Consider the following 55,218-nt stretch of genomic DNA (forward strand, 5'->3'; position numbering starts at 1 on the left):
AGCGACAAACCCGCTGCCAATAATAATCAACAGGGCAATGGCCATGCCGATCATTGCTAAAATGAATTTGTCCATATTGGTCCGTTTGAATGAAGGCCGTCTGAAACACTTGGAAGCGTTCAGACGGCCTTAAAGTCAGGTTAATTAACGTTCGATTTGCGATACGTCGCGTACTGCGCCTTTGTCGGCGGAAGTCGCCATGGCACCGTAGGCGCGCAGGGCGGCGGAGACGTAGCGGTCGCGGTTTTCCGGTTTCCACGCTTTGCTGCCGCGCGCTTCCATTTCGGCACGGCGTGCGGCAAGCTCTTCATCGGAAATGACAAGGTGGATGCTGCGGTTTGGAATGTCGATTTCGATGGTGTCGCCTTCGTGTACCAAACCGATTGCGCCGCCTTCTGCCGCTTCAGGAGAAGCGTGGCCGATGGATAGACCTGATGTGCCGCCGGAGAAGCGTCCGTCTGTCAACAAGGCGCAGGCTTTGCCTAAGCCTTTGGACTTCAGGTAGCTGGTCGGATACAGCATTTCCTGCATGCCCGGGCCGCCTTTCGGGCCTTCGTAGCGGATGATGACGATGTCGCCGGCGACGATTTGGTTGCCCAAAATACCTTCTACTGCGGCTTCTTGGCTTTCAAACACGCGGGCGCGGCCGGTGAATTTGAGGATACTCTCGTCCACGCCTGCGGTTTTCACCACGCAGCCGCGTTCGGCGATGTTGCCGAACAAGACTGCCAAACCGCCGTCTTGCGAGTAGGCGTGTTCGACGTTGCGGATACAGCCTTTTTCGCGGTCGAGGTCGAGGGTTTTCCACATGCGGTTTTGCGAGAACGCCTGAGTAGTACGCACGCCGCCGGGTGCGGCTTTGAAACGTTCGATGGCATGGGTGTTTTCAGGATTGGTCACGTCCCATTTTTCAATCGCGTCTTTCAAGGTCGGCGCGTGGATGGTGTACACGTCGGTGTGCAGTTTGCCCGCTTTGTCCAATTCTTTCAGGATGGCGAAGATACCGCCTGCGCGGTGCACGTCTTCCATGTAGTAGTCGTGGTTGTTTGGCGCGGTTTTACAGATGCAAGGTACAACGCGGCTTAAGCGGTCGATGTCGGCCATTTTGAAATCGACACCGGCTTCGTTGGCAACGGCGAGCAAGTGCAAAATGGTATTGGTAGAGCCGCCCATGGCGATGTCCATGGTCATGGCGTTTTCAAACGCTTTTTTGGTGGCAATGCTGCGCGGCAACACGGTTTCGTCGTCTTGCTCGTAATAGCGTTTGGTGATTTCGACAATCATGCGGCCTGCTTCGAGGAACAATTCTTTGCGGCCTGCGTGGGTCGCCAAGTATGAACCGTTGCCCGGCAGGGAAAGGCCGAGTGCTTCGGTCAGGCAGTTCATGGAGTTGGCGGTAAACATGCCGGAGCAGGAGCCGCAAGTCGGGCAGGCGTTTTGCTCGACTTCTTCGACTTGTTTGTCGCTGATATTGTCGTCAGCCGATTCGATCATGGCATCAATCAAGTCCAAGCGGCGTTCGGGCTGGATGTTGGCCACGCCGATAACCTTACCGGCTTCCATCGGGCCGCCGGAAACGAAGATGGTCGGAATGTTCAGGCGCATGGCGGCAATCAGCATGCCCGGGGTGATTTTGTCGCAGTTGGAAATACACACCAGCGCGTCGGCACAGTGGGCGTTGACCATGTATTCGATAGAGTCGGCAATCAGGTCGCGGCTGGGCAGGGAGTAGAGCATACCGCTGTGGCCCATGGCGATACCGTCGTCAATGGCGATGGTGTTGAATTCTTTGGCAATGCCGCCGGCTTTTTCGATTTCACGGGCAACCAGTTGACCCATATTATGCAGGTGCACATGGCCTGGGACGAATTGGGTGAAAGAGTTGGCAATGGCGATAATCGGTTTGCCGAAGTCGGTTTCCATTACGCCGGTCGCACGCCATAATGCGCGCGCGCCTGCCATATTGCGGCCGTGGGTAGAGGTTTTGGAGCGGTATTCAGGCATTTTTGTTCCTTTGTTTTATGCTGAGGCCGTCTGAAATAGGCTGGTTGGTTGGCGGCCCGTTGTAGAAATAACTCGGTATTTTATACCAATTACGAGCGATGAAGCACGCTATTTTGTAATAAAACTAAACTGTATTTGCTTCACCTGAATTTGCTGCTCAATCCTTCAGACGGCCTGAAGTTTTCTTAAGATGAAACGCTGTCTTTCTCAGTTGCAAAAGATGTTGGCATCAAAAAGTGATATGATAGGGAACTTCTCACATTTCTAAGGATAAGACGATGAAAAAAATCATGTTTGCATTGTGTTCGGCCATGTTGGCTTCTGCTGCGTCTGCCGCTGTTTATAAAGTGGACGAATTCCATGCCAATGCCCGCTTTGCCATCGACCATTTCAACACCAGCACCAACGTCGGCGGTATTTATGGTTTGACCGGCAATTTGGAATTTGACCGTGCCAAACGCCAAGGCTCTATCGATATCGTATTGCCTTTGTCCAAACTGCAAACCGGTTCGGACCACTTTACCCAACACTTGAAATCTGCCGATATTTTCAATGCAGACAAATACCCTGAAATCCGTTTTGTATCCACTAAATTCAATTTCAACGGTAAAAAACTGCTGTCTGTTGACGGCAACCTGACCATGAACGGCAAAACTGCGCCGGTGAAACTCAAAGCCGACAAATTCAACTGTTACCAAAGCCCGATGGCAAAAGCAGAAGCGTGCGGCGGCGACTTCAGCACCACCATCGACCGTACCAAATGGGGCTTGGATTATTTGGTAAGCGCCGGTATGAGCAAAAAAGTAGACATCAATATCCAAATCGAAGCAGTAAAACAATAATCCTGCTTGATTTCAAAATAAAGGCCGTCTGAACGGAATATGTTCAGACGGCCTTATGATTAAAGACGTCTAGGATTCTTTATTTTTGTCGGCTTTGGCTGCCCAATAAGTTGCCAGAAGCGAGCCGGAGATATTGTGCCACACGCTGAACAATGCGCTGGGAACGGCAACAACCGGCGCGGCGGCAAAGTGTGCGGCGGCAAGGGCGGCGCCTAAGCCTGAGTTTTGCATACCGACTTCGATGGCCAGCGTTTTTTGTGCATCATAAGGCAGGCCGGTCCATTTGGCGGCAAAGAAGCCGAGCAGATAGCCGATACCGTTGTGGAGTACGACAACCGTGAAAATCAGCAGGCCGCTTTCAATAATCTTGCCTTTGCTGGCGCCGACTACCGCACCGATAATCAGCACGATGGCGGCAACGGAAACCAGCGGCAGCGCATCGGTCAGTTTTTCAGTTTTGTTGCCCAAGACTTTATGGACAATCAAGCCCAAAACGATGGGAAGCAAAACCATTTTGACAATGGACATCAACATGCCGCCCGCTTGGATTTCCAGCATTTCACCGGCAAGCATCAGGAAGATGGCAGGGGTCAGCAATGGGGAAATCAAGGTGGAAACCGATGTAACGGCAACCGACAAAGCCACATTGCCGCGCGCCAAATAAGTTATCACATTGGAAGCCGTACCGCCCGGACAGCAGCCGACCAAAATCACACCGACCGCGATTTCGGCAGGCAGGTTCAACAGTTTCGCCAGCAGATAGGCTGTCGCAGGCATGATGGCGAATTGGGCAATCACGCCGATAATGACGGCTTTGGGATGTTTAAACAAAATATCAAAGTCGGAGGGTTTGAGGGTCAAGCCCATGCCGAACATGATGACGCCCAGTAGCCAAGGAATGTAAGGGCCGACCCATTTGAAGGTGTCGGGGGCGAAAAAAGCGATACCGGCAAAGAGCGCGGCCCAGAGGGAAAAGGTCTTTCCGATAAAATCACTGATTTTGTTGAGGGTATTCATGATGAGATGTTGTGAAGTTGTTTTTAAGGGAAACCAAGGATACACGCCTTAACCTTAATTTGCAAAATGGCTTAAAATAAAATAAGGCCGTCTGAAAATAAGGATTGATTTTCAGACGGCCTGTGATTTGTATTTGCTATATAGACGGCATTATTCTTTTGATAAAATATTGCGCACCCATCGGGCGACAGGTGCGATTTCTCCGGCAAGCATACCGGTTTCGATTTGGCTGCTGTGTTTGATGACATCGGCCGCTGCACCATGTAGCCATACGCCGGCGCAGGCGGCTTGGAATGTCGGAATGCCTTGCGCCAGCAGGCTGCCGATGATGCCGCTCAAGACATCGCCGCTGCCTGCGGTGGCCAAACCGGCATTGCCGCTGGTGTTGGTATAGACTATGCCGTCTGCCGTGGCCACCAATGTATGATGGCCTTTCAATACAACGGTCGCGCCATATTTACGGCTGATTTCGGTTACGGCTTTTTGCCTGTCGGCTTGAACTGATTGGGTATCGGTGCAGAGTAGGCGGGCGGCTTCGGCCGGATGAGGTGTCAGGACGATATGTTTGTACAATTTGAGACGTTCGGCTAATTCGGAAGAGCGGGCAAGCAGTGTCAAAGCATCTGCATCGAGCAATAAAGGCTGGTCATGGTGTGTAGACAGGATTTGGGGCAGCAGCTGCTCTGATAATCCGTCCAAACCAAAGCCGCAGCCGATTACGCGTGCGCTGACATCGTCGCGCTTCATCAGTTGGATCGCAGTGGCGAGCATAATTTCAGGGCGTTCGGGAATGATGGCAAAAGGCAGCGTGGCTTGGTTGAAGCCAGCCCAAACCTTGCCGCACCCTTGATACATCGCGGCTGTGGCTGCCAAAACTATTGCACCGCTCATTCCTGTTGCGCCGCCGATAATGGCAAGCGTGCCGTATGTGCCTTTGTGTGATTCTTGGGCGCGGGGGCGGAATACGTCGGGAAATGCTAAGGCCGTCTGAAAAGCTTGAAGCGATTCGGGAAGCGTGTAGATGGGCTGCATGGCGTAACCTTCCAAGATAAGAAATTTAATTTTAAATCAGAAAGTAAAAGGTAATGAAGCAAAAAATAAAAGTTTGGGACGCACCTACGCGCCTGTTCCATTGGCTCTTGGTGCTAATGATGGGATTCATGTGGTACAGCGCAACCCAAGGCGGCGATATGCTGGTATGGCACTTACGCGGCGGCTTGTTGATGCTGGCTTTGGTGGTTTTCCGCATGTGCTGGGGGATTTGGGGTAGCGATACGGCAAAATTCAGCCGATTTGTACGCCCGTTTTCCGAAATCCGCCGCTACACACAAGGCCAAATGTCTGAAGACGAATTGGTCGGCCACAATCCTTTGGGCGCGCTGATGGTGATCGCTTTATTGGTCGCCTTAGTTTTTCAGACGGCCACAGGCTTATTTGCCGCTGATGAAAATACGTTTATCAATTCTGGCTTTTTGAATCATTTGGTCAGCGAACACGCCGGTACGCTGGCGCGAAAAATCCATGTCAATTTCTTTAATGTCTTAGCTGTTTTGGCGGGCGTACATATCGCGGCCGTTTTGCTGTATCGCTTTGTGAAAAAACAGGATTTGATTACACCGATGATTAACGGCTTTAAAACCATCGATGCCAAGCAGCCTAAATTGGCCGGAATGGGACAACTGTTTGCCGCTTTGTTGGTAGCGATTGCTTTAGTGTGCGCAGTATGGATGTTGCGCGGCTGATGCATTAAGGCTGATACCTAAAAACAAACCGACCCCGATAGCCGAAATGGCTGTTGGGGTCGGTTTCTTTTTAGGGTTTAAAAGATGATGTTCAGACGGCCTTAACGCAGCGCAAGATGCTGTGGCCACGACCGATGCCGTCTGAAATTTCCGCTACTTTCAATCCGGCTTTTTCAACGCAACGGATCAGGTCTTCAGAGTGGAAGATTTTGCTGTTGCCGTTGGCCATGGCAGTGAAATACAGACTGGTCATGGTCAGGCAGTAGGCGGCGGTTTCGTAGCGTTGTCTGTCCCAGAAAGGCTCCATGATGTAGAGGCTGGTGTTTTCGCTCATGGACGCAGCGGCGCGTTGAAGAATGCTGGTGGCTTGTTCTTCGGTGAAACAGTCTAGGAATTGGCTCATCCAAATCACGTCAAAACCGGTCGGGAACGGAATTTCAGGATCAAGCAGGTTGGCCGGATGGGCGTGGATACGGTCCGCACCGTTTTTGCCTTTGGTCGCTTCGCGCATTAGGCCAATTTGTTGCGGCAGATCCATGATGGTTACTTCGACTTCGGCATTGTGGTTGACGCATTGCTCCGCCCAGCGGCCGGTATTGCCGCCGACATCGAGCAGTTTTTTAACCGGTTTGGCGAACACGGTATTCAGTGCTTCGGCGAAGGAATTGTCGGAATAATAATGGTCGAATGCAAACCATTTTTCCTGCGCGATGCTTGGCAATGAAGACAAGCCTTCGTAAATGGTCGGCCAGTCGCCGAATACTTTCAGGCCTTCGGGCTTGCCGGTTTGCAGGGTTTTTTCCAAATCAAACATGCCTAGGTAGCAGATTTCCTGCGTGAAATCCATGTTGACGCGAGCCATTTTGTCTTTGAGGACAAACCAACCGGCCTTGCTGATGAAATAGCGGTTGTCGCGAGTTAAGACAGTGCCGATAGAAAGTGAAGCTTCCAGCAGGACTTGTGCCGCGTAGTTGCTGATTTTCGTTTTTTCAGCGATTTCGGCTTGAGTGAGGCCGTCTGGATGGTCGTTCAGCAGGTCCAGAATGCCAAATTTCACCATCAGGCGGGAAACTTGGAACACAATCGGTGCAAAAGCGATTTCTTGAGCCAGACGTTGAGCCTCGCCTGCGGACTGGTGTTCGTGGGAGTAGCGTTGTTCTAGGGCGGGGAAGAGTTGCATATTGTTGGTTTTCCACTAAAAAGTTAATAGGTATATTCAGACGGCCTCAAACACAATCCGTCCTGATGCACACGGATGCTCTCCGTTGTTGATTTTAAAGCTCAGTTTGTTTTTGCCTTCATCGTATTTCAGCTCTACCGACACTTCATCATGAGGACGGATAAACTGCTGATATTTTAGATTTTCGATGCGGATAACGCGCTGTTTGCCCCATGACTGGGGCGCGATCAGGTTGCGCACCCATTGCAGCTCGACCACGCCGGGAACCAGCGGGAAGGTGGCAAAATGGCCGCCGAAATAAACCAAATCCAAAGGTACGCGGCCGATGAAGGTTTCGGTATTGGTTTCATCGTCAGATGATGTTTTCGACCAAACGGGCGAAGTTTGGGCAACGGTAAAGGCCGTCTGAAAATCCGCCGCAGCGATTTTGGCTTGGGCATTGCGCGGCAGGCTGTCGGTAAAACGCCAGTAGCGCGGCAGGGCGATGGTGTCCTGCGTGGCGGCCAGGTGGCGTTTGAGCGTATCGGCAACCGCAGCGCGGCCTTTCTCGCGTAAGGCGGCGATACCGTCTGCGTTCAATGCCGCCCATATGGCAATGCGTTGATGTTGCGGATGACGGCCGCAGTGGGCGTCGGCAATCCAAGGATGTTGTAAAAGTTCGTGTTCGATTTGGGTCAGCGACACGCGTTTGTCCTCAAATTTAATAATGCGGTCTTGCCGACCGAGTAACAGAAAACCGTCATCTTGCGGCTCGATCAAATCGGCTGTTTGACGGCGTTCGGGCGACCAAGGCGAAGAAGCCCAAAGTGCGCCTTCTTCGTTTTGCCCGATTTCCACGCCTTCGAAAGGCTGCCATTCTTGGCGTTCGCAACGTGAGGCAATCACGCCGGTTTCGGTACTGCCATAAACTTCAAACGGGCGGACGGCAGCCTGTTGCAGCAAATCCGCCGTGGCTGCGGGCAATGCGCCGCCGGCCGAGACAATGCCTGCAATTTTATGGCCGATACTTTGCCAGTTGCGGTTTTCGCCCAAGCGGTTGAGTACGGCCGGGCTGGCAATCCAAACCACTTTATCATGTGCGGCCGTGCTGGAAAGCAGGTTTTCCGGATAAACCGCCTGCTGTCGCTCCATAGTCCAACCCATTGTCAGCGCGAGTGCAAAGCGGAATGTGAAGCCGTAAAGATGCTGCGGAATGACGCTGCCGACCACGGTTTCACCGTGTTGCCCAAATGGCAGCGTATTTGCCAAAGTCAGGGCTTCTGCCTGCATTTGCGCGGCGGTTTTCACAATAATCTGCGCTTCGCCGCTGGAACCTGATGTTTTTAGCCATGCTTCAGCATCGTCGGGAATCAGATGGTTTTCAGGATAGGTGTGCAGCGCTTCCGATTCTGTTTTAGTCAATACATCAGGCAAGTGCCAGATGTTCAGGCCGTCTGAAGACAGCTTTTTATCTGTTGAATCCGTTAAAAACGCTTCTGCCGTTTTTCCCCATTCCAAATTGTCTTGCGCCAAATTGGGCAACAATAAAACCTTTCCGCCCGAATGCCACACTGCCAACACGGCACAGGCAAACAGCGCGGCATCGTCAAACCACAACGCGGCCGTTTGCACGCCTGCCTGTTTCAGACGGCCTGACAGATGGAAAACCGCACGGTTGAAATCAGCACGCGTCCAATTCGGATGGGTGGCGATAAGGTCGTGTTGGGGTAGGTTGGGGGATAGGATTCGGGTTAGGTGCATAATTCTGATTCGATAGCTTGTTACTGTTCTTTAGCGGCTTGTATTACATATTGTCCGAGGATTTGAATAAGCTTATAGAATTTATATAAGCTAATAAAAATAAGTGAAGTAATACAAGATTGGAAAATATTTTTAGTTTCTATCTGCCATGATATATTATGTTTGATATATATTAAGTTGCCTTCAAAAATATTTTCTATAAAAAGATAGCAAATTATTAAGCATATCAATATTAGAAAATAATAATTTGCTGTTTGAAATATCTGTATTAGTTCATGTAATAATGTTTTATCGTTTCTGTTTCTACTCTGTATATTATATAACGCTTGGGAAAACTTTGTTGTTGCTATTAATGATAATGAAGTAATGCAAAAACCTATTGCAATAGAAAGAAAGGATAGTAAATCAGAAATTTTGCCTGAAAACCCTAAGTTATATTTGCTAATAACAAGATAAAAAAGGAAGGTAAAGAAAAGATATATTGTACATTTTATAATATTTTTAATCATGGTGAGATTTCCAATATTTTTAAAATGGCTTGTTTAAAAAGCTCATCTTCTCTTGGTAGTCCATTCTCATCAGTGGAGCAGGTTACTCCAATTTTGCTAGATACTATATTGGTATTAAAAACCATCTCTAAATTATCAGTATTTTTACCGGCAATAACTAATTTTTTAAACTCAAGTTTGTTTGTGATGAAATTCTTTACTACGTTTTTGACTTTTTCTATTGTAAGTTTTTCTTTGTATTTCATTGTGAATTCAGCACTAGATGCCCCATATTGATAAATATCTTCTTGGAGATGTTCGGTCAATGAGTTAGAGCAAGAAAGCGTATTGGGCAATATAGTTAATTTAATTTCTTTTATTTCATTTATGGATTTTTGAAATTGTTCTTCATCTAGTATTTGTTTTATTTCTATATGTTCATTTGGATGAAAATAATTTAACGCCTCTCTAAAAATACTATTTTTATTGTATTGAAGCCAGACTTCCCCTGTTTTTGTATCCATAATTCCATAGGAGAATTTAGGTTCAATTTCTGTTTTCTTCCGACGATTTTTAGTTGTTTTTCCATTTTCTATACTAATTACATTAGGAGGTAGCGGATATACGCTTCCTGTGCTAAATACAAGTCGGATAAAACGGCCATTCTCTTTATCTATAGTTGCCGATATTTTTTGCATTTCAGTTTCAGAAGGACTTCTTTGAAACCCTTTTTCAATCATAGGTTCTAAAAGTGATTTAGATAAATTCCTCTTTCCAATAAGAACCTGATAATTGAATAAAGTAATATTTGCGGGAGTGCTCATTTTCGAATAATCCTTTGAAATTAAAATTTTTTATGTAATGCACTACTTGAAATATTAAAATCATGGATGGTAGCGCGACAAGATTTTTCAGACGATCTTAAACCTTCAAAACCAATTTCCGATACACCCACTCTCCGGCAAATAAGATTCCCATTAACACATACGACACGATGCCTGTATAAGCCGCCCACCAATCGTAATATTGCAAGCCTGCCAAAATGGCGGCGGTTGCGCCGTTTAAGATAAAGAACGCGCACCAGATTTGCGTAATGCGCCGGGTGTGGCGCACGCCTTCGGGCGGCAGGTCGGGGTGTTGCAGTCGGGCAAGGCGTTCGATAACGGTTTGTTTGGCAAACAGGCTGCCACCGAAAACGGCAAGCATCAGCGCGTTGACGGCGACGGGATACCAATACATCGAGTCAGGCCGTCTGAAAATCAGTACCGCCGCAAAAAAAGCGGCAAGGATAATCGCCGTAATGCGTTGGGCTGTGGTTTGCGGCATGGCGGCGCGTATCAGCCATAACACACACATGGCCGCAGCAAGCCAGAAAAATGCGCCGTTTTCCCTGCCGTAATACCATAGGAGCGGATACGCGAGGCTGGCAAGGGTCAGTAGGAGTTTTCCTAGTATTTTCATGGTTGCGATTGATTTTCAGACGGCCTTGCGGATTGACAAGGCCGTCTGAAAATATGCTGATTCAAAGCAAAATCAGGAATCTTGTTGTACTTTCAAAACCGCTTGAACCACGTCTTCTACGGTACGCACATTGCGGAAGTCTTCGGCTTGCAGTTTGCGGCCGGTTTCGCGTTTGATGTGGTCGATAAGGTCGATGGCGTCGATGCTGTCGATTTCCAAATCTTCGTAGAGGTTGGTTTCGGGTTTGATGCGTTCCGGTTCGATTTCAAACAGGTTAACCAGTGCGTCGGTCAGCAGGGTGCGTACTTCTTGTTCGGTCATCTTCTCTCTCCCTTATGCTTGGCGGCTCTTGACGAACTCGGCCAGTGTTTTGACGTTGGCGAAGTTTTCGCGCAGGTTGTCGTTTTCACCGTCGAGCTGGAAGCCGAAGGTTTTTTGTACGGCCAAACCAAGTTCCAATGCATCAACCGAATCCAGACCCAGGCCGTCGTCGCCGAAAAGCGGATCTTCGCTGCCGATGTCGGCAACGGTAATGTCTTCCAGACCTAAGCTGTCGATGATTAATTGTTTGATTTGGTTTTCTAAATTGCTCATGTGGTTTTCCTTGTAAAATAGTCTTGCAGGTATTCGTTTAAACGCCTTGCGGCGATGGGCAGGGGTTTTTCTGCCAGCCATTCTTCCGGCAGGATGTCGTCGCCGACGGTAATTTCATAATGAATTTTTTGCGGTGGGATTTTGTACCACGGTTGTCCCTTTTTAAAATTAGGCGGCGTCATCTTGATGCACACGGGGGTGATGACCGATGCGCTGCGCAAACCGAGCGATACCGCGCCACGGTGCATTTTAACCTGTCCGTCCCAGCCTGTGCGCGTGCCTTCGGGGAAAATCAGCATACTTTGCCCGCTTTTGAACACGGCGTCGATTTCTTCCAACATTTCCATGCTTTCGTCGTTGGGGATGTAGCCGGAAGCGATAATCTGGCTTTTCATGCTGGGGTTGTTCAACAAGTCTTTTTTGACCAGTACGTTCGGGTCGGGGAAGTGGCTGACCATCAAGACGACATCCAGCAACGAGGGATGGTTGGCGAGGACGAGCTGCCCCGGCCGGCCGAGTTTTTCCAAGCCGTTGAAACGGACGCTCAATACGCCCGACCATTGCAGATAGCCGACGAAAAACCGCCACACGCGGCCTATCATGCGGCGGGCGGCAAGCTGGCGCGGGATGTCGCCTTTGGTGGATTTAAGTGTGTAGGGCAAAAGTGCGATTTTGAACAATACGCCCGCAACGCCGAAGAGGATGAAGCCGAAGAGTGTGGCAAAAAAGCGACGGAAATAGTCTAAAGTCTTCATGCGTTTTTCTGCCAGTGCCAGTTTCTACCGGCATAGTGTTGCGTGTGTTGTCGGCCGTCTGAAAGCAGGAAGCGTACCCACTCCAAGCTGCTCCAATAGGGCTCGACTGTTGTATCGTTAGGGTTTTCAGACGGTCTCTCGGATGTGGTTTCCAAGCTTAAGGTATAGTCTTCGCCTTTGGTGATGACCAGTGTCAATGCATAGGCAAACGGCGCACGTGTAGCCAAGACGGGATAGTCTTCAGACAAAGGATCATCGGCGACAATTATTAAAACGGATGGCGCGCCGTCTTGCAAAAGCGCAAATGCCTCGGTCAGCGCGGTTTCAAAGGAATCGGCGGCAACGGCCAATGCGGTATGCTCGCTCATGTCTTTGCGCAACATCGACCATTGCCCAATCGTCGCGTTGTGAACGGATAGGCCGAATGAGGTCGGCGACACGGTATGCGTGTTCAAAAGCTCTTGCCACAATTCAAAGCTGCGGTTGCTTTCGCCGTCGTGCGAAACGTACACCGGTACGCTTTCAGGATATTGGTCGGCCAGATTCCATGCTGCATCACAAACCAAGCGCGCCGCTTTCCCCAAGCGGCGGCGTTGCATAGGCGGCAAAAAGGAGAGCGCAGGTTTGTACTCCGGCAGGGAGGCGGTATCGAGTTTTCCCTGCGCCCAGTCCTGCCATTGCTCCGGCGTACTGATTTTGCTGGAGGAGGCCTGCCATGCGGCGATATTGAAGCTGAAACGGCAAACGTTTTGAGGCATGATGTCTTTCAATGTTTTACATTTTCATACATTGTAATGAAATGGGTTAGTAAAAGCTAGGCTCTGTTATAATGCATATTGTAACGTAATTTATTCCCGGATGACATTTTATGCCTTCAATACCGAGTGCCCCGATTTATGATGTAGCTTCGCTGCTTCCGCACAGCGGACATATGGTGCTAATCGATTGTGTGAAAGAATTTGGCGATGACTACACGGTTTGCCGTGCGCCGGTTGGCGACAAGCATATTTTGCTGCAGGATGGTGTGTTGCCGTCTATGGCTTATATGGAATTGATGGCGCAGGGCATAGGCGCGTTTGCAGGCATTGAGTCTTTAAAGGCCGGAGAGCCTGTACGCTTGGGTTTTTTATTGGGAACGCGCAAGCTGGATTTGTTTGCCGATTCCGTGCCTGTCGGTACTGAGCTGGAAGTCAGGGCGTATGTGTCCATTCAGGATTTGGGCGGCATGGGCGTATTTGATTGCGAGTTGCGTTGGACGGATGCACCGGAAGATGTGAAGCATCTGTTGCCGCCGGACGGTTTGCTGGCAAAAGCTTCTTTAAATGTGTACAGTCCGAAAGACGGTCAAATCATTTAAACCGTTTACAAGGCCGTCTGAAAAGACAAAGATTCAGACGGCCTGTCGATATAGTGAGAAAACGTATGAGTGAAACTATTTTAATTACAGGGTCTAATCGCGGTATCGGCAAAGCCGTCGCGCTTGGTTTGGCGCAGGACGGTTTTGATATTGTCGTCCACTGCCGCAGCCGCCGTGATGAAGCGGAAGCCGTCGCGGAAGAAATCCGTACATTGGGTAGAAATGCGCGCGTGTTGCAGTTTGACGTGTCCGACCGCGAAGCCTGCCGAGAAATTTTGACTGCCGACATTGAGGCAAACGGCACATATTACGGCGTGGTGTTGAACGCCGGCCTGACGCGCGACAATGCGTTTCCTGCTTTTACAGATGACGATTGGGACTTGGTGCTGCGTACCAATTTGGATGGTTTTTATAATGTGTTGCACCCTTTGACCATGCCGATGATCCGCCGCCGCAAAGCCGGACGGATTGTGTGCATGGCGTCGGTGTCCGGTTTGACGGGCAACCGCGGTCAGGTCAATTACAGCGCGTCCAAAGCGGGCCTGATCGGCGCGGCAAAAGCCTTGGCGGTTGAGTTGGCAAAACGCAAAATTACCGTCAACTGCGTGGCGCCGGGCCTTATCGATACTGATATTATCGATGAGAACGTACCTGTTGAAGAAATCTTAAAGGCCGTCCCTGCCGCGCGTATGGGATTGCCTGAGGAAGTGGCGCATGCGGTGCGCTTTTTGATGGATGAAAAAGCGGCGTATATTACGCGCCAAGTGATTGCTGTGAACGGAGGTTTGTGTTGAATACCAGAAGAGTCGTAGTAACAGGTATCGGCGGTATTACCGCCTTCGGCCGTGATTGGCAAAGTATTCAGACGGCCTTTAAAGCCGAAAAAAATGCCGTCAAATACATGGACTGGAGCGAACGCTTTCCTGAATTGGAAGCGCAGCTGGGTGCGCCGATCGAAGGCTATTCTCCTCCCGAACATTGGACGCGCAAGCAGCTCAGAAGCATGGGGCGCGTGTCGCATTTGTGTGTCGATGCGGCGGAACAAGCTTTGACGGATGCGGGCTTGCTGGGTGATGAAAGCATTACCGACGGCCGTATGGGCGTGGCGTGCGGTTCGTCTGTCGGCAGTACTAAAGACATTGGCGATATGGGTGAACTTTTGCTGACAGGCACATCGCGCAATTTTAACGCCAATACTTATGTGCGCATGATGCCGCATACGACTGCCGCCAATATCGGCATCTTTTTCGGATTGAAAGGGCGCATCATCCCGACATCGAGCGCGTGTTCGTCCGGCAGCCAAGGCATAGGCTATGCCTACGAAGCCATCAAATACGGCATGATAGACATGATGCTGGCGGGCGGCGGCGAAGAATTTTGTCCGTCCGAAGTGTATGTTTTCGATTCACTCTATGCCGCCAGCCGCCGCAACGGCGAACCCGAACTGACCCCGCGTCCTTACGACAACGGCCGCGACGGCTTGGTCATCGGCGAAGGCGCAGGCATATTCGTATTGGAAGAATTGGAACACGCTCGTGCGCGCGGTGCGAAAATCTATGCCGAACTTGTCGGCTATGGTGCCAACAGCGACGGCAGCCACGTTACCCAACCGCAAAAAGAGACCATGCAAAAATGTATGGAGCTTGCGCTGAAAGATGCAGGTATTACGCCTGATAAAGTCGGCTATGTCAGCGGCCACGGTACGGCGACCGAAAAAGGCGACATCGCCGAAACGTTGGCGACCGAAGCCGTGTTCGGATTCGTTCCCATGAGTTCGCAAAAAAGCTATCTCGGCCATACGCTCGGCGCGTGCGGTGCGCTGGAAGCATGGTTTACCATCGAAATGATGAATAATGGTTGGTTTGCGCCGACCGTCAATTTGGAAAACATCGATCCGCGTTGCGGCAAGGTGGATTACATCCAAACAGGCGGACGTGAGATTCAAACCGATTATGTGGTCAGCAATAACTTTGCTTTTGGCGGCGTCAATACTTCGCTGGTGTTCAAACGTTGGCAAGAATAATCATTGCTTGATGTTATGATTAAAGGCCGTCTGAAACTTATCTTGAGTTTCAGACGGCCTTTATTTTATTTACGGATTGAGTCGCTTTTGGATTTTATTCGTTTGTTTTCTTCTGATTCAAATCCACCAGCCTTGTTCCGGCCAAGGAGTCGTAGAGGAACTGGCGGTCGGGATGGAACAGGGCGAAGCCCCATGGCAGGATGAGCCAAATGAGCGCGGCGCCGAATGCGCCTTTAGGAGGGATATTGAGCAGATGGCGCAATCCGGCGTAGGCAAACAGGGGAATAAAGACAATAAAAATGCTTGCCCAAATAAAGCGCAGGCGCAGCTGCGGCAGGGGCGGCTGGGTATCGTTTTTATCGGCTAAACCGATTTTCCATGTCTGCATGGCGAGGGTTTGGCCTTTTTTATACCAGTTGGCGCGGAAGTAGAGCCACCATGCGTAGAATAGAATCAGACAGGTTGTCAGCATGGACAGGCGCGTGGAAACGGGATTGAGAAAGATGGCGACAATACCGGCTGCAAGGGCGGCAATGCTGGTAACGGCGCCGGTCAGCAGAAGTTCGTAAACCAGTGCGGCGAGGCGGCGTTTGAGTGGGGCGGTAGGAAGACGGGTCATAATGCGATGGAAACGGAAATGGGTTTGATGGAAATAAAAACAGGCCGTCTGAAACGGGATAGGATGTTCAGACGGCCTGTTACCGTTCGTCTTGGCCGCCGAAAGCGGCTTTGTTGCGTCTGAAACGGGATAGGATGTTCAGACGGCCTGTTACTGTCGGGATTAGCGGTGTGGACGTTTTTGACCGCGTGCCTGTTGGGCAGCCATTTGGTTCATTTCCTGACGGGTCGGACGCTTTTTGAAGATGGCGTGCGCTTCGTCAACGGAACATTTTTGTGACAGGCAAACCAAGGTAATCGCGTCTTTTTGATGTTGACCGCCGCTGTGGTACATACGGCGCAGGTTGGCTTCGTTGATACGGCCTTTTTCCGGATCGATGTCGAATTTTTTCAGGCGCTCGAGGAATTGGCGTTGCTGACGGCGTGAAGTCCAAACGAAACCGCCTGCGGCAGCGGCCACAATGATGACGGCCAACAGAATAGCCAGCGGCCATGAATCGACGATCAGAACGATGATGAGGCTTAATACGGCAGTGGTCAGCAGGGCCAGACCGCCGATGCGAAGTTTGGTTTTATTATCCATATGGTTGGTGTTTCCTTGTTTTTTGCTGGAAGAGGCCGTCTGAAATGCGAGGTTCAGACGGCCTGAATTTAAGTTTACGCTATTTTACAGTATTTTCTGTTTTTGGGGCGTATTGCGTGCAAGTTTCTTGACGCGTGGCAACGGTTTCAGGCGGCCAGCGAGATAACGAGCTGTTTGAACTCGGTCCATGCATCGCCTTCTTCCGCGCCTTTGATGATACGGTCGATTTTGGCGCAGGTTTTGAGCGCGTCGAGCAGGCGGTTGATGGAAATGCGTTTGGCAGCCATCGGTGCAAGGGTCTGCTTGTCACCCCATAAGCGCAGGCTGTTGCGCAGGCTTTGGATGTTTTGGCCTTGCTTGAGTGCGGCAGTGAGGCGGATTAGGGTGCGGATGTCTTCGGCAACCGCCCACAACAGCAAAACCGGCTCTTCGCCTTCTTCTTCCAAACCGTCCAGCAAACGGGAAACGCGCAGGGCATCGCCTTTCATCCATGCGCCTGCCAGTTGGAATACGTCGAAGCGGGCGACAGTGGCAACTGCGGCTTCTGCGTCGGCAATATTGATTAAATGGCCTTGGGGATGGAGCAGGGCGAGTTTTTCGATTTCCTGACGGGCGGCCAAAAGATTGCCTTCGACGCGCTCGGCAAAAAGGGCGAGTGCTTCAGGTTCGATATCCAAACCCTGCTGTTTCAGGCGGCCCTGTATCCATTGCGGCAAAGCATGTGGCGCAACGGCTTTGGCTTCTAAGACGATGCCTTTGCCTGCCAATGCGGAAAACCATTTGGACTGGATTTGCGCTTTTTCAAGCTTAGGCAGGAGGATGAGAGTAACCGTATCTTCGGGCAGGCGTTCGGCGAAGGTTTGCAGGGCATCGCCTCCGTTTTTGCCGGGCTTGCCGTTGGGGATGTGGATTTCCAGCAGTTTTAAATCGGCAAATAAACCTGCGCTGCCCGCACTTTGCAACAGCTCGTTCCAGTCAAAATTGTTTTCGGCGGTATAGACTTCGCGGTTGAGATAACCTTGTTTTTTTGCGGCTGCGCGCAGCGTATCCAAAGCCTCGATGCGCAACAAATCCTCTTCACCGTGAATAATGTACAACGGTTGGAGCGGCGTATCGGGGCGCAGGCTCTCAATGGGCGCGGCAGCCATTATTGCGCCTTCAGGAAAGTCAGGCGGCGGACGATTTGATCTGCGGCGTCGATGCGCATTTCAGACCAAATGGTTTCTTCCTCTTCCTGTTTGCCCAAAACTTCGCTATCGGCGTAGTCCATGGTGCGGTGAACCTTAACTTCCATCGGTTCTCCAACCGGCTCGCCGTTGCGGAAGGCTTGGGCTTTGACGGTCATGGCCAGCAGGTATTCGTTGATTGCAGCGGCGCGGGTGATGGTGTAGATATCGCGGCGTTTTTGAAAGTCGACAACGCGCAGGGTGATTTGTGATTCGGCTTCGCTAACCGGATGACCGTCGGCACGGCGTAAGGCATTTTCCAGCGCTTTTTGCATGACGGCTCCGCCTTCTACATGCCAGTTTTGATAAGGCAGCGGCTGCGAAGTCACGCCTGTGCCTTTTAGGTGGAAACCGCAAGAGGCAAGCAATAGGGCGAGTGCAGGCAATAGGATTTTTTTCATTGGATATTCCTTCGTTGAAACCGGTTACGGTATCGTCGGATTATAACGAATAATGTTTAGGCCGTCTGAAACCGTAAACGGAAAGTCTTTCAGACGGCCTTGTCTTTGATGGCGCAAATCTTATTTTTCCAACCAAATCAGGCTGACCATGCGGCCGGTTTGTCCGTCGCGGCGGTAGGAGAAGAAAGTATCGCGTTCCAAAACAGTGCAATGGGTGCCGCCATAAATCATGTTCACGCCTTCGCGATGCAGAATCATGCGCGCCAAAGCGTAAATGTCGGCAAGGTATTTGCCGCCGCCGATGTCTTCAAACGCATCGACAGCTTCCGGCATGGGGGTGCAAAACGCATCAAATACATCTTGCCCTACCTCAAACGCATCAGGGCCGATGGCAGGGGCGAGATAGGCCATGATTTCCAGCGGCTCGACATTCATTGCCGCAATGGTATTTTGCAAAACGCCACAGGCCAAACCGCGCCAACCTGCATGAGCCGCCGCAACAACGGTCCCTGCTTTGTCGCAAAATAAGACAGGCAGGCAATCGGCAGTCATTGAGGCGCAGGCAACCGTACCCGTCGTATCAACCGAAGCATCGGCATCAGGCGTATTACCTAATGCTTCTGCGGCATTCACAACAATGCTGCTGTGGATTTGATTAAGGTAGGCAACGGGCAGGCCGACTTGTTCCTGCACGATTTCACGGTTGCGGAGTACGGCTTCCAGATTGTCGCCGACGTGTGAGCCGACATTCAGGCTGCGGTACACGCCTTCGCTGACACCGCCGTTGCGCGTGGTAATAAGCGTTTTGACATTGGCAGGGGCTGGCCAGTCGGCAGTCAAAAAGTTCTTGCCTTGCGGGGCGAGGTTTAGGGTATCTGTGATGGTTTTCATAATTTTAGAATCGCTGAAATATTGGAACGGATTGATTTCAGACGGCCTAAAATATTATTTGAGGCCGTCTGAAAGTATGGGTTTAATCCCTTACATAAACCACTTCGACATCGTAGTCGTCTTCATTCCAATCGTCGTCATCGTCCATGCCGAATTTCTCTTGCCATTCTTCCTCGTTGCTTAGGGACGAATCCAAACCGGCTTCCAGACGCAGGACGGAAAGCAGGTGGTACATATCGTCAGGCATAGGCGCTTCAAAGGAAACGGTTTCGCCGGTTTTCGGGTGCACAAAGCTCAAACGGTAGGCATGCAGGGCTTGGCGTGCGCCGAGGGCTTTGATGGCTTCTTTAACCGCGTCGCTGCATGGATGGCGCAGGTTGCCGTAAACAGGGTCGGCGGCCAGCGGATGGTTGGCTTCGCGCATATGAACGCGGATTTGGTGTGTGCGGCCGGTTTCGAGCGAGCATTCGATGTAGCTGTGGGAAAGATAGCGTTCCAACACTTTGACGTGGGTAATGGCAGGTTTGCCGCCGAATTTGACGACTGCCATTTTCAGGCGGTTGTGCGGATCGCGGCCGATTTGGGTTTCGATTTTGCCGTCGAAAGGAACAATGCCGTTGGCGACTGCACGGTAAATGCGTTTGACTGTGCGCTCTTGAAGCTGTTGAACCAGTGAGTTTTGCGCCGGCAAGGTTTTGGCGACCACCATCAGACCGCTGGTTTCTTTGTCCAAACGGTGTACGATGCCCGCACGCGGCACTTGGCTTAATTCAGGACAGTGCGCCAACAGGCCGTTGAGCAGGGTGCCGCTCCAGTTGCCTGCGGCAGGATGGACGACCAATCCGGCCGGTTTGTTGATGACGATGACGGTATCGTCTTCATAAATGATGTCCAAATCCATCGGTTCTGGCGTGAATGCGAGGTTTTCTTCGCTCGGACGTACCGTAACGGCAATCAATTCACCGCCTATCATTTTGTCTTTGGGTTGCGCGGGCTTATCGTTTACAATGACTGCACCCTCTTTAATCCACGAACTCAGGCGGCTGCGCGAGTAGTCGGGCATGAGTTTGGCCAATACGGCATCCAGCCTTCCGCCCGCCATTTCGAGTGGAACGGTCAAATTAACACAACTTTCTGTTTCAGGGGATGACGGAAAGTCTAAATCATCGCTATAATCGGCTTCGTTATCAAAGGAAGTATTCTGCATGAAAAAAATTCTTTTAGTAGTTTCTTTAGGTTTGGCACTGAGTGCCTGCGCAAATAAAGGCACAATCGATAAAGACGCCCAAATTACTCAAGATTGGAGTGTGGAAAAGCTTTATGCCGAAGCGCAAGACGAATTGAACAGCAACAATTATACGCGAGCTGTCAAGTTATACGAAATTCTAGAGTCCCGTTTTCCAAACGGCCGCTATGCACAGCAGTCCCAGTTGGATACGGCGTATGCCTATTATAAAGACGATGAGCCGGAAAAAGCCTTGGCTGCCATTGCGCGCTTCCAACGCCATCATCCGCAACATCCGAATATGGACTACGCGCTGTACTTGAAAGGTTTGGTCCTGTTTAACGAAGACCAGTCTTTCTTGAACAAGCTGGCTTCCCAAGACTGGTCCGACCGCGATCCGAAAGCCAACCGCGATGCTTATCAGGCGTTTGCAGAGTTGGTTCAACGTTATCCAAACAGCAAATACGCTGCCGATGCAACCGAGCGTATGGCTAAGTTGGTGGACGCTTTGGGCGGTAACGAGATGTCTGTGGCGCGTTATTACATGAAACGCGGTGCTTATGTCGCAGCGGTCAACCGTGCGCAAAAAATCGTCAGCCGTTACCAAAATACCCGTTACGTTGAAGAAGCTTTGGCGATGATGGAACTGGCGTACAAAAAACTGGACAAGCCGCAACTGGCTGCCGATACACGCCGTGTTTTGGAAACCAACTTCCCGCAAAGCCCGTTCTTGCAACACGAATGGCGATCTGACGATATGCCTTGGTGGCGTTACTGGCGTTAAGCGTCGGGTTGTTCAGGCATGAATAAGGCCGTCTGAAAATGATGCAGCTATGCATTTGGTTTTCAGACGGCCTTGTTTTTAATGTTTTTTTACGTTCTCTGTAAACAGGGTGCAAAATTCGTTTTAATATGGTAAAGTCTGATTTTAATAACTCGACGGTTTGAAGCCGTTACTCAGGGGCTGTTTAAATTTAAAATCAGTTTTGTTGAAGCCGCATCGGATTTATCGTTGATGCATTCAGGAAAATTTCAGTTGTCAGGCTGATTTGGTTTTAAATTTAAGCAGCCCTTTATGTTTACAAAAAAAACAGAGGTAGATTCTCATGAAGTCTTGGCAGCTTCCTGAACACGTTGCCGACGTGTTACCGACCAATGCCCGACAACTGGAAAGCGCCCGTGAGCGGCTATTGGCTTTGTTCCGCGTGCATGGTTATGAATTGGTGCAACCGCCATTGATGGAATACAGCCATTCCTTATTGACGCATATCGATGCCGGTTTGTCTTTGAAAACCATTTTGGTCGTTGATCAGCTCAGTGGCCGTCAACTCGGTATCCGCGCGGATATTACACCGCAGGTGGCGCGTATTGATGCCCACTTGCTTTCCGCCAATCAAGGCATTAACCGCTTATGCTATGCAGGTTCAGTGCTTCATGCGCGGCCTGACGGATTGCTCAATATGCGCGAGCCTTTACAGGCCGGTGCGGAAATGTACGGCTTGGAAGGCATTGAAGCGGATATTGAATTGATTGATTTGATGCTGAAAAGCATGAAAATCGCCGATATGGGCGAAGTTTTGCTTTCATTGGGCCATATCGGCGTATTCCGTGCTTTGGCAAATGCCGCGCATTTGGATGTGCAGCAATCGGCAATTCTGCTGTCATCAATGCAGGACAAAGATGCCGAGGCCGTCAGCCAGTTGGTCAAAGAGTGGAAACTAGATGGCATGTGGGCAAAAGCGTTTTCACTGTTGCCCCGACTGTACGGCGGTCGTGAAGTGCTGACTTTGGCTAGAGAGAAATTACCGGAATTGTCCGCAGTCAGTGCGGCTTTGGATGAATTGCAGGCAGTATGCGATGCGTTCCCAAATCAAAAAGTGCATATCGATTTGTCGGAACTGCGCGTTGATAATTACCATACCGGTTTGCTTTACGCGGCTTATGGTTCAAACCGTCATGATGCCGTGGCACGCGGCGGCCGTTATGATGGATTGGGCGGATACTTCGGACGTGCGCGTCCTGCGGCCGGATTCAGTTTTGATTTGCGCAGCTTTATCGGCCGCCTTCCTGCTATCGGACGGGAATCCGTGGTGGCTGTCGATGTAAAAGACATGCCTGCGGCTCAAGAAGCGGTAGATGCTTTGCGCGAACAAGGACAATGTGTCGTTATCGATTACGGTATCGGCTATAACGGTTCGGAAGAGGTTACAGGCCGTCTGAAACAGGTAGACGGCGTTTGGAAAGTAATCGCTTTGAACGATTGAGTTTTATTTTGAAATTTTGTATCTGAAATAAGGTTAGATGGCTATGGCTAAAAATGTTGTCGTAATCGGTGCCCAATGGGGTGATGAAGGCAAAGGTAAGATTGTTGACTGGCTGGCGGAAGAAACCAGCGGTGTTGTACGTTTCCAAGGCGGCCACAATGCCGGCCATACTTTGGTCGTCGGTGGCAAAAAAACCATTTTGCGCCTGATTCCAAGCGGTATTTTGCATGAGACTTTGGATTGCTTCATCGGCTCAGGTGTTGTCGTTTCTCCTGAAGCATTGTTGGGTGAAATCGACGAATTGAACGCTGCCGGTGTGAAAAACGTCGAAGGCCGTCTGAAAATTGCGCCAACCTGCCCATTGATTCTGCCTTACCACATCGCGCTTGATCAAGCTCGCGAAGCTTCCCGGGGTAAAGGCAAAATTGGTACAACCGGTCGCGGCATCGGCCCCGCTTATGAAGATAAAGTTGCCCGCCGCGCGATTCGCGTGGTGGACTTGTTGCACCCTGAAAAACTGGTTGAGAAACTGGAAGCTGTTTTGGCTTATTACAATGTTCAGTTGCAACACCTGCACAATGCCGAGCCGGTAAAAGTTGAAGATGTGATGGCGGTCATTGAAAAAGTTGCACCGCGCATTACGCCGATGATTACCGATGTTTCCCGTGTTTTGAACGAGAAAAACCGAAAAGGCGAAAGCCTGTTGTTTGAAGGTGCACAAGGTACGTTGCTGGACATCGACTACGGTACTTATCCGTTTGTGACTTCCTCCAACTGCTTGGCTGGTGCCGCTTCTGCCGGTGCAGGTGTAGGTCCGCAAATGCTGGATTACGTTTTGGGTATCGTTAAAGCCTATACTACCCGCGTGGGTTCCGGTCCATTCCCGACTGAATTGTTTGACGAAGTGGGCGCAGGCTTGGCTGAACGCGGCCATGAATTCGGCTCTGTAACCGGTCGTGCGCGTCGTTGTGGCTGGTTTGACGCGGCTGCTCTGAAACGCTCTATTCAAGTTAACGGCATTTCCGGCATGTGCATTACCAAGCTGGACGTGATGGACGGTATTGAGAACATCAATATCTGTGTAGGTTATGAATTGCCTGATGGCAGCAAAACCGACATTCTGCCTTGCGGCTCCGATGCGGTAGAAACCTGCAAACCGATTTACGAAACCATGCAGGGTTGGAGCGAGTCGACTTTCGGTGTGAAAGAATATGACAAGCTGCCTGAAAACGCTAAAGCTTATCTGAAACGTATTGAAGAAGTGTGCGGTGCACCTGTAGCCATTGTTTCAACTGGTCCTGACCGTGAAGAAACCATCGTTTTGCACCACCCGTTTGCTTAATTGATTAAGTGAATAAAAGGCCGTCTGAATGTTTCAGACGGCCTTTTATATGAAATGCAATAAAAATTCAGCCCTGAAGGATGTCTGTCTTCAGGGCTGAATTTCGTATTCTACGCCGTTTTTAAACGCGAGTGTTTGGAAACCGAGATGTAGTGCCAAGTAACAATTATTCTCATTGATGTAAGTCAAGAAAAGGCTAGTCTGTAATTTTATTTCAAGAAAACTCCTGTAAATGGAAGGGTATTAGTGCTATCCTTTCAGAAATTTACAGTCTATATTTCCAATAAAATTAGGAGCTTGATATGTCAAATGATGTTCAGCAACGTCCTGCCGCTTGGGAAGGTTTTACTGGCGGTAACTGGGAAACCAACGTAGATGTTCGCGATTTTATTCAGAAAAACTACACGCCTTATGAAGGCGATGCTTCTTTCTTGGCACCAGCAACCGAAGCCACAACCAAACTGTGGGCGGACGTATTAGAAGGTATTAAAGTAGAAAACCGTACGCACGAGCCGTACAAAATCGACGCGCAAATCATATCCGGTATTACCAGCCACGCTCCAGGCTATATCAACAAAGATTTGGAAACCATCGTCGGCCTGCAAACAGACGAGCCTTTGAAACGCTCCATCATGCCGTTTGGCGGTTTGAAAATGGTGCAAGACGCGTGCAAAGTGTACAACGTTGAATTGAACCCTGAAGTCAGCGAAATTTTCACTAAATACCGCAAAACCCATAACCAAGGCGTGTTTGACGTTTACACTCCTGACATCCGCCGTTGCCGTAAATCAGGCGTGATTACCGGTCTGCCGGATGCTTATGGCCGTGGCCGTATTATTGGTGACTACCGTCGTGTTGCATTGTACGGTATCGACTTCTTGATGAAAGACAAACTTAACCAGTTCAATTCACTGCAAGCCGATTTGGAAAACGGTGTGGACTTGGAAGAAGTGATCCGCCGTCGTGAAGAAATCAACGAACAATACAAAGCCTTGGGTCAAATGAAAGAAATGGCGGCTTCTTACGGCTACGACATTTCCGGCCCTGCAAAAAATGCACAAGAAGCCATCCAATGGACTTACTTTGCCTACCTTGCCGCCGTTAAATCTCAAAACGGCGCAGCGATGTCCTTCGGCCGTGTGTCTTCGTTCTTGGATATTTATATCGAACGCGACCTGAAAAACGGTGTGATTACCGAAACCCAAGCGCAAGAATTTATCGACCACTTGGTGATGAAACTGCGTATGGTCCGTTTCCTGCGTACGCCCGAATACGACCAACTCTTCTCCGGCGACCCGATTTGGGCAACCGAATCCATCGGCGGTATGGGCTTGGATGGCCGTACCTTGGTAACGCGCACCAACTTCCGCGTGCTGCACACCTTGTACAACATGGGTCCATCTCCTGAGCCAAACATCACTGTATTGTGGTCTGAACAACTGCCGCAAGGATTTAAAGAGTACTGCGCCAAAGTATCCATCGACACTTCGTCTATCCAATACGAAAACGACGACTTGATGCGTCCTGACTTTAATAGCGACGACTACGCCATTGCCTGCTGCGTCAGCCCGATGGTGGTCGGCAAACAAATGCAGTTCTTCGGCGCACGTGCCAACTTGGCAAAAACTCTGCTGTACGCAATCAACGGCGGCGTGGATGAAAAATCTAAAGAGCAAGTTGGTCCGAAAACCGAGCCGATTATGGACGAAGTTTTGGACTATGACACTGTCTTTGAGCGCATGGACAAATTCATGGATTGGTTGGCAACCCAATACGTTACCGCGCTGAACATTATTCACTACATGCACGACAAATACAGCTACGAAGCCGCGTTGATGGCGTTGCATGACCGTGACGTGAAACGTACGATGGCATGCGGTATCGCCGGTTTGTCTGTGGCTGCCGACTCATTGTCCGCCATTAAGTACGCCAAAGTGAAACCAATTCGCGATGAAAACGGTATTGCTGTTGACTTCGAAATCGAAGGCGAATACCCACAATTCGGTAACAACGACGACCGCGTGGACGACATCGCCTGCGACTTGGTAGAACGCTTCATGAAAAAAGTGGCAACCCACAAAACTTACCGCAACGCTACTCCGACTCAGTCCGTACTGACCATTACTTCCAACGTCGTTTACGGTAAGAAAACCGGTAATACTCCAGACGGCCGCCGTGCAGGTGCTCCGTTTGGTCCGGGTGCAAACCCAATGCACGGCCGTGACGTCAACGGTGCAGTCGCTTCATTGACTTCCGTAGCCAAACTGCCATTTGAGTTTGCTAAAGACGGTATTTCCTATACCTTCTCCATTATTCCAGGCGCGTTGGGTAAAGATGAGCATTCTCGCGAACGCAACCTTGCCGGTCTGATGGACGGTTATTTCCACCATGAAGACGGTATTTTGGAAGGCGGTCAACACTTGAACGTCAACGTATTGAATCGCGAGACTTTGGAAGATGCGATGCACCATCCGGAGAAATATCCGCAGTTGACCATTCGTGTGTCCGGTTATGCGGTTCGCTTCAACTCGTTGACCCGTGAACAACAGCTTGACGTGATTACCCGTACATTCACAGAAACCATGTAATTCGGGGGAAAAACAAACCGGAAGCTAAATTTGCATTTGGTTTGTTTTGAAACAAAGCTCCAAGGCCGTCTGAAATGTTCAGACGGCCTTTATTATCGTACAATCCATATAAGCAAAAATATTTTTGAGCCGAACACTATGTCCACGACTTTTGCCATTACCCCCGAGCCGGAACTGAAAGACCTTGGCCACCGTCATTATAACGGCAAAGGCATTATTCATTCGATTGAATCTTGTGGTGCTGTCGATGGTCCGGGTTTGCGCTACGTGCTCTTTTTGCAAGGTTGCCTAATGCGCTGCCTGTATTGCCATAATCGCGACACATGGGATCTCCATACCGAACAGGCGCAGGAATTGGATGTGGCAACCGTGATGAAGCAGATAATGACCTATCGTCATTATCTGCGTGCGACAGGCGGAGGCGTAACGGCAACCGGCGGCGAGCCGTTATTGCAATATGAGTTTGTACGCGATTGGTTTACGGCCTGTCGGGAACACGATATCCATACCTGTCTCGACAGCAATGGCTATGCTTTGCACTATGACTCGATTTTGGATGATTTGCTCGATCATACCAATTTGGTCATGCTCGACTTAAAACAAATCGATCCTGAAATTCATAAAGTGCTTGTCGGTATCCCAAATACCAAAACGCTGAAATTTGCGCGCTATCTTGCCGAACGCAATCAGCCGACACGGGTGCGTTATGTGGTTGTTCCCGGTTATACCGATGATGAGCGTTCAGCGCATTTATTGGGCGAGTTTATCGGTGATATGGAGAATGTCGAAATGGTCGAGCTTTTGCCGTATCACGAATTGGGCGCCCACAAATGGGCTTTGTGTGGCGATGAATACAAATTAAAAGGCGTACATCCGCCGCCTAAAGAAACCATTTTGAAAATCAAAGAAATATTAGAGAGTTACGGAAAAAACATTATTTATTAAAACAGAAAAAGGCCGTCTGAAACGAAATAATCAGTTTCAGACGGCCTTTTCATGATTGAAAAGACTTAAGCGTTCAATGCAGTCAGAACCTTGGCGACAACTTCTGATACCGCAACGGCTTGAGCTTGATTGTCACGGCGCTCGGCATATTCGACATTGCCTTCTTTTAAGGCGCGATCGCCGATTACGATGCGGTGAGGAATACCCAACAGCTCGGAGTCATTCAGCAATACGCCTGCACGTTCGTCGCGGTCATCCAACAATACATCCGCACCGGCAGCCAAAAGCTCGGCATAGATTTTGTCAGCGGCTTCACGTACGGATTCAGATTTTTTGTAGTTCATCGGTACAATCACGACTTCAAACGGCGCCATTGCTTTGGTCCAAACAATGCCTTTTTCGTCGTTGTTTTGCTCGATGGCGGCGGCCACAACGCGGGTAATACCGATACCGTAGCAGCCCATTTCCATGATTTGGGATTTGCCGTTATTATCCAAGAAGCTGACATTCATGGCTTGGGTATATTTGTCGCGTAATTGGAAGACATGGCCGACTTCAATACCGCGCGCCAGTTTCAGACGGCCTTGTTCGTCGGGGCTGATGTCGCCTTCGATGACATTGCGTAAATCGACAAATTCAGGCTCGGCAGCATCGCGGCCGAAGTTGAAGCCGGTATAGTGGTAGTCGTCTTCGTTCGCGCCAATCACCCAGTCTACACCTTTTTCGGTGGCAAAATCAGCATAGACTTTACCTTTGAAGTTGACAGGGCCGAGAGAGCCGCCGTTTGCGCCGAACTGTTCAACAATCGCGGCAGGGCTTGCCATGGTCAGTGGCGATTTCACGCCGGCCAGTTTTTCTGCCTTAATATCGTTAAACTCATGGTCGCCACGCAACAGCAGCAGGACGAGTTCGCCTTCGTTTTCGCCTTCGACCACGATGGATTTAAGGGTTTGTTCAACCGGAATATTGAGGAATTCAACCAAAGACTCAATGGTTTTGACATTTGGCGTATGTACTTTGGTTAATTCGGCCTGAGCGATGGCGCGTTCGCCTTTAAGCGGCAAAGTCGGTGCCAGCTCGATATTGGCGGCGTAATCGGAAGTGTCGCTATATGCAATAACGTCTTCGCCGCTTTCAGCCAATACTTGGAATTCGTGAGATCCGGTACCGCCGATGCTGCCGGTATCCGCAGCAACAGGACGGAATTCCAAACCCAAACGGGTAAAGATACGGCAGTAAGCGTCGTACATATCCTGATAGGTCGTCTGAAGCGAGGCATAGTCGGCATGGAAGGAATAAGCGTCTTTCATGACGAACTCGCGTGCGCGCATCACACCGAAGCGCGGACGCACTTCATCGCGGAATTTGGTTTGGATGTGGTAAAAGTTTTTCGGCAGTTGTTTGTAGCTGTTGACTTCTTTGCGCACGATGTCGGCAATCACTTCTTCACAAGTCGGACCCATGCAGAAATCGCGGTCATGACGGTCTTTCAGGCGCAACAGTTCTTTACCATAAAACTCCCAGCGGCCGGATTCCTGCCACAGCTCGGCAGGTTGTACCACCGGCATCAGCAGTTCCACGCTACCTGCGCGGGCCATTTCTTCGCGCACGATATTTTCAACTTTGCGCAATACGCGCAGACCCATCGGCATCCAAGTATAAAGACCGGATGCGTTGGCTTTGATCAAACCGGCACGAATCATCAGCTTGTGGCTGGCAAGTGCGGCTTCGGCAGGGGCTTCTTTCAGGGTGGAAATGAAGAACTGGGAGGCTTTCATGGCGTATTTTTCTTTCTTAAAAATAAGTGCGTATTGTAACGCAAAATGTATGGCCGCGTGTCTTTTGAATGGCATCTGATGAAATAGGCCGTTGTTTTACGCAGCTTTTGATTCGGGGCGATTTTTAGGGATGTCAACCCTAATTTATGCACAAAGCCGCATAACCTTGTTTTACCTATAAATTTTCACTGTATGATTATAGTAAAATCTTATAAATATAACTATTTGATTTTATTGAATTTTATTTGATTAAATTTTAGTCAATTTAAGACTTGGTTTGTTCCTAAAGAAAATTTTACGATTACCCAAAGCTTATCAACAGATTTATCCACAGAGATTGTGTATAGATTTTAAATGCTGTCAGCGTAATGATTTCGCATGATTGGCAAGCCTTGATTAAAGCGGATTTGGTCGCCTTAAAAAGATGGGGCAACAACACGATGGGCAGGTTTTGCGCTAACATTCTGCTTATTGTTGTTTCCTTACAAGGAATAAAATGAAAAATTCAGAATTGCATTTGCTGGAACGCAGAAAGATGTTTAACGGGCATCAGGAACGCTACCGCCATTTTTCTCAAACCTGCCGGACGGATATGGTATTTGATGTCTATCTGCCGCCACAAGTCTTAAAAGGTTATCCCGCGCCTGTTTTATATTTTCTTTCCGGCTTAAATAGTGATAGTTCTGAATTGGTTCGGCAAAGCGGAATCCAGCGTTTTGCGGCGCAATGGAATATTATTGTGGTTTTTCCGGATACCTCGCCACGCGGTCAGCATGTTGCCGACAGCGAGGAATATTATCTTGGACAGGGTGCCGGATTTTATGTTAACGCAACTGAAGCACCTTGGGCGCAGCATTACCAAATGGAAAGCTATATCAGCCAAGAATTGCCTGATTTGATCGGGCATAATTTTCTGGTAACAAAAGAGCGCAGCATTGCAGGTTTCAGCATGGGCGGGCATGGTGCGCTGCAGTTGGCTTTGAAGCATCCCGGCCGATATGCTGCAGTTTCTGCCTTTGCGCCTTTATGTCATCCTATCGATACGGAAGGCGGCAGGCAGGCGTTTTCAGCTTATTTGGGTCAAAACGTGGAAACATGGAAACGCTATGACAGTACAGAGCTGCTTCAGACGGCCTCGCATAAATTGCCTGTTTTGATTGATGTCGGCAGTGAAGATGCTTTGTATCCTGACGTCCTGCAACCGGAAGCGTTTGTCCGCTCCGCACGTGAAAAAGGTTTCAATATCCAATATAAAGTACGCCCGGGCTATGGGCATGACTATTTCTTTATTGCCAGCTTTATCGATTCGCATATTGAGTTTCACGCTCAGGCATTAGGGCTTTAAGCAGTATTGAATAAAAGGCCGTCTGAAATTCGATTAATGGTCGGATTTCAGACGGCCTTTATTTGGCTTATTTAACCTTTAATTTCAAACAGACTTATTCCTCAGGACGTTCGCCGTCGGTATCGTCCAATTTGCCTTCGGTGATATCCATATTGATACCGACTGCTGCACGGATTTTGGCATCGATTTCGTTGGCGATATCAGGGTTTTCTTTCAACCAAACACGTACATTGTCTTTACCTTGACCGATTTTTGCGCCGTTGTAGCTGTACCATGCACCGGATTTCTCAACGATGTCATGTTTGACACCCAAATCAATCAATTCGCCTTCCCAGCTGATGCCTTCGCCGTAAAGAATATCGAATTCGGCTTGACGGAATGGGGGCGCAACTTTGTTTTTGATGACTTTGACTTTGGTTTCGTTACCAATAACGTCATCGCCTTTTTTAATCTGACCGGTACGGCGGATGTCGAGGCGGACGGAGGCATAGAATTTGAGTGCATTACCGCCGGTTGTGGTTTCAGGGCTGCCGAACATTACGCCGATTTTCATACGGATTTGGTTAATGAAAACAACCAATGTATTGGTGCGTTTGATGTGGCCGGTCAGTTTGCGCAGGGCTTGGCTCATCAGGCGGGCTTGCAGGCCGACGTGGCTGTCACCCATTTCGCCCTCGATCTCGGCTTTAGGCACAAGTGCGGCTACGGAGTCGACAACGACCATATCGATACCGCCGGAGCGTACCAAGGTATCGCAGATTTCTAATGCCTGTTCGCCGGTATCCGGTTGGGAGAGATAGAGCTCTTCGACTTTTACGCCGAGCTTGCGGGCGTAAATCGGGTCAAAAGCATGCTCGGCATCGATGAATGCGCAGATGCCGCCATTTTTTTGGCATTGGGCAATGGCTTCGAGACAGAGTGTGGTTTTACCGGAGGATTCCGGGCCGAAAATTTCAACCACGCGGCCGCGGGGCAGGCCGCCGACGCCGAGTGCCAAGTCCACGCCGAGGGAGCCGGTGGAAATAACATCAAGGTTTTCTTCCTGTTGGCTGCCGTCCATTTTCATGATGGAGCCTTTGCCGAAGTTTTTTTCGATTTGGGCAAGGGCGGCGGCTAAGGCTTTGCTTTTTTCGTCTGACATGTTTTCTCTCCGAAAGGAAATATGAATCGCTAAGAATTTATTTAGCTATTATCGCATAAATTAAGAAAAAGTATAGTTTTATTTTTATTTTTCAGACGGCCTGTGTTTTTTGTATGCAACAGGCCGTCTGAAAATTTGAATAATCAATCAGTTGGTCAATGATGTAAAAACTTGGAAATAGTCGGGGAAAGTTTTATGCGTACATTTCGGGTCGTTGATGATGACGGGGACGCCCAAAAGCGAGGCCAGTGAGAAACACATGGCCATGCGGTGGTCGTCGTAAGTATCGATGACGGCATCGGGGGTAAGTGTTTCGGGTGGCGTAATATGGATGGCTTCGGCTTCTTCAACGACTTCTGCACCCAGTTTGCGCAGTTCGGTTGCCATGGCGACAATGCGGTCGGTTTCTTTGACGCGCCATGAGCCGATATTGCGCAGGGTGCAGGGCTGTTTGGTAGCCAGAGCAACAATGGCCAGAGTCATGGCCGCATCAGGAATATGGTTGGCATCCAAATCAAAAGCCTGAATCTTGCGTTCGGCAGGACGGGAAATTTCAACAAAATTTTCGCCCCAAATGATATCCGCACCGATTTTCTCCAGTTCGCGTGCGAAGGCAATGTCGCCTTGAATGCTGTGTGCGCCGACGCCGGTCACGCGGATGGGTGTACCGGCAATCAGACCTGCGCCTAAGAAATAAGACGCGCTGGAGGCATCGCCTTCTACATATAAATGTTCGGGCGCATGATATTTGGCACCGGCCGGGATTTTAAATACACGATAGTCTTCATTGATGATGTCCACACCAAACTGCGCCATCAGCTTGAGCGTGATGTCGATATAAGGTTTGGAAATCAATTCGCCTACCATGTGGATTTCAAATGCTTGTCCGGTCAAGGGCAAAGCCATCAGCAGGGCGGTCAGGAATTGGCTGGAAACATTGCCTTTAATCGGAATAACGCGCTCGCCGTTGTCTTGGCGTTTACCGATCTGAAGCGGAGGATAGTTTTCATTGCCCAGATATTGTACGTCCGCACCTGCAATGCGCAGCGCATCCACCAAATCGCCGATGGGGCGTTCGTGCATACGCGGCACGCCATGCAGATGATAGTCGCCACCCAAAACGGCAAGCGCGGCAGTCAAGGGGCGGAATGCCGTACCGGCGTTGCCTAAAAACAAATCGGCGGTTTGGTTGGGAAAGCGGCCGCCGGTGCCATGAACTTTCAGACGGCCTTCAGGTAAAGATTCAATTTGTACGCCGAGTTTGTCGAGTGCTTCAAGCATTCGGTCGGTATCGTCGGATTTGAGCAAAGAATGGATTTCGCAAACGTTGTCGGAGAGTGCGGCTAAGAGCAGCGTGCGGTTGCTGATGCTTTTGGAACCGGGCAGGGCAACGGTGGAAGGCTTGAGTGTAGAAGCGGGCAGGCGGATGGATTCGGTCATGGCTGGGCTAAGCTCGTTTGAATTGTAAATCAGACCGATATTATACGCAGGCAAAGGCCGTCTGAAAAATGAAGAGAGCACAATTTATTTGTGAAAAAATGAATTTTTATATCGTTACACTATTTTCTAATCGTTTATTTTGAAATTTTCTGCTCCTGTTTTGTGTTTGCCGCTATAACTTATTTTGTTGTGGTAGGTATATAACCAAACACCATAAGAAAATCAGAAACCATCCTTTCCTATTTTTTCAGACGGCCTTGCCTTATTTAAAAGCTTGGCAATATTGCTGATAACGTTCAGCCAGTCCATATAGAATGATTGCTGTCAGCCCCCAGATGTCGTAGTGTCGGAAAGGCAGGGCGGGGAGGGCGAGGGTTTGATTATTGTGATGAAGCTGGCGGAATGTGTAGTTTCTCAGGTTTAAGGCGAAGCTCAAAGGCAGATAAAAAATTTCTGCTACTTCGTCGGGGTTGGCTTTGGGGTTGACGGAATGGGTGCAAACTGCCGGAACAGGCGTAACACGGTAGCCGGAAGGCGTGTCATAAAAGGGTAGCGGCGCAAAAGTCTGCCATGCGGTAATCGGAATGGCGGTTTCTTCATAAGCTTCTCTTAACGCCGTTGCCGTTTGACTGTCGTCTTGGGCATCTTTGCGGCCGCCGGCAAAGGCGATTTGTCCGGTGTGCTGCCTTAAGGTCTCGGCCCTTTTGGTCAGTAAAATTTGCCACGCTCCTTCATGCAAGACAATGCCGACCAAAACGGCTGCTTCTTTGACTGTTTTTGGGGTAACTAATTGATTGCGCTCTGCTTGCATACGGCTGCTGAAGTGTGAAGCTTGAGTTAGGAAATGGATAAGTTGGTCGGTATTCATCTTTGATGCTGATCGTTTTATGCAGATGAGGATTACACAAGGTTTACGGTTACCGTGTCAACAAAATAGGGTGCGTGTGTTACAGTTATGCCTGAATGATAAATAAAGCTTTGCGTCTGTTTTGCAAGTGCTTAGGCCGTCTGAAAATGCCGGCAGGTTCTCAAAAAGGATAGTTATGTTGTTTTCCCCATCCCGTATTCGAGTGGCAGCTGCGGCTGTCATGATGTTGTTTGCTACACAAACTTTTGCCGCGCCCGGCGATTCAAATACAGTTTTTGAATCGGCTAAGATTATCAAAAAGAAAAGCCGTGCCGATCGTTTTTCTCCCGAAGAGCGCGAGCAGGAGCGGATACGTCTGTTGGGTATACAAAACCGCACCTCGCAGGTTTTCACTTTGTTAAATTCAGAACTGGCCCTGCAAAAGGGTGATGCGGCTTCTGCTTTGTTTACTTATATTTTGACGTTGCATCGCACCAAATCTCCCGAAGTGGCCGAACGCGCTTTGGAGATGGCGGTTTCTTTAAATGCCTTTGAACAGGCTGAAGCCATTTACCAAAAATGGCGCGAAATCGAGCCGGAGCCTGGTGAAACACAAAAGCGTATGACTTGGTTGCGCAATCTGCTGCTGGGCAAAGCCGATAAGAATTTGAGCGGATTGGACAAGGTAATTGCCGGCGGTAGTGAAGACGAGCAAAAGCGCGTGTTCCTGCTTTTGGCGCAAACCGCAGCCCAACAGCCGAATCTGACCAGCGATGCAGTCAAACAGGTACATAAAACGGCATTGAATTATAAAGACTTTCCAGAAGCGGCGATTGCGGATGCAATTTTTAGTGCAAAAGACGGTCAAAAGAAACACGCCATTGCGGCATTGCAGCGCTTGGCCAAGTTGGACAACGAAATCCTGCCGCCGACTTTTGTCACCCTGCGGCTGATGGCGCAACGGCATCCTGATATTCTGGACGGTTTCTTCAAAGAGACAGACACCAAAACCTTATCTCCGATTTGGCAGGAATTGGATATCGCCAATTTGATCGCCCATGGCCAAAATGATAAGGCATTCAAGCGCTTGCAGACTTTGTTGGAAGAAAATCCCAACCCTGATTTGTATACTCAGGCTGCCTTATTGTCAGCCAGCAAGACGGAAAATATTTCTGCGGTAAACAGCTATCTGGAAAAGGCTTATAAAGCCGGTACGGAGGAGCAGCGCAGCCGTGCGGCGTTGATTGGTGCGGTTTCTTACAATGATGCTGATGATTTTGCCAAAGCCAAACAATGGCTGGACAAGGTAACGGCTACGGCTTATACATTTGATAAAACCATTTTGGCTGCTTCCATCGAAGCCAAACAGGGCAACCATAAAGAGGCTTGGGCTTTGGTGCAACGTGCCCAAAAAATGCCCGAGCAAAGAGGGCGTTATTTTGAAGCCAGTGATTTGCTGAATACGGCTTTGTTTGTATTGTCTAAAAATACCAATCTTCAAGAATCGTTGAACGCTTTGAACAACTTGGTAAATTCCACCGAAAAATCCTTGAAAACCCAAGTTTCTCCGGAGTTGCTTGCCAATGTGTTGTATCAGCGTTCGATGGTGTATGAGAAGCTGAATCAGCCAGGCAAGGCGATTGCCGATTTGCGCCGTGTGGTAGAGCTGTATCCGGATAATCCGCATGGATGGAATGCTTTGGGCTATACCCTACTGACAAGTGGCAAGGATTTGGACGAGGCTTTCAAAATGGTTCAGACGGCCTATCAGATGGATCCGGAAAGCGCAGCAATTAATGATAGTGTAGGCTGGGCGTATTATCTTAAAGGTGATGCCCAAATGGCTTTGCCGTATATCCAATACGCCTATGAAAAAGAACCTGAAGCCGAAGTCGCAGCGCATTTGGGCGAAGTCCTATGGACGCTTGGAGACCAAGACAAGGCCAAAGAAATCTGGAATGATGGTTTGAAGCGCGGAAGCAATCTTCGAGTATTAAAAGAGACAATGTCCAAATTCGGTATAACGCCCAGTAAACCGCATATTCAAAAACACAAATAAAACCAAAAGGCCGTCTGAAAAGCGTTTGATTTCAGACGGCCTATGAAGGAATATCCATGAATTTAAAACAATTATCATCGGTTACAGCCTTATTGCTTTTGGCTGCCTGTGCGCAGCCAAACTTACCTCAACAAAACAGTTGGCAAGCAGCAGAGCAGGTGCAGGATTTTAGCGCAGACGGTCGATTGGCTGTTAAAGTGGAAGGCAAAGGCTCATATGCCAATTTCGACTGGACTTATCAGAACGCGGTTCAAACCATTGATGTTAATACACCGCTGGGTAATACCGTAGGCCAGCTGTGTCAAGACAGTGAAGGTGTATTGGCAGTAGACAGTAAGGGTAAGGTTTATCAGGCGGAAACGGCTGAGGAATTGAGCAGACAGCTTTTGGGCTTTGCTTTGCCTGTTCAATATCTGCATATTTGGGCGGATGGTAAACGCGTTGCCAATGCGCCATACAAAATCCTGCCTGATGGCCGTCTGGAGCAGTTTGACTGGACAATATCGCGTACTTTAAATAGTTCAGGGCAGCCCAAAACGCTTCAACTTGAGAATGCCAAGTTTAATATCCGCTTGGTGTTCGACACGGTAAACCACTCTTTGGATAAGAATGGACAAACCCGATGCGCAGCACGCAAATAGAGGATGCCATGTCTGTTTCAGAGGAAATCCAAGCCTTTCCTGCACCGGCCAAATTAAATTTGGATTTGAGGATTACCGGCCGCAGGAGCGATGGTTATCATAATTTGGAAAGTATTTTCTGTTTGATCGGCTTATACGATACCGTTCATCTGAAAATGCGTACTGATGGGCAGATTATTCTGCATACGCCGGTTGAAGGGCTTGAGCCAGAACAGGACTTGACTTATCGGGCGGCTAAATTATTGCTGCCATATGCAAACGTACCGCACGGCGTTGAAATTTGGTTGGATAAAGTAATTCCGACCGGCGGCGGATTGGGTGGCGGCAGCTCTGATGCGGCCACAGTCTTAATGGTTTTAAACCAATGGTGGCAATGTGGCTTGAGCAGGCAGCAACTGATTGATTTAGGCGTAAGTCTTGGTGCGGATGTTCCTTTTTTTATTTTTGGAAGAAGTGCTTTTGCCAAAGGCGTAGGCGAGAAGCTGGCTGAAATAGATGTCCCTAAACAATGGTATGTTATCGTTAAGCCCCCTGTCCATGTGGCAACAGCTAAAATTTTTGCACATGAAAGCTTGACACGTGATTCCAAACCCAGCATAATGCCGACTTTCCAATCATTACAGCCGTTTCAAAATGATATGCAGGTGGTTGTATTTCAGGAATATCCTGAGGTTTGGAAGGCTTATGTTGAGTTATCCCAATATGGTTATGCATTAATGACCGGTTCTGGGGCTTGTTTGTTTATAGCAAGTGCATCTCATCAAGAAGCAAATACAATTTACCAACAGGTTTCTCAATCATATGAAGCTTATTGTGTGGAAGGATTAGATATTCATCCTCTGTTTTATATGATTTAGTAAGTTGGGGAGTCGTCAAGCGGTTAAGACACTGGATTTTGATTCCAGCATGCGAAGGTTCGAATCCTTCCTCCCCAGCCAAACCCTTTGTTGGGGAGTCGTCAAGCGGTTAAGACACTGGATTTTGATTCCAGCATGCGAAGGTTCGAATCCTTCCTCCCCAGCCAACACCCTTTATTGGGGAGTCGTCAAGCGGTTAAGACACTGGATTTTGATTCCAGCATGCGAAGGTTCGAATCCTTCCTCCCCAGCCAAATAAAAGCGTGTAAGTTCTCTTACACGCTTTTTTACGCTAAGAGCAAAATAACGCTGAAAAACTTTTTTTTACCCGTCTTTACGCGTATAATCGCGCAATTAGTGTCTTAGACATAGGGCAAAGGGAAGCGTAATGTTTTCTGCGCGTAAATTAAATCTAGAATCAGGTGAAGATATGGCTGCTTATGACAGTTTAATGGTGTTTACCGGTAATGCAAATCCGGAATTGGCGCAACGTGTTGTCAAACATTTGGATATTTCACTCGGTGAAGCCACTGTTTCCAAATTCTCTGATGGCGAAGTAGCCATTGAATTGCTGGAAAATGTGCGTGGTCGCGATGTGTTTATTTTGCAACCTACCTGCGCGCCAACCAATGACAACCTGATGGAAATTTTGACTATGGCCGATGCACTCAAACGTGCTTCTGCCGGGCGTATTACTGCCGCGATTCCTTACTTTGGCTATGCGCGTCAAGATCGTCGTCCTCGCTCTGTTCGTGTACCGATTTCTGCTAAATTGGTAGCGAATATGTTGTACTCAGCAGGTATCGACCGCGTATTGACTGTTGACTTGCATGCCGATCAAATTCAAGGTTTCTTCGATATTCCGGTAGATAATATTTACGCTACCCCGATTTTATTGAACGATATTAAACAACAACGTATCGACAATCTGACTGTTGTCAGCCCTGACATTGGTGGTGTTGTACGTGCACGTGCTGTTGCTAAATCTTTAAATGCTGATTTGGCCATTATCGACAAACGTCGTCCTAAAGCCAACGTGGCTGAAGTGATGAACATTATTGGCGATATTCAAGGCCGTACTTGCTTGATCGTAGATGATATGATCGATACGGCAAACACCTTGTGTAAAGCAGCCGTTGCCCTGAAAGAGCGCGGTGCAGATCGTGTATTAGCATATGCCAGCCATGCAGTATTCTCCGGTGAAGCAGTGAGTCGAATTGCTTCTTCCGAAATTGACCAAGTAGTTGTGACAGATACGATTCCGTTGTCTGAAGCAGCTAAAAAATGTGAACGCATCCGTCAGGTTACCATTGCCGGTTTGCTGGCTGAAACGGTACGCCGTATCAGCAATGAAGAATCCGTCTCATATCTTTTCAATGAAGATGTGATGACTGGCGGCATGTTGCTGCCATAACCCGATGTCGTCTTAAGCTGGTCGCGGCCGATGACGACGATTTTATCTAAATTGGAGTATTAAACATGACTTACGAAATTCAAGCCTCTGTTCGCGAAGCCCAAGGCACTGGTGCGAGCCGCCGCCTGCGTCGCGAAGGCCAAATCCCTGGCATCCTGTACGGTGAAGGTCAAGAGCCTGTTGCTATCGCTGTAGACCACAAAACTGTATTCTACGCATTGGAAAAAGAATCTTTCCATACTGCTTTGATTAAACTGTCTTTGAATGGTGAAACTAAAGACGTTATCGTGCGTGACTTCCAAATGCACCCATTCCGTCGCGAAGTTCAACACATCGACTTCCAAGCTGTAAAAGCTGATCAACCTGTACGCATCCGTGTTCCTCTGCACATTGTTAACGCTGAAAACTCTCAAGCTGTTAAATTGCAAGGTGGCCGCGTATCTCTGTTGAACACTTCTGTTGAAGTAGTTGCTTTGCCTGCAAACATTCCTGCTTTCTTGGAACTGGATTGTGCATCAGTAGTTGCCGGTGACATTCTGCACTTGTCAGACATCAAATTGCCAGAAGGTGTTGAAAGCGTTTCTCTGAAACGTAACGAAAACCTGGCTGTTGCTACTGTTACCGGTAAAAAACGCTAATCGGTAGTTAATATAAGAAAACCGTATCAGATAAATCTGATACGGTTTTTGTTTTACATATAAAATCATTTGCTATAAAACTTAGGCAAATGTAACAGCATATGTACTTTATAAGATTGAAGCAATTTCATTGCGAAGCTTATTAAGAAAGCGTCCATGCCGTACCCATTGTGCGGCTGATTCATAATCCTGTTGTTCAAATGCTTGTTGCAAATCTTGATATAGGTTGCTTTGTACTTCTTGGATTTCTTGATCCAGCGCTCGGATGGCATCATGGTTTTGTTCCATTTGTGCATCCATTAATGTTTCTCGCCATTCCATCTGCTGCATGAGGAACTCTGGTGAGAACGAAGTGTGTTCAGGTGCATCGGCATCGATATTTTGGCTTTTCAAGAGATAAGCAGCCCGATCAATAGGGCTTTTTAATGTGCGGTAGGCATCATTAATTGTAGAAGACATCATGACGGCTTGTTTTTGCTCAAAAGCTGAGGCGGAAGCAAATTTATCGGGATGAAAACGGGCAGCTAAAGCTCGATAGGTCTGTTCGAGTGCTTCGGTATCAATATTGAAAGATGGCTCAAGCTGGAAGAGGTTGAAGTATTGAGACATGATATTAAAGGAAAAAATCTAAAGAAGAAGATTATTTTACGATATAATCCAAAAACTGTTTATACGAAAGGAAAACAATATGACCGGTAAGGTACAACACAATAAAGGCAAAATACGAGACAATGCCTTAAAAGCCTTAGTCAAATCTGATTTGTTCCGACACAAAGTAGAACGAAAAAGAAAAGGCAAGGGCAGCTATAATAGGCAAGAAGCCAAAAAATGGCGGGATGGTTTTGATACTTTCCCGCCATTTTTTATATTTTAAACGTGGAAGCTCTCACCACAGCCGCAAGAGTCTTTGACATTCGGATTTTCAAATTTGAAACCTTCCTGTAAGCCTTCTTTGGTGTAATCGACTTGCGTGCCGTCTAGATAAACCAAGCTTTTTGGATCGATATAAACGCGCGCGCCGTGTTCTTCAAAAATCAGATCATCCTCGTTCACTTCATCGACAAATTCAAGGTTGTATGCCATGCCCGAGCAGCCGCTGGTTTTCACACCCAAGCGCACACCCAACCCTTTGCCGCGTTTGGTCAGGTAGCTGTTGATGTGTTTGGCTGCGTTTTCTGTGATAGTAATCATGCTTTTTTCCTCATTTCGCAATCATTTTCTGTTTTGCCTGCTTTTTTATTTCAGACGGCATCTTGATTATCAGGCCGTCTGAAAACGCTGTTTTGCCCACTCTATTGCGGCGGCAATGGCAGCTTTAGCCTGCGGACTATTTCTCCAACAGGTCGAGCCGGTTAATTGTGCGCCCTGTTCCAAAATATCGTCCAAATCTGCCGCCGCCAGCTTGGCAATATCATCTAATCCCATTTGCTGCAAACGCTGCAATATGGTTTTACCTATGCCTTCGACAGCAAGTAGGGATTGGACTTCTTCATCAGTAAAAGGCATTTCGCCTCCTTTGATTTTGCAGGTATAACGACTAAATTAAATATAAGCTGCGATTTATTGCCCTCTCCCTAACCCTCTCCCGCGGGGAGAGGGGATAGATTGGCAGGCAGTCCCAAATTTGGCGGCAACTTCAAAAGGATGAAGTTTCTGTGCTCTCAATTCACCCTGTCTGCTTAAGAGGGGAATAAATCACCAGATTTGCTTTTCTCGAAGACTCGCTAGGAGTCTTGGGCACTTGCCGACAAGGGGTCGTTGAATCCGGTTATTTGTTTTCCTGACGTTTGCGATAGTCGGCAACGGCTGCTTTTACCGCATCTTCAGCCAAGATAGAGCAGTGGATTTTAACTGGAGGCAATTCCAACTCTTCGGCAATTTCGCTGTTTTTGATTGCCAGTGCATCGTCAAGGCTTTTGCCTTTCACCCACTCGGTAATCAGGCTGGAAGAAGCAATGGCGGAGCCACAACCGTAAGTTTTGAATTTTGCATCTTCGATAATACCCTCATCGTTTACTTTGATTTGCAGGCGCATTACGTCGCCGCAGGCCGGTGCGCCGACCATGCCGGTGCCGACAGATTCGTCGTTTTTGTCGAAAGTACCGACGTTGCGGGGATTTTCGTAGTGGTCGATTACTTTATCGCTGTATGCCATGATGTGGTTTCCTTTGTGTTTTTAGTGGTGTAAATGGTTTGTTTACGAATATTCAGACGGACTGAAGTTTAGATTTTGCACGCGCCGCCTTCGCAACCTTCGTCGTTTTCCGAATCGACGCCGCCCTCTACGGTAACGCCGTCAAAATCTTCAAGCAGGTTGTCGAGATTGTCCAAATCTAAATCTTGTTCGTTCATGGGTTGTATCCTTGATTTTAATGTGGTGGCTTTTAGGTCGTCTGAAAAGGTCTTTAAGGGTTTTCAGACGACCTTTTTTAATTTTGATGTATGGCTTGATTAGGTTATTGTATTTAAGATACATAGGGTCGCGTGTGGAACTCACCACTTCCCAGCATTAAGGCAATTACTAAACCAACAACCCATTTTTGAAATTTCGGTTTAATTACAACTTTTTTCGTCATAATGTCTTTCCTTTCTCCAATTTGTGCTGATTGAGCTTTAGAACTAACTATTACCTTATTGTGCGGAATCGAACCGCCATTCTGAATTACAACAGTATTTACAACATTTACAACTTTTGTTGGTTCAGTATGCCACGCGCTCCTATATATCCTATATTGGTTTTTAATTTAATCTGTGTTCAATATGAAATAAAATTTTTATATGCAGGTCGTCTGAAAAACCTTGCTATTTTCAGACAACCTTTTCTTTGAGTTAATGCGCCGCCCACTCGATCGAATTCAAATCAATCCCGTCTTTGAACATTTCCCACAGAGGCGACAGTTCGCGCAGTTTGCCGATTTTGGATTTGATCAGTTCGGCGGCGAACTGCACTTCTTCTTCGGTAGTCATGCGACCGAAGGTGATGCGCAGGGATGAGTGTGCCAGTTCGTCGTTGCGGCCGAGCGCGCGCAGGACGTAGCTGGGTTCAAGCGATGCTGAGGTACAGGCGGAGCCGCTGGATACGGCGAGTTCCTTTACCGCCATAATCAGGCTTTCGCCTTCGACGAAGTTGAAGCTGACGTTCAGGTTGTTCGGGGCGCGGTGTTCGAGGTCGCCGTTGATATAGACTTCTTCGATGCCTTCGATGCCTTTGAGGAAGATGTCGCGCAGTTTGCGGTAGTGCGCCATGTCTTGTTCAAGCTCTTCTTTGGCGATGCGGAAGGCTTCGCCCATGCCGACGATTTGATGGGTCGGCAGGGTGCCGCTGCGGAAACCGCGTTCGTGGCCGCCGCCGTGCATTTGGGCTTCGAGGCGGACGCGGGGTTTGCGGCGTACGTACAGCGCGCCGATGCCTTTGGGTCCGTACACTTTGTGGCCGGACATGGACAGCAGGTCGATTTTGGCGGCTTCTACGTCCACAGGCACTTTGCCGCAGGCTTGGGCGGCATCGACGTGGAAGATGATTTTGCGTTCGCGGCAGATTTCGCCGATGGCGGGAATGTCTTGCACTACGCCGATTTCGTTGTTCACCCACATTACGGAAATCAAAATGGTGTCGTCGCGGATGGCGGCTTTGAGTTCTTCCAAATCAATCAGGCCGTTTTCTTGTACGCCGAGGTAGGTTACTTCGAAACCTTGGCGTTCGAGTTCACGCATGGTGTCGAGTACGGCTTTGTGTTCGGTTTTGACGGTAATGAGGTGTTTGCCTTTGGTTTTGTAGAAGTTTGCCGCGCCTTTGATGGCGAGGTTGTCGGACTCGGTCGCGCCGCTGGTAAAGATGATTTCTTTGGGGTCGGCGTTAATCAGGGCGGCGATGTCGGCGCGGGCTTTTTCGACGGCTTCTTCTGCTTCCCAGCCGAATGCGTGGCTGTTGGAAGCGGGGTTACCGAAGGTTTCGGTCAGATAGGGAATCATTTTTTCGGCAACGCGTTTGTCAACGGGGGTGGTGGCGGCGTAGTCGAGATAAACGGGGGTTTTGACGGTCATGGTTTGCTCTTTCGTTTGGTCATCTGCCTGCGGTCTTTGCCGCAAGTCGGTTTAATGAATGTGTGTAAAGGTAACGACATGACTGCTGTCGCTGCAGTTTTTTTGTTCAATGATGCTTTGCAGCGTAACGCCGCTGAGGTAATCATTGATGGTTTTGTTTAAGTTTTCCCAAAGGTCATGGGTCAGGCAGGGGGCGCCGTGGTTGCAGTTTGCTTTGCTGCCGCACTGCGTGGCATCCAGTCGGTCTTCGGCTGCGGAGATGATTTGTGCAATATTGATTTGCTCGGCGGGAGCGGCAAGGATATAGCCTCCGCCGGGGCCGCGTAGGCTTTCAACCAATCCGGCACGGCGCAGTTTGCTGAATAATTGTTCGAGGTAGGAAAGCGATATGCTTTGTCGTTCGCTGATGGCACTGAGTTTGACAGCGCCGGTTTGCGCGTTCATCGCCAAATCTATCATGGCGGTTACTGCAAATCGCCCTTTGGTAGTCAGTCTCATGGTGTGGTTGCCTGTGTGTGGCGTTTTTATTAGTGGGGGGATTGTCTAATATCTGAGTGTTTCAGTCAAGTATGTGGCGGCTCGGTTTGATTGTTTGTTTAAATGGTGGCATTGGCTGATTTTTAAATCGGAAAATATTTTCTTTATTTTTCTGCAATTTGAATTTGAGGCCGTCTGAAAAAAGGCTATCAACCCTACAAATTTCAAGGTTAAAATGTTTTGATTTAATATTGATACTGATATAGATTATCAAAATTATTCTTAAAATTTAGTTGTTTTGATGGAGTAAAATAATGAGGTGTTTGAAATGTTCAGACGGCCTTGAATCATCCATCTTACCTTAACAGAGGCAATCGACCATGAAATCTGATTTAAGCAAAATAACCTGTATCGAAGACTTGCGCCTTGTCGCCAAACGTAAAATGCCGCGTATGTTTTATGACTATATTGACTCAGGCTCTTGGACGGAAACCACTTATCGTGAAAATACTTCGGATTTTAAAGACATCCGTTTCCGTCAAAAAGTATTGGTTAATATGGAAGGACGCAGCCTTGAGACCAAAATGATCGGGCAGGATGTGAAAATGCCGGTGGCGATTGCACCGACCGGTTTCACGGGCATGGCGCACGCCGACGGTGAAATCTTGGCGGCGCGGGCGGCGGAAAAATTCGGTATCCCGTTTACGCTTTCAACCATGTCCATTTGTTCGATTGAAGATGTGGCTGAAAACACCAGCTCGCCATTTTGGTTTCAGCTTTATGTGATGCGCGACCGCGAGTTTATGGAAAACCTGATTAAGCGTGCAAAAGATGCCAATTGTTCGGCTTTGGTATTGACTGCCGATTTGCAGGTTTTGGGTCAGCGCCACAAAGACATTAAAAACGGCCTGTCTGCACCACCGAAACCGACCATTGCCAATTTGATCAATTTGGCGACCAAACCGGAATGGTGCATGAAAATGCTGAATACGGAACGCCGCACCTTCCGCAATATCGTCGGTCATGCGAAAAACGTTGGTGATTTGTCTTCGCTGTCTTCATGGACTTCCGAACAATTCGACCCGCGCCTGAGCTGGGACGATGTAGCACGCATTAAAGATTTGTGGGGCGGCAAGCTGATTATCAAAGGTATTATGGAACCTGAAGATGCGGAAAAGGCAGCGAAAAGTGGCGCGGACGCATTGGTCGTTTCCAATCATGGCGGTCGTCAGCTTGACGATACTGTGTCTGCCATTAAGGCTTTGCCTGATGTGGTCAGCGCGGTGGGCAGCGACATCGAGGTTTGGATGGATAGCGGTATCCGCAGCGGTCAGGATATTTTGAAGGCTTGGGCTTTGGGTGCGAAAGGTACGATGATAGGCCGGGCGTTTCTGTATGGTTTGGGTGCGTATGGCGAAGAAGGCGTAACTCGTGCGCTGGAAATCCTGTATAAAGAAATGGATATTTCCATGGCGTTTACCGGTCATCGCAATATTCAAGATGTGGATTCCAGCATTTTGCGTTCTACGCGTTGGCATCAAGATGAATTTTAATTTTTAAACATAAGAAAAGGCCGTCTGAAAATCTGTTTTCAGACGGCCTTTTTATAGACGGCTATTTCTCGTTTTTGCGATACCATTCAATGAATGCATCGGGTTTGACAAAGCCTAATAAGGCTTCGCTATGACTACCGTCGGCGCGGACAACAAACACGCCCGGAGGACCGAAGAGGCCGTATTCTTTCAGTAAGGCCTGATGGTCGGGAGTGTTGACGGTTACGTCGATTTGGAAGAAGCGCTGCATATCGACTGCTTCGTGTACCTGCGGCTGGTTGAGCGTGTAGGCGGCCATTTCTTTGCAGGATACGCACCAGTCGGCGTAGAAATCAATCAGCACGGGCTTGCTTGGGTCGACTTTCAAAGCGGCATCCATAGCGGCTTTGAGTTCGCCGACATCGGTAAACATCTTGCCGTGGTCGGTTTCTTGTCCGGCTTCGGATGGAGGAACCAGCGTTAAGAAGTGGTGCAGGGCGGTGGTTTGTTTATTAAAGCTTTGCCAGCCAAACCATGAGCCGCCAATCAGCAGTAAAAAGCCCAATACGGCGGCAACTGTTTTCAGACGGCCTTTTTGTTTGCCGGATTTCGCCAAAAGCATAAGGGCGGGAACAATCATCAGCAAGGTGTAGAGGCCGACTACTGCGAAATAAGGCAGATGCGGGGTGGCAAGATATACGGCAACGGCCAGTAAAATAAAGCCGAATGCGTATTTGATGCCGTTCATCCAGTCGCCTGCTTTAGGCAGGATATGGCCGCCGAATGTGCCGATGATGATGAGCGGCACGCCGGTGCCGAGTGCTAATACATAAAGTGCAAGGCCACCCAATACGGCATCGCCGGTCTGGCCGATATAGCCCAAAGCAAATGCCAGCGGAGGCGCAACGCAAGGGCCGACAATCAGGGCGGACAAAATACCCATGATGAAGACGGAAATGATTTTACCGCCGGAGAGTTTGTTGCTTTGGTTTTGGAAATAGGATTGGACGGAGTTGGGCAGCTGGATATTGAAGAGGCCGAACATGGACATAGCCAGTACCACCATCAACGCTGCGGCGGCAAGTACGACCCACGGCTGTTGCAGCCATACGGTCAACAGCGCGCCGGTCAAACCAGCAATCACGCCGACCAAGGTATAGGTCAATGCCAAGCCTTGTACATACACCATAGACAAGGTGAACGCGCGGCCTTTGCCGGCTTTTTTATCGCCTACGACAATGCTGGAAACAATCGGCAGGAGCGGATACATACAGGCGGTAAAGCTTAAGCCCAAACCTGCGACAAAAAACGCCAACAGGTTGGCGTTTAAAGTATCCCAAGAGAGCTTGAAGCGGCTGCTGTCGGGATTGTTTGTACTGGGTTGCGTGGGCATTTGGCCGTCTGAAGAGGCGGACGGTTGCAAAAAGCGGTCTTTGGCAGAAACCGGCTCGTCGCTTTGCGGCTGGTAAACCCCGTTGCCTTTTACGTCAAACTCGGTGTCCACAGGCGGATAACACACACCCACTTCGGCACAGCCTTGATAAGTCAGCGTCAGTTTGTATTGCGGCGCGGCTTGTTTGTAAGGCAGGTCAACCTGCGCGGTATGGTGGTAAACCGTTTGTTTGCCGAAGAATTCGTCTTCTTTTTCTTCGCCTTTGCTGAATTTGGGTTCGGCCAAGACTTTGTCAGGATTGGTCGCTGCAACGATTTTGGACTGGTACATATAGTAGCCGTCAGCGATTTTGAACTGCACGCTGATGCCTTGATCGGTTACATTGACTTGAGGTACAAAGGCTTGCTCTGGAGGCAGCAAATCATTGGCATCTACTGCGAATGCGAAGCTGCTCAAGCCTAAAAATGCAATGAGGAAATAAAGGAATTTTTTCATAGTATCTACGGAGATGCCGTTGAGGAACCGTCATTATAAATGATGGACAAAACAAGCGGCTTAATTTATGTTAAATATTGCGAGAGAAATCTAATGCTTTTGAATTATATCGAAATAGGGTTGCCCATATATGACCGATAGTCTCATGTTATCGTTCAATCTATGCAAAGGCCGTCTGAAACTTTCAGACGGCCTTTGTTTCTATTCGGCTCGACTTTTAAGGATAAGCGATATAAGCGTAAGCGGAATGGTTGTGTATCGATTCGAAGTTTTCGCTTTCAACAACAAACGATTCAATGCGTTTGTCGGCAATCAGCGCAGTGGCTACATCGCGAACCATATCTTCGACAAACTTCGGATTTTCGTATGCTTTTTCCGTTACATACTTCTCGTCAGGGCGTTTGAGCAAACCGTAGAGCTGGCAGCTTGCTTGCGCTTCGACGTAATCGATAATTTCTTCAATGCCTACATCCGCGTTTGCTATCAGGCTGACGGTTACATGCGAACGTTGGTTGTGCGCGCCGTATTGGGAAATTTCTTTGGAACACGGACACAATGAAGTAACCGGAACCATTACTTTCAGACTGTGGCTGTATATACCGTTTTTGATTTCGCCGGTCAGGGTAACATCATAGTCGAGCAACGATTGGATGCCGGAGACAGGCGCACTTTTCTTGCGGAAAAACGGGAAGGAAACGCTGATTTTGCCGGAATGCGAATCCAACAGGGCAACCATATCGGCGGTCAGCTTGTGCAGCGTATCGAAATCCAAAGCATCGGTTTGTTTTTCCATCAGAGCGACAAAGCGCGACATATGCGTGCCTTTTTGGTCGGCAGGCAGGAAAACCGTCATGGTCAGGCGGGCGACGGTGGATTGTTCGCCTTCTTTGCTTTTGAGGGAGATTGGAAAGCGCAGGTCTTTGATGCCGACCTGATTAATCGGCAGGTTGCGTAAATCGCGGCTGGATTGCACGTCTGCAATGGCGTTCATGCGTGGTATGTCCTTCATGATAGGATTGTTGAGATGCGTGTGGAGGGAATCGGCTCGTGTCGGCCGATTTGCAAATGCGAGATTATATCACTTGCTTTATCCGCCTGCATTGATTGTTTCTATTTTTCAGATAGTGATAAAATCTTCGATTATTCACATCTACATAGGCAGAGACCAAATGAAATTCGCCACGAAAGCCATTCATTCCAGCTACGATTGCGACGAACACAACCGTGCGCTGATGCCGCCGATTTATCAAAACAGTATGTTCGCGTTGCACGAGATTGGCGAAAATGTGCCTTACCGCTACTCGCGCCTGAGCAACCCAACCCGTCAGGTATTGGAAGATACCGTTGCCGATTTGGAGCACGGTGCGGCCGGCTTTGCCTTTTCCAGCGGTATGGCGGGGATTGATGCCGTATGGCGTACTTTCCTGTGCCCGGGCGATACCATTGTTGCCGTCGCCGATATTTACGGCGGTGCTTATGATTTATTGGTTGATGTTTATCAAAAATGGGGTGTGAACGTTGTTTTTGCCGATTTGGGCAATCCGGATAATCTGGACGAGCTGCTCAAAGCGCACAATGTCAAATTGGTTTGGCTGGAAACGCCGTCCAATCCGCTTTTGAGATTGGTAGACATTAAAGCGCTTGCCGCGAAAGCCAAAGCAGCCGGTGCGCTGGTCGGCATCGACAACACCTTTGCCACGCCGTATCTGCAACAGCCGTTGGATATGGGTTGTGATTTTGTGTTCCATTCCGCTACCAAATATTTGTGCGGCCATTCCGACGTATTGATGGGCGTAGTCGTTGCCAAAACCAAAGAGCTGGCGCAGCCTTTGCATGACATGATGGTGCATACCGGCGCGATTGCAGGCCCGATGGATTGCTGGCTGGTGTTGCGTGGTATCAAAACGCTGGCTCTGCGCATGAACGCCCATTGCCAAAACGCACTCGAAATCGCGCGCCGTTTGGAAGCCCATCCTGCCATTGAAAAAGTGTTCTATCCCGGCCTGCCGTCGCACGAACATTACGAACTCGCCCAAGCACAAATGCCCAAAGGCATCGGCGGCGTGGTGACGGTTTATCTCAAAAACGACACGCGTGAAGCAGCCAATGGCGTGATTAAAAACATGAAACTGGTCAAAATGGCCTCCAGCCTCGGCGGCGTGGAAAGTCTGGTCAACCATTGCTATTCCCAATCCCACAGCGGCGTGCCGCATGATGTGAAAATGGAAATGGGCATCAAAGTCGGCTTGCTGCGTTTCTCGGTTGGAATCGAAGATGTGGACGATATTTGGAACGATATTTCCAAAGCATTGGATACAACTTTGTAAATAAGGCTTAAAGGTCGTCTGAAGATGAATGGTTTTTCAGACTGCCTTTAGCAATACATAAGGAATAGATATGAAAACATTATTCGGCGCATTAATGAGTATGGTAGTTTTGGCAGCTTGTACATCTCCTTCAGCATCTCAGTCTGAACAAGCCTCTAAAGCGCAGGTGCAAACTCAACAAACTGCGCAACCTACTTTAGCCGCCAAATGGCGTGTTGTCGCTTTCAATAAATTCACTGAAAAAGAATTGGCGGATAAAAACGCCTATTTGGATTTCAGCAAAATGCCTAAGGCTCATGGCAATATGGGTTGCAACGATATGATGTTTCAAGCGAATGTAATCGGAGCGGGCAAAATTGATTTTGGCCATATTGCGGTAAGCATGATGCTGTGTGAAGACATGAAGCTGGAAGATGCGTTTTTGCGCAAACAAAGCGTGTGGAACTATCGTTTTGACGGTAACGATTTGATTTTGGAACAAAAAGGCATCAGTATCCGTTTGCGCCGTGAATAATCTTAAAGGCCGTCTGAAAATAAATATTTCAGACGGCCTTTTGAATCTTTATAATAAGCCCTATTTGAAACTAATACCGCATATCAAGGAAACCTATTATGGCAGCTTCTCCAGAAGCCAAGTTTACCGAAGAAAAAGTCTTGTGGATCAAACACCATACGCCTAAGTTGATGACTTTTGCCATCAGCCGTCCAGAATCCTACCGTTTTTCGGCAGGGCAGTTTTCGCGCCTTGGTTTCCGTGACGGCGAGGGCTTTATTTGGCGCGCGTATTCTGTCGTGTCTGCCGAATACGCCGATACGCTTGAGTATTTCGCAGTGTTAATTGAAGGAGGCCCGATGTCGGCGCGTTTTGCTGCGATGAAAGAGGGCGATACTATTTTGCTGGATAAAACGGCTACCGGTTTCCTCTTGCCCGAGCGTTTCCATGATGGCAAAGATTTGGTCATGCTCTGCACGGGTTCCGGCATTGCGCCTTTCCTCTCCATTATCGAGCAGCCTGAAATCTGGCAGCGTTTCGACCGTTTGGTTTTGGCGCATTCCGTCTCTTACGCCGATGAGTTGATTTTCAACCAGCGCCTTGCCGATTTGAAAGAGCATCCGCTGATTGAAGAATATTTCCATAAATTCACTTTTGTCCCAGTCACTACGCGTGAGGAAACAGAAGGCGCATTGAGCGGCAAACGGATTCCTGAATTGCTGAAGAATGGCGGCTTGGAAGAAAAAGTCGGCTTCAAGTTCACCAAGGCTGATACGCGCTTTATGGTTTGCGGCAATCCGGCAATGGTCAAAGACACTTTCCAAGCTCTGATGGATTTGGGCTACGCCATGCACCGCAACCGCATTCCCGGCGAAATCATGATGGAAAATGGTTTTTAAATTCGGTCACAATATACAGCCGTATATATAAGTGTACAAACCTGCTTATAAACAGTATATTAAGCGGGTTTTTATTTTGCCTGTAATATACGGCGATATACAGAAAATCACTCAAAGCAACATTAATTAGGGGGTATTTTCTGGGGTATATTTTGTGAAGGTTAGGAAAATGGCGGAATCCAACCGTTTGACGCAGCGGAAAATTGACACGGCCAAGCCGGGGGATAAGGCTTATAAGCTTTACGATGGCGGCGGACTGTTTTTGTTTGTGCATCCTGCCGGTGGGAAATACTGGCGGCTGAAATATCGGTACGGTGGCCGTGAAAAGGTGTTGTCTATCGGTGTTTATCCGGTCGTGACGCTTAAGGCGGCGCGTGATGCGGCTTTTGAGGCAAAGCGACAGCTTTATGAGGGGATAGACCCGGGGGCGCTGAAGCGATCTGCAAAACAGGCTGCGCGGGTGGCTGCCGGTGGGCAAAGTATGGTCGATTTGGGCGCGGCATGGTATGAATCGCGGGTAGGCAAGCTGGCTAAAAATACGTTGGATGGCGACAGGGCTAGCCTTGCTCATATCAATGAATTTTTCCGAAAGAATACGGATATTAATGCCATTACGGCGCTGGATATGTCTGAGTTTGTGGAATGGCTGAATGCCAAGAATATACCGGCGCGGGCAACGCGTGTAATGCAGATTGCTGAAGCGGTATGGGATTATGCTGTTCGTAAGGGCATAGTTATCAGTGATAGGCGTAATCCTGTCGAAACGGCCAAGGGTTTGCTTGCGCCTTATCAATCCAAGCCTGAAGCGCATTTGGCTGAGAGCGAGTTGGCATTGTTTTTTTATTCGCTCTTGAAAGATGAAAGAATTACGGCTTTGGCCAAGTATCTGGTATTGCTTACCGCGCTGATTGCGCCACGGAGTGGGTCGATAGTGGCCAGCCGGTGGGAAAATGTGGATTTGGATCGTAAAGTCTGGCTTATGCCAGGCGAAGATATGAAGATGCGGAATGATTTTTTGATTCCGCTGTCTGATTGGTCGGTGGCATTGCTGTCTGAGCTGCGTGAGGTAACGGGTCGGCATGAATTTGTTTTTCCGGCCATGAGGAATGATAGTGTATCAGGTACTGTCGGCGTAAAGCTTGGGCATCAGGCGATTAAGCGGTGTGGTTATGATGGCCGGCATGCCGGTAAATCGAATGCTACCATGCACGGCTTTAGGCACTTGATGACGAATATCTGCCTGGTGAACGGCAAGGATATTCTGACGATGGATTTGGCGCTTGGGCATGTGAGCAAATCGGCGTTAAAGCGGGCGGGGTTTTCTTCTTTGCCGCATTATCTGACCGCTCAGGAATTCAGATTTAATGAGCGGCGTGAACTGGCGCAATGGTATAGTGATTATTTGCGCCGGTATTATGATCAGGCTGTGGCGCGGCTGCATGGGGAAGGGATAACGGATTTCTTCGGTAATTGGAAGATGTTTTATCAGGATTGAGATTATTAAACAGGCCGTCTGAAATTCAGACGGCCTGTGCTGTATTGTTTATTCGGTAATCAGGAAGCTGATAAAGTTGTGCTGCCTCCCTGCCTCCATCAGTGCGGTAACGATTTGTGTTTCCGTGATGTCTGGGCATTCGTTTCGGTAGCGTTTTCCTTCCAGGATGTTTAGCAGCACTTCATGTAGATTGGCTGCTTCGTATAGTGCCTGATTGGCTTTGTCACGCCATTTTGTGCCGCCTTTCATTGTTGCGGCCACAGCAGACAGAATTAGGCTATTGGACGTTTCCATTGTGTTGACGGCATCGGGCAGGGTTTCGCTGTTGATTCTATTTGTGGTTACCGAGCCTTTCACAATCGGGCGGCCTGATGGGTCCTGCGTATCGCGGTGCATGCGGCGGATAAGGGCGACGATTTCTTGATAAGTACAGCGGTTTAAGGGTTTCCCTGCCTGACGTTCGATATAGCTGTCCAAATTGCTACTGCCCCAGTTGTGGATTTCTTTCAGGCGGTCGCCCAACATCATGACAACTTGTTCCAACTCTTTGCGATTTGGCATTTGGTCGGTCACTGATGGCAAGGCTATGCGCGGCGGGGTGATGGGTTTGTTGAAATAGGCGTTTAAAACTTTGAAGCATTCGCGCTGGTATTGCAGCAGCCGTTCGCGGATTTCGGGTTTGACGCGTTTGGCGTCCACACCGAATAACCAGCCGTTGAGGTAGTCTAGTGGCAGACAGAGCATTTCACGCTTTTTGCCGTCTTCTGCAACTATGGTCATCATGACCATAGTTGAATTTAAGATTTCGCTGCGTTGGATTTTTTTATGTTGTGAAACCCAATCCAAGCCGATATTTTCAACTATCGGCTTCATGGCGACGTAGTGGGTTTGGTTTCGGGTGAAGACAGGGACGGTTTGGCCGTGGAAAGAGATGTTTTGAACTTGGTTCATGATGAAGTTTCCTTTGCTATACATTCGAAGTTGCCCGAAAAGGGCGGTCGGGAGGTTCGAAAACCCTAGCAAATGGGCCGTGCTTATTCCCCGCTGAAAGCGGGTCTTGTATTCGCAGCCCTCCCGACCATAGGAAACTTCGGTGGTATCAAAACAAAAAACAAAGGAAACCGATGAAATCTATGGACGTAAAAAATTCACGCTGACGGGGTGAATGCCGTTTGCTAAGAGGTTTTCGACGCCTCGTGAATCGGAATGTAAGGCAAAAAGAAAATACTTGTCAAGGGAAATATAATTTGGCATGATGAAATTCGATTAAATCACGCAAGGAAATGTAAAGATGAAACGCTTTGCAGCTTTGGTAGTTGGTTGTTTGATATCTGCTGCTACGGTTGCGCAACCATTGGTGGACGGTATCGGGTTTCTGAAGATTGGTGATTCCGAGCAGTACGTCAAACAAATGATTGCCAAGAAACAGGGTAAGAAGCCGAGGCTTTTGAAAGGAGATGACCTTTATCCGTCGTCTTACAGATGGGTGTATGAAGATTTGGCTTTGACCGAAGATTTTACCGCTCCAGAAATATTGATGAAGTTTCATCAAGGCAGGTTGTACCACATAGTAGTACATTATACGCTTGATGCGTATGACCTTAGAGATGTGGGCAGTGTTAAAAGGGCTATTGAAGATAGGAATGAGGTTTTCAATATTGCTAAGGCTTTGACGGATAAGTACGGTACTGAATCTGTCGAGAAAGAAGCGATAAACAGCTCAAGTTGCATTCATGTAAAAGAGGCGGAGAGATTTATCATTTTATTACCCTCCATAGAGGGCGTGAATGCGGGCATATTCGAAAACTTTTTAGATGATTTGTCAGGAAATCCGTTAAGTGGGACAAAACTATATTTGTATGATCGAAGAAGATGCCCTGATAATGCAATATCTATTATGGTTTTTGACAAAAATGTATCCGATGAAGTGGAGAAAATAGAGAATAGGCTTCAGGACGAGAAAAAGGAAAAAGAAGAAGCCGAAAAGCGGGCGATTGAAGAGGAGGAGCGTTTGCAGTGGGAAGAAAGTATTAAGAAGATTTAAGGTTAAACAGGCCGTCTGAAATTTCAGACGGCCTTTGGTTTGTCAGTGGTTTGGTTTTTGTTGCTGTTTTTGATTTCTGTGGTTTATGTCGTTGGTTAGTTTGTTCAGTAGCGGCGCGGTTTGGGCGTGGGCTTGGATTAAGTGTCCGTAGTCAGATAGGCTTAATATTTCGATCGCTTGTTCGGTGGCGGATTCGAGTATTTTGATTTCGTCGCCGGTAGCTACGAAGCGGCCAATGTTGTTTTTTCGGATTTGTTGGGCTTCGAGTGTGTCGCTGACGTGGTTTACAAAATAATCGCGGGCGATGCTTAGTTTAATGCGGGCAATTTCTTGTACGGTGTCATCGGCTTGGATTTTGGTGCTTTGTAGGATGAGGACTAATTCAACCATGAGGTAATTGGTACAGCAGGCAGCCCATAAGTCGGTCTCGTTGGCTGTTCCTGCTTTCAGATGGTCGATGTACTTCAGCAGTGGGCCAATGGCTTTGTCGATTTCGTTGACGGTCAGGCTGCGACGGCTGGTTTTCATGATGGCTATCATGTGTGGGGGTATGCCGTCAAAGGTTTTGGGTTG

56 protein-coding genes, 3 tRNA genes and 1 pseudogene (3 of these 60 only partly in view) are annotated in these 55,218 nt (G+C 48.7%); 26 read left to right on the top strand and 34 right to left on the bottom strand.

Translation table 11 applies throughout. From position 1 onward, the window contains the following. A protein-coding gene (locus O3660_RS05975; protein WP_315611839.1) for a hypothetical protein crosses the window boundary here: on the bottom strand, positions 1 to 75 show its 5' portion. It extends 57 nt beyond the left edge of the window; 75 of the gene's 132 nt are visible here — the first part of the coding sequence; the start codon lies at positions 73 to 75; the stop codon falls past the left edge of the window. Positions 76 to 144: 69 nt separating this feature from the next. Then, on the bottom strand, positions 145 to 2,004 hold the full coding sequence (gene ilvD, locus O3660_RS05980; protein WP_049351254.1) for a dihydroxy-acid dehydratase: 1,860 nt from the start codon (positions 2,002 to 2,004) through the stop codon (positions 145 to 147). 278 nt (positions 2,005 to 2,282) lie between these two features. Here ilvD and O3660_RS05985 point away from each other — a divergent pair, with 278 nt between their 5' ends. After that, the gene (locus O3660_RS05985) at positions 2,283 to 2,846 is read left to right on the top strand and encodes a YceI family protein (protein ID WP_049351253.1); all 564 of its coding nucleotides are present in this window, start codon (positions 2,283 to 2,285) and stop codon (positions 2,844 to 2,846) included. Between the two features lie 69 nt (positions 2,847 to 2,915). On the opposite strand, the gene O3660_RS05990 is transcribed toward O3660_RS05985, so the two are convergent. Then, positions 2,916 to 3,863, bottom strand: coding sequence for a bile acid:sodium symporter family protein (locus O3660_RS05990; RefSeq protein WP_049351252.1), 948 nt, complete (start codon positions 3,861 to 3,863; stop codon positions 2,916 to 2,918). Positions 3,864 to 4,013: 150 nt separating this feature from the next. Continuing rightward, positions 4,014 to 4,895, bottom strand: coding sequence for an NAD(P)H-hydrate dehydratase (locus O3660_RS05995; protein ID WP_049351251.1), 882 nt, complete (start codon positions 4,893 to 4,895; stop codon positions 4,014 to 4,016). 53 nt (positions 4,896 to 4,948) lie between these two features. Here O3660_RS05995 and O3660_RS06000 point away from each other — a divergent pair, with 53 nt between their 5' ends. Continuing rightward, complete coding sequence (locus O3660_RS06000) at positions 4,949 to 5,605, top strand: cytochrome b/b6 domain-containing protein (RefSeq protein WP_049351250.1); 657 nt, start codon at positions 4,949 to 4,951, stop codon at positions 5,603 to 5,605. 91 nt (positions 5,606 to 5,696) lie between these two features. Here O3660_RS06000 and O3660_RS06005 read toward each other — a convergent pair whose 3' ends face one another. The 8 genes from O3660_RS06005 to O3660_RS06040 form a co-directional block, all read right to left on the bottom strand. Further along, positions 5,697 to 6,785, bottom strand: a complete 1,089-nt coding sequence (locus tag O3660_RS06005) for a methyltransferase (protein WP_049351249.1) — start codon at positions 6,783 to 6,785, stop codon at positions 5,697 to 5,699. Between the two features lie 36 nt (positions 6,786 to 6,821). Next, positions 6,822 to 8,525, bottom strand: a complete 1,704-nt coding sequence (locus O3660_RS06010; protein ID WP_049351248.1) for an acyl-CoA synthetase — start codon at positions 8,523 to 8,525, stop codon at positions 6,822 to 6,824. Between the two features lie 505 nt (positions 8,526 to 9,030). After that, a complete protein-coding gene (locus O3660_RS06015) occupies positions 9,031 to 9,837 on the bottom strand; it encodes a hypothetical protein (RefSeq protein WP_049351246.1) in 807 nt (268 codons plus the stop codon). 97 nt (positions 9,838 to 9,934) lie between these two features. After that, positions 9,935 to 10,474: a membrane protein gene (locus O3660_RS06020; protein ID WP_049351245.1), complete on the bottom strand. Its 540-nt coding sequence runs from the start codon at positions 10,472 to 10,474 to the stop codon at positions 9,935 to 9,937. Between the two features lie 72 nt (positions 10,475 to 10,546). Further along, complete coding sequence (locus O3660_RS06025; protein ID WP_003680823.1) at positions 10,547 to 10,795, bottom strand: acyl carrier protein; 249 nt, start codon at positions 10,793 to 10,795, stop codon at positions 10,547 to 10,549. A gap of 12 nt (positions 10,796 to 10,807) precedes the next feature. Then, positions 10,808 to 11,068 carry a phosphopantetheine-binding protein gene (locus O3660_RS06030; protein WP_003680822.1) on the bottom strand — a complete coding sequence of 87 codons (261 nt, stop codon included), beginning with the start codon at positions 11,066 to 11,068 and terminating at the stop codon, positions 10,808 to 10,810. After that, positions 11,065 to 11,823 (bottom strand): lysophospholipid acyltransferase family protein, encoded by a 759-nt coding sequence (locus O3660_RS06035; protein ID WP_049351244.1) that lies wholly within the window; start codon positions 11,821 to 11,823, stop codon positions 11,065 to 11,067. The genes O3660_RS06030 and O3660_RS06035 overlap by 4 nt, the downstream gene beginning before the upstream one ends. Then, complete coding sequence (locus O3660_RS06040; protein ID WP_371464655.1) at positions 11,820 to 12,581, bottom strand: beta-ketoacyl synthase chain length factor; 762 nt, start codon at positions 12,579 to 12,581, stop codon at positions 11,820 to 11,822. The genes O3660_RS06035 and O3660_RS06040 overlap by 4 nt, the downstream gene beginning before the upstream one ends. A gap of 110 nt (positions 12,582 to 12,691) precedes the next feature. Between O3660_RS06040 and O3660_RS06045 the strand changes: the two genes are divergently transcribed. From O3660_RS06045 to O3660_RS06055, 3 genes are all read left to right on the top strand, one after another. After that, complete coding sequence (locus tag O3660_RS06045) at positions 12,692 to 13,180, top strand: thioester dehydrase (RefSeq protein WP_152333326.1); 489 nt, start codon at positions 12,692 to 12,694, stop codon at positions 13,178 to 13,180. Positions 13,181 to 13,245: 65 nt separating this feature from the next. Beyond that, the gene (fabG, locus tag O3660_RS06050; protein ID WP_003680817.1) at positions 13,246 to 13,974 is read left to right on the top strand and encodes a 3-oxoacyl-ACP reductase FabG; all 729 of its coding nucleotides are present in this window, start codon (positions 13,246 to 13,248) and stop codon (positions 13,972 to 13,974) included. After that, positions 13,968 to 15,203, top strand: coding sequence for a beta-ketoacyl-ACP synthase (locus tag O3660_RS06055; protein WP_049351241.1), 1,236 nt, complete (start codon positions 13,968 to 13,970; stop codon positions 15,201 to 15,203). Before fabG ends, O3660_RS06055 begins: the two co-directional genes overlap by 7 nt. Positions 15,204 to 15,297: 94 nt before the next feature. Here O3660_RS06055 and O3660_RS06060 read toward each other — a convergent pair whose 3' ends face one another. The 6 genes from O3660_RS06060 to rluD form a co-directional block, all read right to left on the bottom strand. Next, on the bottom strand, positions 15,298 to 15,822 hold the full coding sequence (locus O3660_RS06060; RefSeq protein ID WP_049351240.1) for an RDD family protein: 525 nt from the start codon (positions 15,820 to 15,822) through the stop codon (positions 15,298 to 15,300). 162 nt (positions 15,823 to 15,984) lie between these two features. Next, the gene (locus O3660_RS06065; protein ID WP_003746427.1) at positions 15,985 to 16,404 is read right to left on the bottom strand and encodes a hypothetical protein; all 420 of its coding nucleotides are present in this window, start codon (positions 16,402 to 16,404) and stop codon (positions 15,985 to 15,987) included. A gap of 146 nt (positions 16,405 to 16,550) precedes the next feature. Then, positions 16,551 to 17,552 (bottom strand): DNA polymerase III subunit delta, encoded by a 1,002-nt coding sequence (holA, locus tag O3660_RS06070; protein ID WP_049351239.1) that lies wholly within the window; start codon positions 17,550 to 17,552, stop codon positions 16,551 to 16,553. After that, on the bottom strand, positions 17,552 to 18,031 hold the full coding sequence (lptE, locus tag O3660_RS06075) for an LPS assembly lipoprotein LptE (protein WP_003680809.1): 480 nt from the start codon (positions 18,029 to 18,031) through the stop codon (positions 17,552 to 17,554). Before lptE ends, holA begins: the two co-directional genes overlap by 1 nt. 120 nt (positions 18,032 to 18,151) lie before the next feature. Next, the gene (pgeF, locus tag O3660_RS06080) at positions 18,152 to 18,922 is read right to left on the bottom strand and encodes a peptidoglycan editing factor PgeF (protein WP_049351238.1); all 771 of its coding nucleotides are present in this window, start codon (positions 18,920 to 18,922) and stop codon (positions 18,152 to 18,154) included. An 82-nt stretch (positions 18,923 to 19,004) separates the two neighbouring features. Continuing rightward, positions 19,005 to 20,129: a 23S rRNA pseudouridine(1911/1915/1917) synthase RluD gene (gene rluD, locus O3660_RS06085; RefSeq protein WP_049328485.1), complete on the bottom strand. Its 1,125-nt coding sequence runs from the start codon at positions 20,127 to 20,129 to the stop codon at positions 19,005 to 19,007. On the opposite strand from rluD, the gene O3660_RS06090 reads away from it, so the two are divergent. The 5 genes from O3660_RS06090 to pflA all read left to right on the top strand — a co-directional run bounded on the left by O3660_RS06090 (position 20,128) and on the right by pflA (position 27,286). Continuing rightward, the gene (locus O3660_RS06090) at positions 20,128 to 20,931 is read left to right on the top strand and encodes an outer membrane protein assembly factor BamD (RefSeq protein ID WP_049328486.1); all 804 of its coding nucleotides are present in this window, start codon (positions 20,128 to 20,130) and stop codon (positions 20,929 to 20,931) included. The two genes, rluD and O3660_RS06090, sit on opposite strands and share 2 nt — an antisense overlap. A 322-nt stretch (positions 20,932 to 21,253) precedes the next feature. After that, positions 21,254 to 22,411: an ATP phosphoribosyltransferase regulatory subunit gene (locus O3660_RS06095; RefSeq protein WP_049351237.1), complete on the top strand. Its 1,158-nt coding sequence runs from the start codon at positions 21,254 to 21,256 to the stop codon at positions 22,409 to 22,411. Between the two features lie 43 nt (positions 22,412 to 22,454). Then, on the top strand, positions 22,455 to 23,753 hold the full coding sequence (locus O3660_RS06100) for an adenylosuccinate synthase (RefSeq protein ID WP_049351236.1): 1,299 nt from the start codon (positions 22,455 to 22,457) through the stop codon (positions 23,751 to 23,753). Between the two features lie 302 nt (positions 23,754 to 24,055). Further along, the gene (gene pflB, locus O3660_RS06105) at positions 24,056 to 26,341 is read left to right on the top strand and encodes a formate C-acetyltransferase (RefSeq protein WP_371464656.1); all 2,286 of its coding nucleotides are present in this window, start codon (positions 24,056 to 24,058) and stop codon (positions 26,339 to 26,341) included. A gap of 138 nt (positions 26,342 to 26,479) precedes the next feature. Continuing rightward, positions 26,480 to 27,286 carry a pyruvate formate lyase 1-activating protein gene (gene pflA, locus O3660_RS06110; RefSeq protein ID WP_308887448.1) on the top strand — a complete coding sequence of 269 codons (807 nt, stop codon included), beginning with the start codon at positions 26,480 to 26,482 and terminating at the stop codon, positions 27,284 to 27,286. A gap of 65 nt (positions 27,287 to 27,351) precedes the next feature. On the opposite strand, the gene O3660_RS06115 is transcribed toward pflA, so the two are convergent. Then, the gene (locus O3660_RS06115) at positions 27,352 to 29,064 is read right to left on the bottom strand and encodes a proline--tRNA ligase (protein ID WP_371464658.1); all 1,713 of its coding nucleotides are present in this window, start codon (positions 29,062 to 29,064) and stop codon (positions 27,352 to 27,354) included. Between the two features lie 496 nt (positions 29,065 to 29,560). Here O3660_RS06115 and fghA point away from each other — a divergent pair, with 496 nt between their 5' ends. Continuing rightward, entirely contained in the window at positions 29,561 to 30,409 is an 849-nt protein-coding gene (gene fghA / locus O3660_RS06120) for an S-formylglutathione hydrolase (RefSeq protein ID WP_371464659.1), read from the top strand. A 94-nt stretch (positions 30,410 to 30,503) separates the two neighbouring features. Here the strand turns inward: fghA and recA are convergent, their stop codons facing one another. The 3 genes from recA to O3660_RS06135 form a co-directional block, all read right to left on the bottom strand. After that, the gene (gene recA / locus O3660_RS06125) at positions 30,504 to 31,550 is read right to left on the bottom strand and encodes a recombinase RecA (protein ID WP_063075842.1); all 1,047 of its coding nucleotides are present in this window, start codon (positions 31,548 to 31,550) and stop codon (positions 30,504 to 30,506) included. A gap of 147 nt (positions 31,551 to 31,697) precedes the next feature. After that, positions 31,698 to 32,990, bottom strand: coding sequence for a 3-phosphoshikimate 1-carboxyvinyltransferase (gene aroA, locus O3660_RS06130; protein WP_049351232.1), 1,293 nt, complete (start codon positions 32,988 to 32,990; stop codon positions 31,698 to 31,700). Between the two features lie 262 nt (positions 32,991 to 33,252). Then, positions 33,253 to 33,858 carry a CoA pyrophosphatase gene (locus O3660_RS06135; RefSeq protein WP_049351231.1) on the bottom strand — a complete coding sequence of 202 codons (606 nt, stop codon included), beginning with the start codon at positions 33,856 to 33,858 and terminating at the stop codon, positions 33,253 to 33,255. A gap of 175 nt (positions 33,859 to 34,033) precedes the next feature. Here O3660_RS06135 and O3660_RS06140 point away from each other — a divergent pair, with 175 nt between their 5' ends. The 8 genes from O3660_RS06140 to O3660_RS06175 all read left to right on the top strand — a co-directional run bounded on the left by O3660_RS06140 (position 34,034) and on the right by O3660_RS06175 (position 39,446). Beyond that, complete coding sequence (locus tag O3660_RS06140; RefSeq protein WP_049351230.1) at positions 34,034 to 35,896, top strand: tetratricopeptide repeat protein; 1,863 nt, start codon at positions 34,034 to 34,036, stop codon at positions 35,894 to 35,896. Positions 35,897 to 35,952: 56 nt separating this feature from the next. Further along, positions 35,953 to 36,537, top strand: coding sequence for a lipoprotein insertase outer membrane protein LolB (lolB, locus tag O3660_RS06145; RefSeq protein ID WP_049351229.1), 585 nt, complete (start codon positions 35,953 to 35,955; stop codon positions 36,535 to 36,537). A gap of 8 nt (positions 36,538 to 36,545) precedes the next feature. Then, positions 36,546 to 37,394 carry a 4-(cytidine 5'-diphospho)-2-C-methyl-D-erythritol kinase gene (gene ispE, locus O3660_RS06150; protein ID WP_065425732.1) on the top strand — a complete coding sequence of 283 codons (849 nt, stop codon included), beginning with the start codon at positions 36,546 to 36,548 and terminating at the stop codon, positions 37,392 to 37,394. A 5-nt stretch (positions 37,395 to 37,399) separates the two neighbouring features. Then, a tRNA-Gln gene (locus O3660_RS06155) sits at positions 37,400 to 37,475 on the top strand. Between the two features lie 10 nt (positions 37,476 to 37,485). Beyond that, positions 37,486 to 37,561, top strand: a tRNA-Gln gene (locus tag O3660_RS06160). An 11-nt stretch (positions 37,562 to 37,572) separates the two neighbouring features. Continuing rightward, a tRNA-Gln gene (locus tag O3660_RS06165) sits at positions 37,573 to 37,648 on the top strand. A 176-nt stretch (positions 37,649 to 37,824) separates the two neighbouring features. After that, positions 37,825 to 38,808 carry a ribose-phosphate pyrophosphokinase gene (locus O3660_RS06170; protein WP_152333207.1) on the top strand — a complete coding sequence of 328 codons (984 nt, stop codon included), beginning with the start codon at positions 37,825 to 37,827 and terminating at the stop codon, positions 38,806 to 38,808. A gap of 65 nt (positions 38,809 to 38,873) precedes the next feature. After that, positions 38,874 to 39,446, top strand: a complete 573-nt coding sequence (locus O3660_RS06175) for a 50S ribosomal protein L25/general stress protein Ctc (RefSeq protein ID WP_004519902.1) — start codon at positions 38,874 to 38,876, stop codon at positions 39,444 to 39,446. 108 nt (positions 39,447 to 39,554) lie between these two features. Here the strand turns inward: O3660_RS06175 and hscB are convergent, their stop codons facing one another. Beyond that, entirely contained in the window at positions 39,555 to 40,055 is a 501-nt protein-coding gene (gene hscB / locus O3660_RS06180) for a Fe-S protein assembly co-chaperone HscB (RefSeq protein WP_049351512.1), read from the bottom strand. A gap of 79 nt (positions 40,056 to 40,134) precedes the next feature. On the opposite strand from hscB, the pseudogene O3660_RS06185 reads away from it, so the two are divergent. Next, positions 40,135 to 40,357, top strand: a pseudogene (locus O3660_RS06185) (alternative ribosome-rescue factor A). On the opposite strand, the gene iscA reads toward O3660_RS06185, so the two are convergent. From iscA to iscR, 6 genes are all read right to left on the bottom strand, one after another. Beyond that, entirely contained in the window at positions 40,317 to 40,637 is a 321-nt protein-coding gene (gene iscA / locus O3660_RS06190) for an iron-sulfur cluster assembly protein IscA (protein WP_003685774.1), read from the bottom strand. The pseudogene O3660_RS06185 and the gene iscA overlap by 41 nt on opposite strands. 69 nt (positions 40,638 to 40,706) lie before the next feature. Continuing rightward, entirely contained in the window at positions 40,707 to 40,952 is a 246-nt protein-coding gene (locus tag O3660_RS06195; protein WP_003685730.1) for a recombinase RecA, read from the bottom strand. 262 nt (positions 40,953 to 41,214) lie between these two features. Beyond that, positions 41,215 to 41,601, bottom strand: a complete 387-nt coding sequence (gene iscU / locus O3660_RS06200) for a Fe-S cluster assembly scaffold IscU (protein WP_003674559.1) — start codon at positions 41,599 to 41,601, stop codon at positions 41,215 to 41,217. Between the two features lie 68 nt (positions 41,602 to 41,669). After that, the gene (locus O3660_RS06205; RefSeq protein ID WP_003685711.1) at positions 41,670 to 41,798 is read right to left on the bottom strand and encodes a hypothetical protein; all 129 of its coding nucleotides are present in this window, start codon (positions 41,796 to 41,798) and stop codon (positions 41,670 to 41,672) included. A 477-nt stretch (positions 41,799 to 42,275) separates the two neighbouring features. After that, positions 42,276 to 43,490 (bottom strand): IscS subfamily cysteine desulfurase, encoded by a 1,215-nt coding sequence (locus O3660_RS06210; protein WP_003764834.1) that lies wholly within the window; start codon positions 43,488 to 43,490, stop codon positions 42,276 to 42,278. Between the two features lie 51 nt (positions 43,491 to 43,541). Further along, complete coding sequence (gene iscR, locus O3660_RS06215) at positions 43,542 to 43,988, bottom strand: Fe-S cluster assembly transcriptional regulator IscR (RefSeq protein ID WP_003680774.1); 447 nt, start codon at positions 43,986 to 43,988, stop codon at positions 43,542 to 43,544. Between the two features lie 359 nt (positions 43,989 to 44,347). Between iscR and O3660_RS06220 the strand changes: the two genes are divergently transcribed. Continuing rightward, positions 44,348 to 45,520, top strand: coding sequence for an alpha-hydroxy acid oxidase (locus O3660_RS06220; RefSeq protein WP_250590057.1), 1,173 nt, complete (start codon positions 44,348 to 44,350; stop codon positions 45,518 to 45,520). A 61-nt stretch (positions 45,521 to 45,581) separates the two neighbouring features. Here O3660_RS06220 and dsbD read toward each other — a convergent pair whose 3' ends face one another. Both dsbD and folE2 read right to left on the bottom strand, forming a co-directional pair. After that, positions 45,582 to 47,387, bottom strand: a complete 1,806-nt coding sequence (dsbD, locus tag O3660_RS06225; RefSeq protein WP_308887461.1) for a protein-disulfide reductase DsbD — start codon at positions 47,385 to 47,387, stop codon at positions 45,582 to 45,584. Between the two features lie 217 nt (positions 47,388 to 47,604). Then, positions 47,605 to 48,378, bottom strand: a complete 774-nt coding sequence (gene folE2, locus O3660_RS06230; RefSeq protein ID WP_250600362.1) for a GTP cyclohydrolase FolE2 — start codon at positions 48,376 to 48,378, stop codon at positions 47,605 to 47,607. 178 nt (positions 48,379 to 48,556) lie between these two features. On the opposite strand from folE2, the gene O3660_RS06235 reads away from it, so the two are divergent. The 4 genes from O3660_RS06235 (at position 48,557) to O3660_RS06250 (ending at position 52,601) form a co-directional block, all read left to right on the top strand. Beyond that, a complete protein-coding gene (locus tag O3660_RS06235) occupies positions 48,557 to 49,714 on the top strand; it encodes a PLP-dependent aspartate aminotransferase family protein (RefSeq protein WP_049351516.1) in 1,158 nt (385 codons plus the stop codon). A gap of 70 nt (positions 49,715 to 49,784) precedes the next feature. Next, the gene (locus O3660_RS06240) at positions 49,785 to 50,228 is read left to right on the top strand and encodes an META domain-containing protein (protein WP_049351517.1); all 444 of its coding nucleotides are present in this window, start codon (positions 49,785 to 49,787) and stop codon (positions 50,226 to 50,228) included. Between the two features lie 98 nt (positions 50,229 to 50,326). Next, entirely contained in the window at positions 50,327 to 51,106 is a 780-nt protein-coding gene (locus O3660_RS06245) for a ferredoxin--NADP reductase (RefSeq protein WP_049351518.1), read from the top strand. Between the two features lie 169 nt (positions 51,107 to 51,275). Then, positions 51,276 to 52,601, top strand: a complete 1,326-nt coding sequence (locus O3660_RS06250; RefSeq protein WP_371464661.1) for a tyrosine-type recombinase/integrase — start codon at positions 51,276 to 51,278, stop codon at positions 52,599 to 52,601. Between the two features lie 48 nt (positions 52,602 to 52,649). Here the strand turns inward: O3660_RS06250 and O3660_RS06255 are convergent, their stop codons facing one another. After that, the gene (locus O3660_RS06255; protein ID WP_371464662.1) at positions 52,650 to 53,552 is read right to left on the bottom strand and encodes a phage antirepressor N-terminal domain-containing protein; all 903 of its coding nucleotides are present in this window, start codon (positions 53,550 to 53,552) and stop codon (positions 52,650 to 52,652) included. Between the two features lie 340 nt (positions 53,553 to 53,892). Here O3660_RS06255 and O3660_RS06260 point away from each other — a divergent pair, with 340 nt between their 5' ends. Continuing rightward, positions 53,893 to 54,645 (top strand): hypothetical protein, encoded by a 753-nt coding sequence (locus O3660_RS06260; protein WP_371464664.1) that lies wholly within the window; start codon positions 53,893 to 53,895, stop codon positions 54,643 to 54,645. Between the two features lie 42 nt (positions 54,646 to 54,687). On the opposite strand, the gene O3660_RS06265 is transcribed toward O3660_RS06260, so the two are convergent. Continuing rightward, positions 54,688 to 55,218 carry the 3' portion of a hypothetical protein gene (locus tag O3660_RS06265; RefSeq protein WP_371464665.1) on the bottom strand. The gene runs 21 nt beyond the window's last position, so the window shows 531 of its 552 coding nt (coding positions 22-552); the start codon falls outside the window, past its right edge; its stop codon occupies positions 54,688 to 54,690. Next, a protein-coding gene (locus O3660_RS06270) for a hypothetical protein (protein WP_371464666.1) crosses the window boundary here: on the bottom strand, positions 55,202 to 55,218 show its 3' portion. Its footprint extends 127 nt past the window's final position; only the last 17 of its 144 coding nucleotides appear in the window; the start codon falls outside the window, past its right edge; it ends in the stop codon at positions 55,202 to 55,204. The genes O3660_RS06265 and O3660_RS06270 overlap by 38 nt, the downstream gene beginning before the upstream one ends.

Source organism: Neisseria sp. 27098_8_139 (assembly GCF_041433195.1).
In the GTDB taxonomy this organism is placed as follows: Bacteria; Pseudomonadota; Gammaproteobacteria; order Burkholderiales; family Neisseriaceae; genus Neisseria; species Neisseria subflava.

Excerpts from the sequence above, each read along its gene's own strand:
- ilvD (WP_049351254.1), bottom strand. The coding sequence starts at position 2,004 with ATGCCTGAATACCGCTCCAAAACCTCTACCCACGGCCGCAATATGGCA.
- O3660_RS05985 (WP_049351253.1), top strand. The coding sequence starts at position 2,283 with ATGAAAAAAATCATGTTTGCATTGTGTTCGGCCATGTTGGCTTCTGCT.
- O3660_RS05990 (WP_049351252.1), bottom strand. The coding sequence starts at position 3,863 with ATGAATACCCTCAACAAAATCAGTGATTTTATCGGAAAGACCTTTTCC.
- O3660_RS05995 (WP_049351251.1), bottom strand. The coding sequence starts at position 4,895 with ATGCAGCCCATCTACACGCTTCCCGAATCGCTTCAAGCTTTTCAGACG.
- O3660_RS06000 (WP_049351250.1), top strand. The coding sequence starts at position 4,949 with ATGAAGCAAAAAATAAAAGTTTGGGACGCACCTACGCGCCTGTTCCAT.
- O3660_RS06005 (WP_049351249.1), bottom strand. The coding sequence starts at position 6,785 with ATGCAACTCTTCCCCGCCCTAGAACAACGCTACTCCCACGAACACCAG.
- O3660_RS06010 (WP_049351248.1), bottom strand. The coding sequence starts at position 8,525 with ATGCACCTAACCCGAATCCTATCCCCCAACCTACCCCAACACGACCTT.
- O3660_RS06015 (WP_049351246.1), bottom strand. The coding sequence starts at position 9,837 with ATGAGCACTCCCGCAAATATTACTTTATTCAATTATCAGGTTCTTATT.
- O3660_RS06020 (WP_049351245.1), bottom strand. The coding sequence starts at position 10,474 with ATGAAAATACTAGGAAAACTCCTACTGACCCTTGCCAGCCTCGCGTAT.
- O3660_RS06025 (WP_003680823.1), bottom strand. The coding sequence starts at position 10,795 with ATGACCGAACAAGAAGTACGCACCCTGCTGACCGACGCACTGGTTAAC.
- O3660_RS06030 (WP_003680822.1), bottom strand. The coding sequence starts at position 11,068 with ATGAGCAATTTAGAAAACCAAATCAAACAATTAATCATCGACAGCTTA.
- O3660_RS06035 (WP_049351244.1), bottom strand. The coding sequence starts at position 11,823 with ATGAAGACTTTAGACTATTTCCGTCGCTTTTTTGCCACACTCTTCGGC.
- O3660_RS06040 (WP_371464655.1), bottom strand. The coding sequence starts at position 12,581 with ATGCCTCAAAACGTTTGCCGTTTCAGCTTCAATATCGCCGCATGGCAG.
- O3660_RS06045 (WP_152333326.1), top strand. The coding sequence starts at position 12,692 with ATGCCTTCAATACCGAGTGCCCCGATTTATGATGTAGCTTCGCTGCTT.
- fabG (WP_003680817.1), top strand. The coding sequence starts at position 13,246 with ATGAGTGAAACTATTTTAATTACAGGGTCTAATCGCGGTATCGGCAAA.
- O3660_RS06060 (WP_049351240.1), bottom strand. The coding sequence starts at position 15,822 with ATGACCCGTCTTCCTACCGCCCCACTCAAACGCCGCCTCGCCGCACTG.
- O3660_RS06065 (WP_003746427.1), bottom strand. The coding sequence starts at position 16,404 with ATGGATAATAAAACCAAACTTCGCATCGGCGGTCTGGCCCTGCTGACC.
- holA (WP_049351239.1), bottom strand. The coding sequence starts at position 17,552 with ATGGCTGCCGCGCCCATTGAGAGCCTGCGCCCCGATACGCCGCTCCAA.
- lptE (WP_003680809.1), bottom strand. The coding sequence starts at position 18,031 with ATGAAAAAAATCCTATTGCCTGCACTCGCCCTATTGCTTGCCTCTTGC.
- pgeF (WP_049351238.1), bottom strand. The coding sequence starts at position 18,922 with ATGAAAACCATCACAGATACCCTAAACCTCGCCCCGCAAGGCAAGAAC.
- O3660_RS06090 (WP_049328486.1), top strand. The coding sequence starts at position 20,128 with ATGAAAAAAATTCTTTTAGTAGTTTCTTTAGGTTTGGCACTGAGTGCC.
- rluD (WP_049328485.1), bottom strand. The coding sequence starts at position 20,129 with ATGCAGAATACTTCCTTTGATAACGAAGCCGATTATAGCGATGATTTA.
- O3660_RS06095 (WP_049351237.1), top strand. The coding sequence starts at position 21,254 with ATGAAGTCTTGGCAGCTTCCTGAACACGTTGCCGACGTGTTACCGACC.
- O3660_RS06100 (WP_049351236.1), top strand. The coding sequence starts at position 22,455 with ATGGCTAAAAATGTTGTCGTAATCGGTGCCCAATGGGGTGATGAAGGC.
- pflB (WP_371464656.1), top strand. The coding sequence starts at position 24,056 with ATGTCAAATGATGTTCAGCAACGTCCTGCCGCTTGGGAAGGTTTTACT.
- pflA (WP_308887448.1), top strand. The coding sequence starts at position 26,480 with ATGTCCACGACTTTTGCCATTACCCCCGAGCCGGAACTGAAAGACCTT.
- O3660_RS06115 (WP_371464658.1), bottom strand. The coding sequence starts at position 29,064 with ATGAAAGCCTCCCAGTTCTTCATTTCCACCCTGAAAGAAGCCCCTGCC.
- fghA (WP_371464659.1), top strand. The coding sequence starts at position 29,561 with ATGAAAAATTCAGAATTGCATTTGCTGGAACGCAGAAAGATGTTTAAC.
- recA (WP_063075842.1), bottom strand. The coding sequence starts at position 31,550 with ATGTCAGACGAAAAAAGCAAAGCCTTAGCCGCCGCCCTTGCCCAAATC.
- aroA (WP_049351232.1), bottom strand. The coding sequence starts at position 32,990 with ATGACCGAATCCATCCGCCTGCCCGCTTCTACACTCAAGCCTTCCACC.
- O3660_RS06135 (WP_049351231.1), bottom strand. The coding sequence starts at position 33,858 with ATGAATACCGACCAACTTATCCATTTCCTAACTCAAGCTTCACACTTC.
- O3660_RS06140 (WP_049351230.1), top strand. The coding sequence starts at position 34,034 with ATGTTGTTTTCCCCATCCCGTATTCGAGTGGCAGCTGCGGCTGTCATG.
- lolB (WP_049351229.1), top strand. The coding sequence starts at position 35,953 with ATGAATTTAAAACAATTATCATCGGTTACAGCCTTATTGCTTTTGGCT.
- ispE (WP_065425732.1), top strand. The coding sequence starts at position 36,546 with ATGTCTGTTTCAGAGGAAATCCAAGCCTTTCCTGCACCGGCCAAATTA.
- O3660_RS06170 (WP_152333207.1), top strand. The coding sequence starts at position 37,825 with ATGGCTGCTTATGACAGTTTAATGGTGTTTACCGGTAATGCAAATCCG.
- O3660_RS06175 (WP_004519902.1), top strand. The coding sequence starts at position 38,874 with ATGACTTACGAAATTCAAGCCTCTGTTCGCGAAGCCCAAGGCACTGGT.
- hscB (WP_049351512.1), bottom strand. The coding sequence starts at position 40,055 with ATGTCTCAATACTTCAACCTCTTCCAGCTTGAGCCATCTTTCAATATT.
- iscA (WP_003685774.1), bottom strand. The coding sequence starts at position 40,637 with ATGATTACTATCACAGAAAACGCAGCCAAACACATCAACAGCTACCTG.
- O3660_RS06195 (WP_003685730.1), bottom strand. The coding sequence starts at position 40,952 with ATGCCTTTTACTGATGAAGAAGTCCAATCCCTACTTGCTGTCGAAGGC.
- iscU (WP_003674559.1), bottom strand. The coding sequence starts at position 41,601 with ATGGCATACAGCGATAAAGTAATCGACCACTACGAAAATCCCCGCAAC.
- O3660_RS06205 (WP_003685711.1), bottom strand. The coding sequence starts at position 41,798 with ATGAACGAACAAGATTTAGATTTGGACAATCTCGACAACCTGCTTGAA.
- O3660_RS06210 (WP_003764834.1), bottom strand. The coding sequence starts at position 43,490 with ATGACCGTCAAAACCCCCGTTTATCTCGACTACGCCGCCACCACCCCC.
- iscR (WP_003680774.1), bottom strand. The coding sequence starts at position 43,988 with ATGAGACTGACTACCAAAGGGCGATTTGCAGTAACCGCCATGATAGAT.
- O3660_RS06220 (WP_250590057.1), top strand. The coding sequence starts at position 44,348 with ATGAAATCTGATTTAAGCAAAATAACCTGTATCGAAGACTTGCGCCTT.
- dsbD (WP_308887461.1), bottom strand. The coding sequence starts at position 47,387 with ATGAAAAAATTCCTTTATTTCCTCATTGCATTTTTAGGCTTGAGCAGC.
- folE2 (WP_250600362.1), bottom strand. The coding sequence starts at position 48,378 with ATGAACGCCATTGCAGACGTGCAATCCAGCCGCGATTTACGCAACCTG.
- O3660_RS06235 (WP_049351516.1), top strand. The coding sequence starts at position 48,557 with ATGAAATTCGCCACGAAAGCCATTCATTCCAGCTACGATTGCGACGAA.
- O3660_RS06240 (WP_049351517.1), top strand. The coding sequence starts at position 49,785 with ATGAAAACATTATTCGGCGCATTAATGAGTATGGTAGTTTTGGCAGCT.
- O3660_RS06245 (WP_049351518.1), top strand. The coding sequence starts at position 50,327 with ATGGCAGCTTCTCCAGAAGCCAAGTTTACCGAAGAAAAAGTCTTGTGG.
- O3660_RS06250 (WP_371464661.1), top strand. The coding sequence starts at position 51,276 with ATGGCGGAATCCAACCGTTTGACGCAGCGGAAAATTGACACGGCCAAG.
- O3660_RS06255 (WP_371464662.1), bottom strand. The coding sequence starts at position 53,552 with ATGAACCAAGTTCAAAACATCTCTTTCCACGGCCAAACCGTCCCTGTC.
- O3660_RS06260 (WP_371464664.1), top strand. The coding sequence starts at position 53,893 with ATGAAACGCTTTGCAGCTTTGGTAGTTGGTTGTTTGATATCTGCTGCT.